Genomic DNA, 40587 nt, shown 5'->3' with positions numbered 1-40587 from the left:
GTCGCAATCCACACCGAAACCAGGGGCCCTCACCCCGTTCAAGGACCACTCAAGGCGTGTCGCCCGTCACCAACGCCCCGGGACAGCACAGCTAGCGGCTGCCTCGTCGGTACACGAGGTAGACGCCGGGTCAACAAGTCACGCCCAGGGGATTGACGAGCTTGCTGACAAGCAGTCTCATAAGGGGACCGTGACGTGTGCACAACGAGGTGGGCAGCCATGACGACCCTGACGGAAGCCGACGCGCTCGACGGCCTGCGCGATGCCCTGGGCCTGCTCAAGGACCGGGAACAGGTGGCCCAACGGCTGCTCGACTCCTCCGCCAAGCACTCCTTCGACCCGGACAAGGAACTGGACTGGGACGCGCCCTTCGAGGAGGGCAAGTGGTTCTGGCCGCCGGAGTTGGTGTCCCTGTACGACACCCCGCTCTGGAAGCGCATGAGCGAGGAACAGCGGATCCTGCTCTCCCAGCACGAGGCCGCGGCACTCGCCTCGCTCGGCATCTGGTTCGAGATCATCCTGATGCAGCTGCTGGTCCGCCACATCTACGACAAGGCGGCGACGAGCGCACACGTGCGCTACGCGCTCACCGAGATCGAGGACGAGTGCCGCCACTCCAAGATGTTCGCCCGTCTGATATCCCACGGCGGCACGCCCTGGTACCCCGTCAGCCGCGTGCACCAGCACCTGGGCCGCCTCTTCAAGACCATCTCCACCACCCCCGGTTCCTTCACGGCGACACTGCTCGGCGAGGAGGTCCTTGACTGGATGCAGCGCCTGACGTTCCCCGACGAGCGGGTCCAGCCCCTCATCCGCGGCGTCACCCGCATCCACGTCGTGGAGGAGGCCCGCCATGTGCGCTACGCCCGCGAGGAGCTGCGCCGCCAGATGGTGACGGCCCCCAGGTGGTCCCAGGAGTTCACGCGGGTCACCTCCGGGGAGTTCGCCCGGGTGTTCTCGGTGGCGTTCGTGAACCCGGACGTCTACACGAACGTGGGGCTGGACAAGCGGGAGGCTCTCGCGCAGGTACGGGCGAGCGGGCATCGCCGCGAGGTCATGCAGAACGGGTCGAAGCGGTTGACGGACTTCCTTGACGACATCGGGGTGTTGCGGGGGGTCGGGCGGCGGCTGTGGAAGTCGTCGGGGCTGCTGGCATAAGGGAGACGTCACTGCCGCTCGCCGTCGCCGTCGCCGTCACGGTCGGGCTTGAGGCGGTCGTCGATGCGCTTGTGCAGGTGGTGGGCGATGGCCTGAGTGCCGCGGCCGGCCGCTGCATCGCGCCTGACGTCGTCGAGGCTGGCGAAGATGGCGACGAGGCTGGGCCCGGAGAGGCCGGCCATGACGATGCCATGGGTCTCACTGACGGCGCCGGGGATGTGGAAGTGCCGATCCGCCCCGGCGTGTTCGACGAGGAACTCCCAAGCCGCCGACAAGAACGCGATCCGGCCACTCCCGCAGCGCGAAGTCGAACCCGGGTCAGGTCATGTCCATGCAGGGTGACTACTGTCCTCCTTGAACTCGTCACCCTCCGTGGCCCTGAAGGAGATCACCACCGCATGTCCCCCCACACCACCCGCCTCGTACGGCTGCCGCGTCTCAAGGTCGCTGCCGTCGGGGTCACGACCGCTCTTGCCCTGACCGCGTGCGGCGGCCAGGCCGGCTCGGACTCCGGCAAGACCACCGGCGCGGATGACAGCCCGCAGGGCGTGGTCAGCCAGGCCGCCGCCAAGAAGATCGCCGATCACTACGAGGAGGTCAACAACAAGGCCAACGCGGCGCAGGACGAGAAGCTCCTGGGGACGGTCGAGGCGGGTCAGGTCTACGCGATGGACAAGGCCACCTACACCCTCTTCGAGACCTGGCCGGAGAAGGAGCAGAAGGCCTACGCCAAGCCCTTCTCCTACCGGGACCGCGAGTACGTCATCCCCAAGAAGGACACGGCCACCTGGTTCGCCGTCCGGGCCAAGTCCAGCGCGAACAGCAAGAACAGCGTGCTGCTGGTCTTCGACAAGGTGGGCGGCACCTACAAGATGGTGCTGTCCCTGTGGGCCGACGGCGAAGAGCCCCCGAAGCTCGCCGTCGACCGTCACGGTCTCGCCGAGGCCGTCGACCCCGGCACCAAGGTCGGCAAGCTCGCCCCCTCCGACATCGGCGCCGCCTACGCGGACTTCCTCGAGACCGGCGGCAAGGACGAGGGCAAGGCCCTGGCCTCCACGACGCCGGTCGAGAACGCCAAGAAGACCTACCAGCGGAGCAGCACCGAGGGCGCGGCGGACGGCATGGCCACCGAGAAGTTCTTCGCCAAGTCCCCGGCCGACCCGAGCGTGTACGCCCTGCGGACTGCCGACGGCGGCGTCCTCGCCCTGTTCCCGGCCGCCCACAAGCAGGAATCCCTGCTCAAGGAGGCCTACCGCTCCAACGCGGCACTCGTCCCCAACGACGAGCAGTCCGCTCTCGGCGCCACCAGGGGCGTCCTCATCACCGACATGTTCGAGGGCCAGGGCCTGGCCGAACTGACCGACAAGACGGCTCGGATCACCGCCGTGGACTTCCAGCACGTCGACGCCCGCTAGAGGACGGCCCGATCCCCCACATAGCCGCACCCGCCGGCCTACGGAAGGGGACGTGTCGGGGGGTGTCCGCCCGCAGCGGTTGGCGCGTCAACGGACAGTCAGTCGGCGTCCGGCCCCACGCGCCGATCCGAGGACGGACACCCCCCGGCGCGGCCCCGACCCACCACCACCGCGCAGGCGCGACGCGCACCCCCACCGCACCCGCGCAGGCCGCCGCAGGCACCCCGGCCCAACCGCCGGAGGCACCCGCAGCTCCCCGCCCCCGGTTACGCTGCCGGTCATGACACCAGCCGCCCCCACCCCCGCCTACCGGCGCCTCAGCGTCGAGGAACGCCGCAGTCAGCTCCTGGCCTCCGCGCTGAACCTCTTCGCGCACCGCGCCCCGGAGGACGTGTCCCTGGACGACGTGGCGGAGGCGGCCGGGGTCTCGCGGCCCCTGGTCTACCGGTACTTCCCGGGCGGCAAGCAGCAGCTGTACGAGGCCGCCCTCCGCTCCGCCGCCGACGAGCTCCGGCACTGCTTCGACGAACCCCGCGACGGCGCCCTGCTCCCCCGCCTGTCCCGCGCCCTCGACCGCTACCTCACCTTCGTCGACGAGCACGACGCCGGCTTCAGCGCCCTCCTCCAGGGCGGCAGCGTCGTCGAGACCTCGCGTACCACCGCCATCGTCGACGGCGTACGCCGCGACGCCGCCGAGCACATCTTCCGGCACCTGGAGGTCACCGAGCCCGGCCCTCGGCTGCGGATGACCGTCCGGATGTGGATCACCGCCGTCGAGGCGTCGTCGCTCATCTGGCTCGACGAGGACAAGCAACCCCCCGCCGAGGAGCTGCGCGACTGGCTCGTCGAGCAGTTCCTGGCCATGCTGTCGGTGACCGCCCGCCGAGACCCGCAGACCGACGCCCTGGTCCAGGCCCTCGCCGAGGATGTCTGACACTGGTCCCGTGAAGAGCGAAGACACCCCCTTCGAGGGCGGCCCCATGGACGGCAGGGTCCTGCCCGTCCTGCTCGGCATCACCGGCCACCCGCCCAAGACGTACCGCATCCCCGTCCCGGACCCCGCCGGCGGCCCGCCCACCGTCCTGGTCTACCGCCGCGTGCCCCGCGCACAGGGCAGGGTCGGACTGACCCACCGCTGGAAGTACGAGTACGACCCCGAGGGCGCACCGGCCCGCCGGCCCAACTGGCCCTGGTCGAAGCCAGACGCCACGCCGCCCGGCAAGCGGGACGACGCCGACGGGTGACCCCGTTGCGCCGAACCGCGCACACCCACCGCGCGCACCTCGCGCACACGCCTGATCCTCACGAATGTCCGGCGGCCAAAGGGCCGCCCCCACATCGGAGGTGATGGCATGTCAGGAAGACTCGTGCGGCTGGTCTGCATCGCGGCGACGGCGGCAACAACCGTCTTCGCCCCCACCCCCGCCACGGCAGCCCCGGAGCCCGGCCCCGCCCAGGACCCCGCCTCCGCCCAGGACCTCGCGTCCGTCTCAAGCCTCCTGACGGACCTTCAGCAGCTGTACCGGAAGGCCGAGCAGGCCACCGAGGCCTACAACGCCACCGAGGAGAAGCTGAAGAAGCAGCGCGCCGAGACCGACCGCCTGGACCGCGCCCTCGCCCGCACCCGGCTCTCCCTGCACGACAGCCGGGGCGCTGCCGGCCGCCTGGCCCGGCAGCAGTACCAGAGCAGCACCGACATCTCCCCGTACGTACGCCTGCTCCTGGCCCGCGACCCGCAGCACGCGATCGACCAGGGCCGTGTGATCGGCCGGCTGGCGCGGGAGCGGGCCGAGACCGTCGGCCGGCTGACCGGCAGCGAGCGGAAGGCCCACGAGCTGGCCCGCAAGGCCCGCAAGGCCCTCGACCAGCAGCTCACCCTCACCGAGCGGCGGAAGAAGGAACGGGACGAGATCCGCGAGCGGCTCCACGACGTCGAGGAACTGCTCTCCTCCCTCAGCCGCGACCAGCTCACAGCCCTGGCCGCGTTCGAGAAGAACGGCATCGAGAAGGCTCAGAAGAAGTTCATGGCGTCCGGCGCACTCGGCAGCAGCGGCGCCGGCGGCAGCAGCGTCCGCAGACCGTCGGCCGAGGGCGGCCGGGCCGTCCGCTACGCCGTACGGCAGCTCGGCAAGCCCTACGAGTGGGGCGCGCAGGGCCCGAAGACGTACGACTGCTCGGGCCTGACCTCGCAGGCCTGGGCGGAGGCCGGCACGCCCATCCCCCGGACCAGCCAGGAGCAGTGGAAACGGCTGAAGCGGGTCCCGCTCACCGAGCTGCGGCCGGGAGATCTGGTCGTGTACTTCCCCGAGGCCACGCACGTGGCGCTGTACCTCGGCGACGGCATGGTCGTACAGGCGCCCCGGCCGGGCGCGAAGGTGAAGGTGTCACCGATCGCGGCCAACCCGGTCCTGGGCGCCGTCCGCCCGGACCCGGACGGGAAGCCCCTGCGGCGCTACGAGCCACCGGAGCTCCCCGAGGGGGCCACGGACGGGTCGGACGAGGGATACGAGGGACACGAAAGCTAGGCGACTACGCGGCGCCCGCGCCCGACACCTCGACCAGGTAGGCCTGCGCCTTGTCCGGGTCGTAGAAGAAGTTCTCGAAGTCGGCCGGGTCGTTGAAGCCGTTGGCGAACCGGTCGGCGACCGGCTGGAGCTCACCGGCGGCGCCGATCAGGTTCAGGATGTGCTCCGGCGGCGGCGCGAGCATCGCGTTGGTCCACTTGGTGACGTGCTGCGCGGTGGCCCAGTAGCGGTCGAAGGCGGCTCGCATCCACTCCTCGTCGAACGGCTTGTCGCCGCGCTCGACGATCGAGGAGAGGTAGGCGGCCGCGCACTTCGACGCGGAGTTGGAGCCCTGGCCGGTGATCGGGTCGTTCGCCACGACGACGTCCGCCACACCCAGCACGAGCCCGCCGCCGGGGAGGCGGCCGACGGGGTTGCGGACGGTGGGCGCGTAGCGGCCGGCCAGCGTGCCGCCCGCGTCGGTCAGTTCGACCTTGGTGGCCCGCGCGTACTCCCAGGGGACGTACCGCTCCATGAGTTCCAGGGTCAGGGAGAGGTGCTCCGCCGGGTCCTTGACGCCGTTGAAGACGTCGAGCGGGCCGCCGGGTATGCCCTCCCAGAACAGGATGTCGGCGCGGCCGGAGGTGGTCAGGCAGGGCATGACGAACAGTTCACCGACGCCCGGCACGAGGTTGCAGCGGACCCCTTCGGTGTCCGGGTGCTCCGGGCGCGGGCCCAGGCCGTGGACGTACGACACGGCCAGCGCGCGCTGCGGCTCGCTGTAGGGGGAGCGCTCCGGGTCGCGGGCGAACATCTGCACCAGCTCGCCCTTGCCGGCCGCGACGAGCACCAGGTCGTAGGTGCGGGAGAAGTAGTCGAGGTCGCCGACGGCCGCGCCGTGGATGACGAGCTGCCCGCCGCGCTGGGCGAACGTCTCCATCCAGCCGGCCATCTTCACGCGCTGGTCGACCGACTGCGCGTACCCGTCGAGGCTGCCCAGCCAGTCGATCGCACGTGCCGCGGGACCCTCGGCCCAGGAGCCGGGGGCGGCGACCGAGACGCCGAGTCCTTCGATCTTCGGGGCCTGGGACTCCCAGAAGTTCAGCTTGAGATCGCGCTCGTGCTGCAGTGCCGTGTGGAACATGCACTGCGTCGACATGACCCGGCCGGTGCGGATCTCGTCCGCCGTCCGGTTGGACATCAGGGTGACCTCGTACCCCTGCGTCTGGAGGCCGAGAGCGATCTGGAGCCCGGACTGACCGGCTCCGACGACGAGTATCTTCCGCATGCGGGGCTGTCCTCTACTCGGGGGTTTCGTCGAGCGCGTGGCCCACCAGGGCCAGGAGGGTCTCGATCACGGAGATCCGGCGACGCGCGTCCATGATCATGACAGGTATGCGTTTCGGGATGGTCAGGGCCTCCCGCACGTCCTCCGGCTCGAACAGCTCGCTGCCGTCGAAGTGGTTGACCGCGACCACGTACGGCAGTCCGGAGCTCTCGAAGTAGTCCAGTACCGGGAAGCAGTCCTTCAGACGGCGCGTGTCGGCCATGACGACGGCGCCGATCGCGCCGCGCACGATGTCGTCCCACATGAACCAGAAGCGCTGCTGGCCCGGCGTGCCGAACAGGTAGAGCACCAGGTCGTCGTCGAGCGTGATGCGCCCGAAGTCCATGGCCACGGTGGTGGTGGTCTTGCCCGGCGTGGCGGTGAGATCGTCGGTGGCCTCGCTCGCCTCGGTCATCAGCGCCTCGGTCTGCAGGGGCGTGATCTCCGAGGCGGAGCTGACCAGCGTGGTCTTGCCCACGCCGAAGCCGCCCGCCACCACGATCTTCGTGGCGATGGGGGCGCGGGTGCGGTCCGTCTCCCAGGCGTGCATGCTCTCGTCGGGCTGGGCGAACGGGGATGTACCGATGACGCCGCGAGCGGCGTCAGAGACGACGGAGTCCACTCAGCACCCTTTCCAGCAGAGCTCGGTCCGGGCGGCCCGTGCCATGGCCGGTTCCCGTCCCGTACACACGGATCTTTCCCTGGTCCGCGAGGTCGCTGAGGAGCACGCGGACCACGCCGAGCGGCATCTTCAGCAGCGCGGCGATCTCGGCCACCGTACGCATCCGGCGGCACAGTTCGACGATGGCCCGCAGCTCCGGCATCACGCGGGTGGACAGGGACCCGTTCGTCAGTTCCCTGCGCTCCTCCGGGGCGTCCAGCGCGGCCGTGCTCGCCACGATCGTCTCCACCAGCAGGACGTGGCCGAAGCGGGTACGGCCGCCGGTGAGCGAGTAGGGGCGGACCCGGGCGGGTTTTCGGTCGCCGCCGCGGACCGGGAGGTGCTGCTTCGGCGTACTGCTCATCGGGCACTCCCCGTCGTCTGGGAATCCTCCAGGGATTTTCGGAGTTCGCTGCGGAGTTCGGGCGTCAGGACGTGGCCGGCGCGGCCCACGAACAGCGCCATGTGGTACGCCACCACGCTCATGTCGCAGTCCGCGGAACCGTGGACGCCGAGCAGCGAACCGTCGCTGATGGACATCACGAACAGGCTGCCCTCGTCCATCGCGACCATCGTGTGCCGGACCCCGCCGAAGTCCATCAGCTTGGCGGCGCCGAGGGTGAGGCTGCCGATGCCGGAGACGATGGTGGCCAGGTCGGCGGCGGAGCCGCGTGGGCCGGTCCGCTCGGTCCCGTGGGCCTGGAGGGCCTCCCGGGCCTGCTGGTTGCGGTGGTCGTCGGAGGACAGCAGGAGCAGTCCGTCGGACGAGACGACCGCGACCGAGAGGATGCCGGGCACCTCCTCGACGAGGTTGGTCAGCAGCCAGTGCAGGTTGCGGGCCTCACTACTCAGTCCGATCAGTCCGAAGGTACTGGGAGCGGTCAACTGCTTGCCTCCTCGACTGTGCCCCCCGTGGCTTCTTCGGATTCAGCTGGTCCTGACGCGCCGGTGTCCGGCCGCTGGTGCGAGGCCGTCCGTTCGGCGATTTCCGCCTCCACCTCGCGGTAGCCGGCCTGGGCTCCCTGGCGGAAGCCGCCGAGGCGGCGGCGGAGGGCCTCGGCGTCCACGGAGCCGCTGCGCTGGCGTGGTGCGGCGGTCGGGGCGGTGATCTTGGGCGTGCGCTTGGGGAGGCCCTTGTCGGTGACGCGGTCCTCTTGGTCGTCGGGGGCGCGTTCGTGTTCCGCCTCGGCTTCTCCCCCACTCTCGGCTTCGCTCGAGCGGGAGGGGCCCTCACCGGCGGTGTCGTTCCCAGCCGCACCCCCCGTGCGGGTTTCATCGTCGGGTGCGGGTGGCCCCTGTGGGGCGGATTCGCCGTCGGCGGCTGCGGGCGCGTGCTCCGCCGGGGCGGGCTCGTCCTGCGGAATCGGGGCCAGCAGCTCCATCGTGGTCTCGGCGGGGGCTTCCGCCGGTGCCGGTTCCGGGTGCTCCGCGGCCTCCGTGCGCTCTGCGACCCCCGTGTGGTCCGCGGACTCCTGTGCCGCCTCCTCGCGCCGTACCGCCTTCTCCGCCAGCGCCACCAGCGGGTCGCCGTTGCTCGCGCGGCCGTGCAGGACGTTGGAGTTGGCCTCGGCGTCGGCACCGGGGAACGCGACGGTGTGGGTGGTGCCGGAGAGGGGGCCGGAGGCCGGGACGGCCGCGGCCGGGGCCGCCGCCAGCAGCGTGCGGGGCAGGACGACGACCGCCGCGACACCGCCCTGCTTCTGCTCGCGCAACTGCACGCGCACACCGTGCCGGTGGGCGAGGCGGGCCACGACGTACAGGCCGAGGCCGAGACCCTCCTCGCCCTCCTGGTCGTACGGCGCCTCCGGGTCGAAGTCGGCGAGGCGGGCGTTCAGACGCTCCAGCCGGTCCTCGGTCATGCCGATGCCCTCGTCCTGCACCGAGAGCATGACCTCGCCGTTCTCCAGCAGCCAGCCGGAGATCTCGACCGGCAGGTCGGGCGGCGAGAACGAGGTGGCGTTCTCCAGGAGTTCGGCCATCAGGTGGGACAGGTCGTCCGCGGCGAACCCGGCGATGTGCGCGTGCGGCGGCAGCGCGGCGATCCGGACCCGCTCGTACCGCTCGATCTCGCTCACCGCGGCGCGCACGACGTCCAACAGCGGCACGGGCCCGGCGGCGTGCTGGACGTGCTCGGTGCCGGCGAGGACGAGGAGGTTCTCGCTGTGCCGGCGCATGACCGTCGCGAAGTGGTCGAGCTTGAACAGCGTGGCGAGGCGGTCCGGGTCCTGCTCGCGCTCCTCCAGGTTCTCGATGACGGCCAGTTGCCGCTCGACCAGGCCGAGGGTGCGCAGCGCGAGGTTGACGAACGTACCGCCGATGGCCGTGCGCAGCCGCTCCAGCCGGGCGGCGGACTCGGCGAGTTCGCCGCGCAGTTCCTCGCGCGCGTCGGCCATCTTCTGGCGCTGGCCGACCAGGTGCTTGCGGTCGGACTCCAGCGTGGCGATCCGCTCGGTGAGCGTGAGGGCGTGCGCGTGCAGGGCGTTGACGGAGCGGACGACCTGGGCGAACTCGTCGTTGCGGCCGGTGAACTTGACGGGTTCCTCGGCCGTCGGAACCTCCGCCTCGGCCAGGCGCTTGGAGCCCAGGCGCAGGACGGCGAGGGGGCGCGTGAGGCTGCGGGCCATGCCCGTGGCGACGCCGACGGCGAGCAGCATCAGGGCGCCGAGGACGGCGATGCGGATCTCCAGCGCGGTGACGTCGTCGTCGCGCAGCGCCTCCAGGTCCTTGGTGCGGCGGTCGTAGAGGGCGGACTCCACGCCGCGCATCAGGTCGACGCGGGCGGACAGGGCCGCGTCCAGCTTCCTGGCGTTGGTGGAGAGTTCGCCGCTGGAGAGGGCCGGCTGGTCGGTGAGCGTGGCGAGGTACTTCTCGGCGGAGTTGACCTCGGTGCCGGTGACCGTGTTGTCGAAGGAGGTACGGGCCGGCTTGGGCGCGGTGTCGCGGAAGTCGGCCAGGGCCGCGTCGGAGCGCAGCCGGGCCTGCTGGGCGGCGGCGCTCAGGGCGTCGCGCTGCCGGGTGTCGGCGTCCGAGGATGTCTCGGTCGGCAGGCCGGTGACGGGGTCGATGACCGTCTCGGTGCCGCGCGGCACGCTGAGGGCGGCCAGCAGCAGCCCCCGGGCCGCTGCGGCCTGCTGGACGGCGGAGTCCAGCTCGGCCAGGGCCTGGCCGCCGGAGCCCGCGCGGGGCGGCGTCCGCTGCGCCAGCTGCTCGGCGAGCCGGTGGAGTTCGGTGATCGCGGTGGAGTACGCCTGGTGCGCTTGGAGAGCGCTGCTCTTGCCGGTGAGCGCCGCCCGGCGTACGGCCGCGATGGCGTCGAGGTCGGAGCGGAGCGAGGCGGGCGTGTCGGTGTCGGCGCGCAGCTCCTCGACCTGCCGGTCCACGCGGGCGCTGCGCTGCTCGGAGGGCGCCTTGGACTTGGGGCGGCCGGCCGCGATGTAGGAGGTGACGTCGTCACGCTCGTCGGCGAGGGAGTGCGCGAGGGCGAGCGCGTCCTGCGTCTGCTCGGCGAGCGTCACCAGCTCTTGCGAGTCGTGGAGTTGCCCTGAGGCGGCGAGGACGGACGGGGTGCCCGCACCGGCGATGGCCGCGGCGACCACGGCCACGGCCACGATGAGCCGGTTGCGTACATGGGTGGGGCGGCCCTTGCCGGTGGGGGGCGTCGGCTCAGCGCCCTGAACGGGGGCCGTCTGCTTGCCTGTGCGACGAGGCCGCGACTTCTGCACCGGTGCTCGCATTCCTGACTCGTGAACTCATGGGCCCGGATGACGCTCCGTCAACTGGTGCGTACTCCAGATACACTTCCCGACCCTCCCAGCGCCGGTGGGCAGCGCACGCGCATCACCTGACCCGCCACCCGAAGGAGTGAACCCCGGAGGAGAGTTGGGGGCAAGTTCCGCTGGCCCTTGCAGCGGCCTTGCGCGGCAAGCCGAATTGGACGCCGTGGGCGGGCGGTGGCAATATTCGCCACCAAGTTTTCCCGGAACAAAGCATTCCACCCCAAACAGGGCGTCTGACCTGCAAGGCTGCACCGGTCCCGCAACCATTGCCAGCTTTTTGCGGACCTCATGAAGGGCTCGTGCAGACTGGCTGGATGCGTACTGAACTCGCCTCGGAACCGGGAGACGCCGCCTGCCCCAACGAGGACTTCGTCAGCGTCGGACTACCGGCCTCCGGACAGGGTGGTTCGGTCGTCGTCCTGGACGGGGTCACGCCGCCTAAGGGTGGGACGGGTTGTCTGCATTCCGTCCCCTGGTTCACCGCGCGCCTCGGCGGAGCCCTGACCGAACTGACCGTTTCACTCCCGGATGTTCCTCTGGTCGACGCCTTGTCCCGTGCCATCGCGCGTACCGCCGAGGCACACGCCTCAACCTGTGACCTTTCTCACCCCCGCACACCTCAGGCCACGGTGGTCGTGGCCCGCTGGTCCCCGGCGGCGGTGGAGTACCTGGTCCTGTCGGACTCGGCTCTCCTCGTGGAGTCCCCGGACGGCGTGGTAACGCCCTTCCTGGACGACCGGCTGGCCCTTCTCCCCCGCTCGGCCCTGGCCACGGTCGCGCTGGTGGACTCCACGCTCCGCAACAAGGAGGGCGGCTTCTTCACGGCGGCGGCCGACCCATCGGTGTCCCGCCGGGCGGTGACCGGAACCCTGCCCCGCCAGGACGTACGCGCCCTGGCCGCACTGACGGACGGGGCGACGCGCTGGGTGGAGAGGTTCGAGGAGGGCGACTGGACGGACTGCTTCCACCTCATGCGCAAGGAGGGACCCCAGGCACTGGTGGACATGGTACGGACGCTGGAGCGAGCGGATTCGGCCGGTTCCTTCCCGGGCCGGGGCAAGACGCACGACGACGCGACGGTCGTGTACGTCGAGTTCTGAACACCCGGAACCGGCTGTTACTTCTCCATGCCCCGGTTGAGCTGGTGCAGCAGCCGGGCCAGTTCCGTGACCTCGTGGGTGTCCCAGTCGGCCAGGCGGCCGGCGTAGCGGGCGCGGCGGGCCTCGCGCACCCGGCGGACCCGGTCGTGGCCCTCCTGGGTGAGGGCGACGAGCCAGGCGCGTCCGTCGGCGGGGTCGGGCTCGCGGGCGACCAGGCCGAGTTCCTCCAGGGCGCGCAGCTGGCGGGACATGGTGGCCTTGCCGACGCCGATGTAGGCGGCGAGTTCCGTGGCCCGCTGCTTGCCGCACTCGTCCAGCCGTACGAGCAGGCCGTACGCGGATGACTCCAGGTCGGGGTGGACCTCCCGGGCCATCTCGCCCTGGCTGGCCCGGGCCCGCCGCAGCAGCACGGTCAGCTCCCGCTCCAGCGCCAGAAAGGCAGGCTGATCCACGCCGGTTCCGGCCAGAGAGGCGTCCCGGTGTCCATCGTCGTTGCCGTCCTGGTGCACGTGAGCCCTGCCTCGGTTGTCGCCCGCTACCTGCATTTTCCGCCATCCCCGGCCATCGCCGCAGTTCGGCAAGTATTCCGCAGGTCACGGGGTGCGCGTCCACGGGGCCGCCACACGGTGAAGGCCCGGGCCTCCCTCACGGGACCCGGGCCTTCCCTCATCCGATGGCCTCCGTCACGCGGCCACCGCAACCTCCGGCGCCGCGTCCGCGGTGGCGGGCGCGAGCGCCAGCTGAAGGACCTGGCGGACGTCGGTGACGGCGTGGACGTCGAGCTTGTCCAGCACCTCGGCCGGGACGTCGTCCAGGTCGGGCTCGTTGCGCTTGGGGATGATCACCGTGGTGACGCCCGCCCGGTGCGCCGCGAGCAGCTTCTGCTTCACGCCGCCGATCGGCAGGACCCGCCCGGTCAGCGAGACCTCGCCGGTCATCGCCACGTCCGTGCGGACCAGACGGCCGGACAGGAGCGAGGCGAGGGCCGTGGTCATCGTGACGCCGGCGCTGGGGCCGTCCTTGGGGACCGCGCCCGCCGGGAAGTGGATGTGCACACCCCGGTCCTTCAGATCGCCCACCGGCAGTTCCAGCTCGGCACCGCGGGAGCGCAGGAAGCTCAGCGCGATCTGCGCGGACTCCTTCATCACGTCCCCGAGCTGACCGGTCAGGGTCAGCCCGGCCGCGCCCGTCTCCGGGTCGGCCAGCGACGCCTCGACATACAGCACGTCACCGCCGGCGCCCGTCACCGCGAGGCCCGTCGCCACGCCCGGCACGGACGTCCGGCGCTCGGCCGGGTCCTGGGCGGACTCGGGCACGTGGTGTGGCCGTCCGATCAGAGCGCGCAGGTCCTCGTCCCGGACGGTGAACGGCAGCTCCCGCTCACCCAGTTCGTGCTGGGCCGCGACCTTGCGCAGCAGCCGTGCGATCGACCGCTCCAGGTTGCGGACGCCCGCCTCGCGCGTGTACTCACCGGCGAGCTTGCGCAGCGCGCCCTCGTCGACGTCGACCTCGTCCTTGTCGAGCCCTGCCCGCTCCAGCTGGCGCGGCAGCAGGTGGTCACGGGCGATGACGACCTTCTCGTCCTCGGTGTAGCCGTCCAGGCGGACGATCTCCATCCGGTCGGCCAGCGCCTCCGGGATCGCCTCCAGGACGTTGGCGGTCGCGAGGAAGACCACGTCCGACAGGTCCAGCTCGACCTCCAGGTAGTGGTCCCGGAAGGTGTGGTTCTGCGCCGGGTCGAGCACTTCGAGCAGGGCAGCGGCCGGGTCGCCCCGGAAGTCCGAGCCCACCTTGTCGATCTCGTCGAGCAGCACGACCGGGTTCATGGACCCGGCCTCCTTGATGGCCCGGACGACGCGGCCGGGCAGCGCGCCGACGTAGGTACGCCGGTGACCGCGGATCTCGGCCTCGTCGCGCACGCCGCCGAGGGCGACGCGCACGAACTTGCGGCCCATCGCGTGGGCGACGGACTCACCGAGCGAGGTCTTGCCGACACCGGGCGGTCCGACGAGCGCGAGCACGGCACCGCCCCCCCGTCGCCCGCCACCACCCTCAGCCGAGGCGCTTCGCGCCGCCCCTTGGTCGGGCCGCCCGCCGACCACGCCCAGCCCCCGGTCGGTACGCCGCTTGCGCACCGCGAGGTACTCGGTGATCCGCTCCTTCACGTCCTGCAGTCCGGAGTGCTCGGCGTCGAGGACGGCCTGGGCGCCCTGGATGTCGTACGCGTCCTCGGTGCGCTCGTTCCACGGTATCTCCAGGACCGTGTCGAGCCAGGTGCGGATCCACGAGCCCTCGGGTGACTGGTCGGAGGACCGCTCCAGCTTGTCGACCTCCTTGAGCGCGGCCTCGCGGACCTTCTCGGGCAGGTCGGCGGCCTCCACCCGGGCGCGGTAGTCGTCGGACTCCTCGCCCTCCTGCTCGCCGTTCAGCTCGCGCAACTCCTTGCGGACCGCTTCCAGCTGACGCCGCAGCAGGAACTCGCGCTGCTGCTTGTCGACGCCCTCCTGGACGTCCTTGGCGATGGACTCGGCCACGTCCTGTTCGGCGAGGTGGTCGCGCAGCTGCTGGGTGGCGAGCTTGAGCCGGGCCACCGGGTCGGCGGTCTCCAGCAGCTCCACCTTCTGATCGGTCGTCAGGAAGGGCGAGTAGCCGGAGTTGTCGGCGAGCGCCGGGACGTCGTCGATGGCCTGGACGCGGTCGACGACCTGCCAGGCACCGCGCTTGCGCAGCCAGGCGGTGGCGAGGGCCTTGTACTCCTTGACCAGGTCGGCGACCTGCCCGGGCAGCGGCTCGGGCACGGTCTCGTCGACGCGGGTGCCCTCGACCCAGAGGGCCGCGCCGGGACCCGTGGTCCCCGCACCGATCCTCACCCGCCCCCGGCCGCGGATCAGCGCGCCGGGGTCGCCGTCGGCCAGCCGGCCGACCTGCTCGACGGTGCCGAGCACACCGGTGTTCGCGTACGTCCCGTCGATGCGCGGCACCAGGAGTACCCGGGGCTTTCCGGGCGTTGACCGGGCAGCGGCCTGGGCGGCCTCCACCGCGGCACGCACCTCGGAATCGCTCAGGTCCAGCGGGACCACCATCCCGGGCAGCACGACCTCACCGTCGAGCGGCAGCACGGGCAGGGTGAGCGGTGTGGACGTCGAAGCCATGATCTCCCCTTCGGCAGTCAAGTTGAGCTATGCCGACTCAATGCGCGAGAGCCAGCGGATGTTCCCCACCGGTCGTTCGCTGTGAGCGATCGGCCGTGACGCCATGGGCGATCCGGGCCGTAGAGTGGGCGATGTAACAGATCAAAGCGGCAAGTGCCTATTACCAGGGGGCGGCGTGGACAGCACCGTGCAGGCGTGGGTGGACGGGTGGATCGTGTCGCGCGGGGCGGCTCCGCCCGTGACCGAGCCGTGGGGCTGCACGATCGACGTGGGGACGAACGGGCACGTCACACGGCATGTGTTCGGCGCGACCGGCGACGACCTCGACGAGACGGCCGTCCGCAAGGTGGCCGGCGCGGTGACCGGGGCCGGGGTGTGGCTGAAGGCGTTCCGGGACCCGTCGGTGGTCGCCGGCTGGCTGGACGACACCTGGTGGATCGACCCCGAGCCCGGCTGTCTGATGACGGTCCCGCTGAAGCCGGCCCCGGCGAACGCCCCGGACGTGCCCGACGGCTACCGGCTGCGCAGCTGGTCGCGCGGCGGAGTGACGCGCGTACTGATCGCCGCGCCGGACGATTCCCTGGCGGCGCGCGGCCAGATCGCCCCGACCGGCGCCACCGCCGTCGCCGACCAGATCGAGACGGCCCCGGAGCATCGCCGCAAGGGACTCGGCAGCCTCGTCATGCGGACGTTGCAGAACGCCGCCGTGCGGCAGGGGGCGCGGACCGGTGTCCTTGCCGGTACGCCCGCGGGGCGAGGGCTCTACGAGGCGCTGGGCTGGGAGGTAGTGGCCCTGCTCACCAGTGCGAAGCACTGCCCGCGGACCTGAACGGCCTCCCCTGCGGCTCCGAGCCGGCACGCCTCTTCCGCCACCGCCGGACCACCGGCCAGGTCGCGACGCCGATGGACAGGGCGATCAGATGCCCCCAGTTCGTCATCGGGTCGGTGAGGGCGAGCAGGTCCTGCAGCAGCATCCCGCCGAAGCCGGCCAGCAGCGGCACGCGCAGCCAGGGCCGCAGCAGACCGGCCAGGGCGCCGGTGCCGGCGGCGACGCCGAAGCTGACGCCGTAGTCGAGTCGGTGCAGCGAGCTCTCCGGGAGCTGCCCCGCCAGCACCGCGAGCCCGACCGGGACCTCGGTCGCCAGGGTGGCGAGGACGTGCCCGAGCAGGAAGACACCGGCCGTGCGCAGGCCGCCGATCCGCCGTTCCAGCGCGGTCAGCACGAGCACGAACCCGATCGCGAACGGCGAGGTCACCCCGCCCGCGAGCCACAGCGCACTGCCGACCAGCACCAGCTCCGGCGCCCGCACCAGGTGCGCCACATCCGTACTGGAGCCCTGGAGAAGGGCGTGCACCATGGCGGGGTCCGCGTGGGCGGAGATCAGCGAGGTGACACAGAGGACGACCGCGTACCCGAAGGTGAACGGCGTACCCGTGGGAGTGGGGAACAGCCGCCAGGGCCGCAGCACCCCGAGTCGAGGCCCAGGCTTTCCCACCGCCGTGGGCTCCGGTACGCCCGGGGCCACGGTCCCGTACGGCTCCCGGCCGCCGGCCCGCTGCCTCGGCACCCCGTCCAGCAGCCCCGGCATATCGGAAACGGGCGCGCCCGTCGGCGTCGGCGTGGCCGTCTCGTCGGCCGGCGCGGTGCGTTCCACGGCGGGCGCTCCTTCCGTCATGCCCCAGACTTCGCGCACCTCCGCTCCCTGTCTGTGACGGGCGCCACGCGAGAGCCGATTCACAGCAACCTGAAAGCAGCCCACCGCGTCCCCCGTCGGCCGCTCCCTAATTCTTGGCGCCGGACACCTCCCACCTGCCAGGATTCTCGGATGCCTATCTCGAACGACATCCCCCGCGTGCTGGAGCGTCGCGAGGGCCCGCACGGCGAGGTCGTGCTGCGACGGCACGGCGACCGGCTGGAGATCATCGCGAACGGCTGCTTCCTGATGGACACCTCCGACGGCCGCTCGGAGCGGCGGCTGATCGACGCCGCCCTGGACGCCCTGGCCGGCCGGGACCGTCCGGACGTGCTGATCGGCGGACTCGGCGTCGGCTTCTCCCTCGCCCACGCGGCGGCGGACCCGCGCTGGGCAGGGATCACGGTCGTGGAACGCGAGCACGCGATCGTCCAATGGCATCTCGACGGCCCGCTCTCCGCGTTCTCCGCCGAGGCCCTCGCCGACCCCCGCACGCACATCGTCGAAGCCGATCTCGTGGCGTACGTCAATGAGACATCCGCCACGTACGACGCCCTGTGCCTCGACATCGACAACGGACCCGGCTGGACCGTCACGGAGGGCAACGGAAATCTCTACTCGGAGGCCGGACTGGCAAGCTGCGTACGGGTGTTGAGACCCGGTGGGGTTCTCGCCGTCTGGTCCGCCCAGCCCTCTCCGGAATTCGAAGAAACCTTGTGGAATGCCGGGTTCCAACAGGTGCGTACCGAAGAGATCACGGTTGCCCGGGGCGTTCCGGACGTCGTACACCTCGGCATCCGCCCTGGATAGCAAAGGTGTACTGACTCCCCGTACGCTGCTCCTCTGACGCCGATCATTCAAGCGTCAATCGCAACCATGCGCAGACCGAGGGATCACCCCACTGATTCCGGAAAGCACACCCCAGGGGCGGGCGATGGAGCAGACACACACCTCCCACAACGGTTCGGCGACGGCTACTCCGGGCGCACAGCGCCGGGTCCTGGTGGTCGAGGACGACGCGACGATCGTGGACGCCATCGCGACCCGCCTGCGAGCCGAGGGATTCCTCGTGCAAACAGCGGGCGACGGCCCGGCCGCCGTCGACACGGCCGAGGCCTGGCAGCCCGACCTGCTGATCCTCGACATCATGCTGCCCGGCTTCGACGGTCTGGAGGTCTGCCGGCGGGTGCAGGCCGCCCGGCCGGTGCCGGTGCTGATGCTCACCGCGCGCGACGACGAGACCGACATGCTGGTCGGGCTCGGCGTCGGCGCCGACGACTACATGACGAAGCCGTTCTCGATGCGGGAGTTGGCGGCGCGCGTCCACGTGCTGCTGCGCCGCGTGGAGCGGGCCGCGCTGGCCGCCGCGACGCCGCGCAGCGGCATCCTGCGCCTCGGCGAGCTGGAGATCGACCACGCGCAGCGCCGGGTCCGGGTGCGCAGTGAGGACGTTCACCTCACGCCGACCGAGTTCGACCTGCTGGTGTGCCTGGCGAACACCCCGCGCGCGGTGCTCTCGCGCGAACAGCTGCTCGCCGAGGTCTGGGACTGGGCGGACGCCTCCGGCACCCGGACCGTCGACAGCCACATCAAGGCGCTGCGCCGGAAGATCGGCGCCGAGCGGATCCGTACGGTGCACGGCGTGGGCTACGCCCTGGAGACCCCGACGCCATGAGCGGCGGGCCGGGAGCACGGAGAGGCCCCGGGGATCCGGAACCCTGGGGCGGGGTGAGCCCGTTCTCGATCAAGACGAAGCTCGGCGCGCTGGTCGTCATCTCGGTGCTGATCACCACGGGCCTGTCGGTGATCGCGGTGCACACGAAGACGGAGCTGCGCTTCATCACGGTCTTCTCGATGATCGCCACGCTTCTCATCACGCAGTTCGTGGCCCATTCCCTCACCGCGCCGCTGGACGAGATGACCGCGGTGGCCCGTTCCATCTCGCAGGGCGACTACACCCGCCGGGTGCGGGAGAACCGCCGTGACGAGCTGGGCGACCTGGCCGTGACGATCAACGCCATGGCCGACGAGCTGGAGGCCCAGGACCGCCAGCGCAAGGAGCTGGTGGCGAACGTCTCGCACGAGCTGCGCACCCCCATCGCGGGACTGCGCGCGGTGCTGGAGAACATCGTCGACGGCGTCACACAGGCCGACCCGGAGACGATGCGCACGGCCCTGAAGCAGACCGAGCGGCTCGGCCGGCTGGTGGAGACGCTGCTGGACCTGTCCCGCCTGGACAACGGCGTCGTACCGCTGAAGCAGCGGCGGTTCGAGGTGTGGCCGTATCTGTCCGGCGTGCTGAAGGAGGCCAACATGGTCGCCTCCGTGCGCGCGGGCATCGCCACCGGCTCGGGCAGTCACACCCGTACGGACGTCCATCTGCACCTCGACGTCCACCCGCCGGAGTTGACCGCGCACGCCGACCCGGAGCGCATCCACCAGGTCGTCGCCAACCTCATCGACAACGCGGTCAAGCACAGCCCGCCGCACGGCCGGGTGACGGTCAAGGCGCGCCGCGGCTCGCTGCCGGAGTCGCTGGAGCTGGAGGTGCTGGACGAGGGCCCCGGCATTCCGAAGTCCGAGTGGCACCGCGTCTTCGAGCGGTTCAACCGCGGCAGCGCCAAGCGGCCGCAGGGACCGGGCAGCGACGGCGGTACGGGACTCGGCCTGGCGATCGCCCGCTGGGCGGTGGATCTGCACGGCGGGCGGATCGGAGTGGCTGAATCCGAGCGGGGTTGCCGGATTCTTGTCACTCTTCCGGGACTTCCATCTGTGCCAAGTTGACGTAAAGTTCGAAGCGGAGCCACAAGATCCATGGGCGTCCGCGCTGACGGACACGTGTGATCAGGCACAGGCCCGCGCCGTCGGCGCGTGAGGCCCTGCCGAGCCCTTCCCTCTTTAAGCGGAACCACGCTTGTTTCCCGCCATTTCAAGCCCCGAAACACGCTCCAAGATGTGACTTGCACGACGTTGCACGGGCCCGACCTGACCTACCCGGTCCGGGAGGCGTAGCCTTGATTCCCGCTGTCCATCATCTTGTGAAGCGGAAGAGGGCGGTTGCCGCCGTGTCGCCACAGTCCCCCAGTAACTCGAGCATCTCGACCGACACCGACCAAGCGGGTAAGAACCCCGCCGCGTCGTTCGGTGCCAACGAGTGGCTCGTCGACGAGATCTATCAGCAGTACCTCCAGGACCCGAATTCGGTAGACCGAGCCTGGTGGGACTTCTTCGCCGACTACAAGCCGGGGGCGGCTGCCGCCTCGGCTCCGGCGGGTACCGCGGCCGCGGGGGCCGCGGGGACCACCACCGCTCAGCCGGCGGCCCAGGCCGCCCCCGCCCCGGCGGCCCCGAAGCCCGCGGCCGCCGCGCCGGCGCCCGCTCAGGCGAAGCCCGCCGCGCAGGCCCCGGCCCAGCCCGCCGCTCCGGCGAAGGCCGCCCCGGCTCCCGCCAAGCCGGCCGCCGCCGCGAAGCCGAAGGCCGAACCGGCCGCCGAGGCCCCCTCGGGCCCCGAGCAGGTCGTGCTGCGCGGCCCCGCCGCCGCGGTCGCGAAGAACATGGACGCCTCCCTGGAGCTGCCCACGGCCACGTCCGTGCGCGCGGTCCCGGTGAAGCTGCTGTTCGACAACCGCATCGTCATCAACAACCACCTCAAGCGGGCGCGTGGCGGGAAGATCTCCTTCACGCACCTCATCGGCTACGCGATGGTCCAGGCCATCAAGGCGATGCCGGCGATGAACTACTCGTTCGCCAAGGTGGACGGCAAGCCCACCCTGGTCAAGCCGGAGCACGTCAACCTCGGTCTCGCCATCGACCTGGTCAAGCCGAACGGCGACCGCCAGCTGGTCGTCGCGGCGATCAAGAAGGCCGAGACGCTGAACTTCTTCGAGTTCTGGCAGGCCTACGAGGACATCGTCCGCCGCGCCCGCGACGGCAAGCTGACGATGGACGACTTCTCCGGGGTCACGGTCTCCCTGACCAACCCCGGCGGCCTCGGCACGGTCCACTCGGTGCCGCGTCTGATGCCCGGCCAGTCCGTGATCATGGGCGTCGGCTCCATGGACTACCCGGCGGAGTTCCAGGGCACCTCCCAGGACACCCTGAACAAGCTCGGCATCTCGAAGGTCATGACGCTCACGTCGACCTACGACCACCGGGTGATCCAGGGCGCCGCCTCCGGCGAGTTCCTGCGCCAGGTCGCGAACCTCCTGCTCGGCGAGAACAACTTCTACGACGAGATCTTCGAGGCGCTGCGCATCCCCTACGAGCCGGTCCGCTGGCTCAAGGACATCGACGCCAGCCACGACGACGACGTCACGAAGGCCGCCCGCGTCTTCGAGCTGATCCACTCCTACCGGGTCCGCGGTCACGTCATGGCCGACACCGACCCGCTGGAGTACCAGCAGCGCAAGCACCCCGACCTGGACATCACCGAGCACGGGCTCACCCTGTGGGACCTGGAGCGCGAGTTCGCCGTCGGCGGATTCGCCGGCAAGTCCCTGATGAAGCTGCGCGACATCCTCGGCGTGCTGCGCGACTCGTACTGCCGCACCACCGGCGTCGAGTTCATGCACATCCAGGACCCGAAGCAGCGCAAGTGGATCCAGGACCGCATCGAGCGCTCGCACACCAAGCCGGAGCGCGAGGAGCAGCTGCGCATCCTGCGCCGGCTGAACGCCGCCGAGGCCTTCGAGACCTTCCTGCAGACGAAGTACGTCGGCCAGAAGCGCTTCTCCCTGGAGGGCGGCGAGTCCGTCATCCCGCTGCTGGACGCCGTGCTGGACTCGGCCGCCGAGTCCCGCCTGGACGAGGTCGTCGTCGGCATGGCCCACCGCGGCCGGCTGAACGTCCTCGCCAACATCGTCGGCAAGTCGTACGCGCAGATCTTCCGCGAGTTCGAGGGCAACCTCGACCCGAAGTCGATGCACGGCTCCGGTGACGTGAAGTACCACCTGGGCGCCGAGGGCACCTTCACCGGTCTCGACGGCGAGCAGATCAAGGTCTCCCTGGTCGCGAACCCCTCGCACCTGGAGGCGGTGGACCCGGTCCTGGAGGGCGTCTCGCGCGCCAAGCAGGACATCATCAACAAGGGCGGCACGGACTTCACCGTCCTGCCGGTGGCGATCCACGGCGACGCGGCCTTCGCGGGCCAGGGCGTGGTGGCCGAGACCCTGAACATGTCGCAGCTGCGCGGCTACCGCACCGGCGGCACGGTCCACATCGTCATCAACAACCAGGTCGGCTTCACCGCGGCTCCCGAGTCCTCGCGTTCCTCCATGTACGCGACGGACGTGGCCCGCATGATCGAGGCCCCGATCTTCCACGTGAACGGCGACGACCCGGAGGCCGTGGTCCGCGTGGCCCGGCTCGCCTTCGAGTTCCGCCAGGCGTTCAACAAGGACGTGGTGATCGACCTCATCTGCTACCGCCGCCGCGGTCACAACGAGTCGGACAACCCGGCCTTCACCCAGCCGCTGATGTACGACCTGATCGACAAGAAGCGCTCGGTGCGCAAGCTCTACACCGAGTCCCTCATCGGTCGCGGCGACATCACCCTGGAAGAGGCCGAGCAGGCGCTGCAGGACTACCAGGGCCAGCTGGAGAAGGTCTTCACGGAGGTCCGTGAGGCCACGTCCCAGCCCGGTACGGTCGAGTCCTCGGACCCGCAGGCCGAGTTCCCGGTCGCCGTGAACACCGCGGTGACCACGGAGATCGTCAAGCGGATCGCCGAGTCCCAGGTCAACATCCCCGACAACATCACCGTCCACCCGCGTCTGCTGCCGCAACTGCAGCGCCGGGCGTCGATGGTCGAGGACGGCACGATCGACTGGGGCATGGGCGAGACCCTCGCGGTCGGCTCCCTCCTGCTGGAGGGCGTCCCGGTCCGCCTGGCCGGCCAGGACTCGCAGCGCGGTACGTTCGGCCAGCGCCACGCGGTCATCATCGACCGCAGCACGGGCGACGAGTACACGCCGCTCCAGTACCTCTCCGAGGACCAGGCGCGGCTCAACGTCTACAACTCCCTCCTCTCCGAGTACGCGGCGATGGGCTTCGAGTACGGCTACTCGCTGGCCCGCCCCGAGGCGCTCGTGATGTGGGAGGCGCAGTTCGGCGACTTCGTCAACGGCGCGCAGACGGTCGTGGACGAGTTCATCTCCTCGGCCGAGCAGAAGTGGGCCCAGACCTCCGGTGTGGTCCTGCTGCTGCCGCACGGCTACGAGGGCCAGGGCCCGGACCACTCCTCGGCCCGCCCGGAGCGCTTCCTCCAGATGTGCGCCCAGAACAACATGACGGTCGCCATGCCGACGTCGCCGTCGAACTACTTCCACCTCCTGCGGTGGCAGGTGCACAACCCGCACCACAAGCCGCTGGTGGTCTTCACGCCGAAGTCGATGCTGCGTCTGAAGGCGGCGGCCTCGAAGGCGGAGGAGTTCACGACCGGCCAGTTCCAGCCGGTCATCGGCGACGCGTCGGTGGACGCGGCCGCGGTCAAGAAGGTCGTCTTCTGCGCCGGCAAGGTCTACTACGACCTGGAGGCCGAGCGTCACAAGCGCGGCGTCACGGACACGGCGATCATCCGCATCGAGCGCCTGTACCCGCTGCCGGGTGTCGAGCTCCAGGCGGAGATCAAGAAGTACCCGAACGCCGAGAAGTACCTGTGGGCCCAGGAGGAGCCGGCGAACCAGGGTGCCTGGCCGTTCATCGCGCTCAACCTGATCGACCACCTGGACCTGGCGGTCGGCGCGGACGTCCCGCACGGCGAGCGCCTGCGCCGCATCTCGCGCCCGCACGGCTCGTCCCCGGCGGTGGGTTCCGCGAAGCGGCACCAGGCCGAGCAGGAGCAGTTGGTGCGTGAGGTGTTCGACGCGTGAGCCTGTGAGCACCGGCTCGTAGCAGGGCCCGCCCCCCGGGAACATGCGTCCCGGGGGGCGGGCCTTTCGCCGTCCGGAGTGTCAGATCGGCTGCGGTTCGAAATCCCAGTAGGGGCGGTGACGTTCGAGGATGTACTGCGTGTGCGGGTGATCCGGGCCGAGGAGGACGGTGAGCCGGGCGGCGACATCGTGGTGCAGCTTCTCCGCCTCGGCGCGGTGGCCCAGTTCGGCCAGGTCGAGAGCGAGACCGGCGCGCAGGCTGATCGTGAGGATGTGATCGTCGCCCAGCGCCCGCGCAGCGCGTTCGGCGGCGTCCCGGCCGAGAGCAGCCGCGGCGTCCGTCTCCCCGTTGGCGGCGAGGGCGGCCACCCCGTTCTTGGCGCAGCCGATGGCCCATGGATGGTCCCGTCCGACGGCCTGCTCCATCTCCCGGACAGTGGTGAGGGACAGCTCCAGAGCGGCGCGCCGGTCTCCCATGTCCCGCATGACGGTGGCGACGTTGTCCCGGGCTCCGACGCAGTAGGGGTGCTGTTCGCCCAGCAGGGCCGCGTACTGCTCGGCGGTGAGCTCGGCGAGCTCCCTGGCCTCGGCTGCGCGCTCCATGTGCCGCAGCAGCATCGCGTAGTCGCAGGAGACCATGAGCGTTTCGGGGTGCGAAGCGCCGCGTCGGCGCAGCAGCTTCTCCCGGACCCCCCGCATCATGGCGTACGCGAACTGGAGGTCACCGTCCCGGCGGGCGCACAGCGCGAGGTTGTGCTCAGCCTGCAGGGTCTGGCTGTGGTTGCGGTCGAGGACCTGGCTGTGGACGCGGGAGTTGTGGCCCTGGATCGTCATCGCCTCCCGGTAACGGCCGAGCAGCCGCAGCATCCAGGCGCTGCGCAGCGCCGAGTTGAGCGTGGCGACGTCCTTGCCGCCAAGGAGCTGGACCCGGGCCTCGAAGACGCTGCGGTGCAGGGCGAGCGCCTCGGTGTAGTGGCCCTGTAAGCCGATGGCGACGGCGAGGTTGCTCCGGATGCTGAGGGTGCGCGGTACGTTCTCTCCGCCGAGTTCCCGCACGGCGCTCTCGGCGGCCTCCTCGAACAGGGTCCGGGCCTCCGTGTAGCGGCCGAGCGCCATCAGTGTGCCGCCGAGACCGTCCTTGGCGCGGATCAGTTCGATGGGGCGGATCCCGTCGGCGTCGCGCAGCCGCCGCAGGTTCTCCTGGCCGACCTGCTCCGCCTCGGTGTACCGGCCGAGTCTGCGCAGCATGTTGCCGAGCTGGTGGACGGCGACGAGGACCGACCGGTCGGTGTCACCGGATTTGGGCCGCCAGCTGTCCACCGCGAGCCGGCTCAAGGCCCAGCCGTCCTGGTACTCGCCGCGCATCCGCAGGTACTCGACGCAGTTCAGCACGAGGTCCCGGACATCCCTGTCGGAGGACTCCAGGGCACCGGACGGTTCCAGGTGCGGGATGATCACGGAGTATCGGGCCCAGTTGCCGGCAGACGCCGAGTCGCGCGGGTCGGCGGAGACCAGGACCCTGCGCGCGGCGGCGGAGTAGCGCGCGGCGTCAACAGGCGACTGCACGGACCGTACGAACCGGTGGAACAGGCGGTGCATACGGACCGTGCCCACGGTCTGCGCGTCCATGCGGGGGCCCTGCTCGTACTCGATGCGCATGGAGGTGATCTCGGAGAGTCTGCGCAGCGCGGTGTTCCAGCTGCTGGGCTCAGCGACCAGTTCGGCCAGCTCGGGCGGCAGGTCGGCGAGCCGGGCCGTCTGCAGCAGGCGTACCGGGACCACGTCGTGTGCGAAGCAGACCAGCAGGTTGAGCAGTTGCCAGGCGGGTTCATGGCTCTCCCGCAGCATGTTGATCAGCTTGGACCAGGCGATCTCGTACTTCGGGTGGTGGCCAGAGGCCATGACGCCGAAACGGTCCGGCTTGCCCTCCCGGATGTCGCGTATGTAGTCGTTGACGGGGACGCCCGGGTTCAGCTGGAGCCAAGCGGCCGTCTGGTCGAGCAGCAGGGGCATGTCCTCCACCGCCTGGGCGAGCCGCTCCGCCTCGTTGTCGGTGAGCCGCGCAGCGCGCCGCCGGGCGAACGCGAGACTCTCCCGGCGTTCGAAGGCCGGCACGTCGATGACCTCGGCGTGGGCCGACCACTCACCTCGGTGGGTGGTGACAAGGACGTGTCCACGTCCTTCGGGGACGAGCCCGCTGAGTCGCTCGGGCTCGTCGGCCCCGTCCAGGACGAGCAGCCAGGGGCGGGCGGTGCCGTCGAGCTCACGCTGTACCGCCTTGATGGTGGCCGACAGGTCGCCGGTGCCCGGAACACCCATGGCCGGGGCGAGCTCGGCGAACTGCTGGCGCGCGGTGACACGCTGGGCGGCGCTGATCCACCAGACGATGTCGTACTCGCCCGCGAACCGGTGGACGTACTCCATCGCGAGCTGCGTCTTGCCGTTCCCGCTGGGCCCGCGCAACGCCACGGCGGCGCCGTCCCGCCCGGTCGCTGAGAACGCCCCGTACACCTGCTCCAGCAGTTCGGAGCGGCCGACGAAGCGATGGTTGCGGCGCGGTACGCCGCCCCACACCGCCGGCGGGTCGTCCGGGAAACGCGGGCCGCGACTGAGATCCAGGGCGGCGGGACCCGCAATGCCCGCGAGGTCCAGGACTCGGTCGCGGGCCGCCTCGGGAGTGAGGCCCCGCATTTCGACGGGGCGAGGGCGATGACGGCGGAGGGCATCGGCTGGGCGGTGACGCTCACGGCGGCGACCCGGTCCCCGTGCTCCGTCAGCAGTTGCCTGAGCACGCCGGCCCAGGCGTCGAAGCGGTCGCTGTCCAGTTGTTCGTGCCAGTCGTCGATGACGAGCAGGATCCGGCCCGGGGCACCGAGCAGGTCGTTCAGCGCCTCGGCGGTGGCGGGCCGCCGCAGCGGATTCCAGCGCACCAGCGTCGTGGCCCGCCCCGCGGCCCGGATCTGGTGCTCGATCCACTTGGCCCAGGATTCGCTCTGCCCGGCGAAGATCACCGTGACGTGTCCGAGCTCCGCCGCCATCTCGCAGTCCCCTCAACTGAACCTGGTCACGACTGTGCACAGGTTATTCAATTGTGCGTCAAAAGGGCTCGATCAGCGCAAAGTTGAGAGACCGGTCAGTTCCCCGGTGCCGTGTCCCGTACGGTCCGTTCGAGTCGTCGGGCGATGTGCCGAACAAGCCGTTCCAGATCAGCGCAGTAGACGCTGGGGTGGCGGAAGCCTGTGCCGGGCGCGTACCGGTGCACGTAGTTGCCGCCTCCGCACACCTTCCCGACCGGGCAGCCTCGGCACTCCGCGGCCAGGGCCCGTTCACCCAGCTGGCGGGCGGCGACGCCGGGGTGGCGCAGGGCCTCGTCGAAGGAGTTCCGGAAGACGTCCAGCCCGGTCTCCGCCGCGCCCGCGTAGGCCGACTTCAGGGAGTCGACCTGCTCGATCGCGCCGTCCGTCTCCACCACGACGGCGGCCATGGGCGACAGTCCCACGGCCTCGGCCCTGCTGGGCGCGCCGAGCAGCAGGGCGGCGATCTCCTGGAAGAGCCGGACGCGGGTGCGCAGTCGCCGCTCGTCCCACCAGGCGTCGAAGACGGTGGCCAGCCAGTCGCCGTAGGGGGCGGGGTGCGGGCGGTGGCGTCCGGGGTGCCGCGGGAAGACCCCGGGGGGCGGGTGGCCCCAGTTGGCGTGCGGCAGGAGGAAGTCCACCGCGGGCGGGTTCAGCTCCAGCAGCGACCGGTAGACCTCCAGCGGGTCGGCGTCCAGGTCGATGGTGCACAGGATGCCCGCGTAGCAGGCCGGGCGCTCGGCGAGCGCGCGGGCGGCTGCCCGGGCCGCGGGCCAGGCGGGGCGGCCGGCACGGTCGACGCGGCGGACGTTGTGGGCGGCGCGGCCGCCGTCGAGGCTGAGGCCGACCCGGATGCCGGCGCCGGCGAGCACGTCGAGCGCTGGGCCCGTGAGCCGGGTCCCGTTGGTCTGCAGGGTGGCGGTGACCCGGCATCCGGCGGGCAGGGCCTCGCGGACGGCCCGGGTGTAGGCCAGGGCGGGGCCCGGGCCGGTGAGGAGGGGCTCGCCGCCGTGGAGCTCGACACGGATCCCGTCGAGACCGTGCGCGCGGACGTGCTCGGCGATGCGGGCGGCGGTGTGCCGCATGGTGTCCTCGGGCACGCGCGGCGGGCGGTCGCGCCAGCCGGCGTCCTGGCCCCGGTACAGGTAGCAGTAGGTGCAGTCGAGGTTGCAGCGGCTGTGGACCTTCAACACGAACTGCCGGAAGGGTGTGGCCCGGTGGGCGGAGGTGTCGAGCAGGGCATGCGGCCACGGCGGGTGCGCCGACGGCGGGTGGTGCGCCGTCATGGGGCGTCCTCGTACTGGGCGACGACGACGGACTCCCCTTCCCGGGCACGGAGCTCGGCGAGGATCGCCGCGAATACCGGGTGGTCGGTGTGGTCCGGCCGGGGGACGTCGGGCAGGGGTATGTGGGTGTCGTCGACGGGCGCGGTCACTCGTCGGCCGTTTCGGATTCCAGGCGGGCAATGCGGGAGCGGAGGTGCTCACGGCGGCCGGAGTCCGGCGTGAGGGGCAGAGCGCGATGGTAGTCGGCCAGGGCCGGGCCCGTCCGTCCGAGCCGCTCGTGGACCTGTCCCCGGGACTGCAGGGCGACGGAGCGGGTCTCGTCGTCACCCGCCTCCCGGGCGTGGTCGGCGGCTTGGGAGAAGCAGTCGGCCGCCTGGTGCAGCCGTGCGAGCACGCCCGTGCGGCTGTGCAGGAACTCCTGGGCGGTTCCGCGGTTGAGCCAGCACTGCCCGAGGAAACCAGGGTCATCGGATCCCCGGGCCGCCTCGCCGAACAGCCACTCCGCCTCGTACAGATCGGACAGCACCTCCTGAAGTCCGAAGCGCAGGAAGTGGGCGGTGCCCAGGTGCTGCCTGCGCAGGGGCAGGCGGGGATCGTCCGGGAGGGACGCGTCGACCGCCCGGCGCAGCTGGTCGATGGCCCGGGTGATGTCGTCGGGCAGGCCCGCAATGCTCGCCCGTTCGAGCAGGGCTCGCCCGAAGTCGGACAGCACGTCGGGCCGCCGCGGGTCGTCCTCGTCCAGCAGTGGTTCGGCGTCCGACCAGGCGTCGATGGCCCGGTCCAGTTGCAGCTGGTCGCCGGAGCGGTCATAGCGGACGCGGTAGATGTGCGCGGCCCGCTCATGGCATTCGAACCTCAGGGCCTTGTCGTCGCCGGCTGCTTCCAGGGCCGCTTCCACCGCGTACATGAGCGAGCGGCGTTCCCGGCCGTCGTCGCGCGGCGGCTGGTGGATCTCGATGGCGCTCGCCATGTCCAGCCAGATCGTGCAGCGCTCGGTGTCCGGGAGGGCGGTCTCGTCACGGACCGCCGCCAGGAAGTCGTCGGTGGCACGCAGGGCGGCCTCGGCCGCGCGTCGCTCGTCCGGCGCGGCGGCGGAGGTACGGCCGTGCCCCGCGTACTGGCGCGCCAGGTCGAGCCACAGCCGGCCCCTGACCGCATGGGCCTGTTCGCCCTGGGAGGACTCCAGGGCCACGTCGGCGGCCTCGACGGCCCGGTGCAGATGGGTGACGTACCACTCCTCGGGGCCGGATGCCGGGTAAGGGCCGTCCGGTCCGGCCGCGTCCGCTCCCGAGTCGGCGACGACCCGGCGGAGGTAGGTCAGCGCGAGCGCGGTGCCGTGCCGGTGCTCGGCCGTCGTGTCCGGGTCGTGCAGTACGGAGGTGAGGTCCCGGTCGGCCAGGTACAGCAGCACGGCACGGGCGAAGTCCTCGGCCCGGTGGTCGCCGAGCGCGGCCCCGGCGGCCCACTGCCTGAGGCCGTCGGGGATGCCGTCGAACCCGATGTCCTGCTTGGCCAGCTCCATGGCCTGGGCGAGGCAGATACGCCCCCGTACCACCCGTCCCCAGGCGCTGAGGTCGTCGAAGTCGCCGATCGTCTGCCAGGCCTCCCGGAGGTCCTCCCCGACGCCTCGCACCTGCCACCGGGACCACAGCGTGTCGGCCAGCCTCACCGCGGCCATGGCCCGCTCCGGCTCCGCGCCGGCCACCTCCAGCGCCTGCCGCAGATACCCGACCGCGGCGTCGAGTTCCCTGGTCAGGCCCTCCTGCCGGAACCGCACGAGAGCCTCCCGGCCCCGCGCCAGCAGTTCTCGCGCACTCAGCTCCGCCCGCACCGGCACGGCCGGCATCCGCTTGCCGAGGTCCCGCAGCACCTCCGCCGACACCTCGGCGAACGCCCGCAGCCCGACGGGTTCGCTCTGGTCCGAAGCGACCGCCGTCGTCAGGTCCTCGCCAGGGGTCACCGAGCCGCGCAGGAACGCCCCGGCCAGGGCAGGGAAGTTACGCACGTCGCGCCCGAACCTGCGCTGCACGTAGTCGGAGCAGTGCTTGAGCAGCAGGTCGGCGTCGTCCACCGCGAGCCGCGACCGCAGTTCCGAGGCGACTCCGGGCAGGAACTCGTAGCGCACTGCCCACGGGTCGTCCGGGTCCTCCCGGCGTTTGAGCAGGCCACTGAGCAGCACCTCGGAGAGCACGTCGGGCCCGCTTCCCGAGAGCATGGCGTGCTGGACGAGCTGCATGACCGGCAGGTAAAGGGGTACCGCGGACAGGTACACGGCGAGCCGGCGAGCCTCCGAGGAGGCCGGGCGCCAGAACGCACGGACACGGTCCGGGCCGGTCAGCTCCTCAGAGGCCCGTACCGCCGCCCCGGACGCCGGGTGATCGGGGCGCACCCACCCCGCCGCCGTCGCCAGCGACTGCTCGGTGGCGCCCGACACCAGACGTGCCCAGCCCTCCACCGACTCCCGGCGCGGAGCGAGCACGGGCACGGGCACCGCGGCAGGCTCGGCACGTCCCTTGTCTGGCCGGAACTCCAGTGCGCCGGCGGGCCCTTCCCGCCGGTGGAGCAGCCCGCGCCGGGCGGGCAGGTGGGTGCGCAACCACATCCGCTGCGGGAGCGGCTGCACGATGGCCACGGGCGCCGCGGCGGCCCATCGGTGCAGCAGCCGCTGCATGCGGCCGGAGCGCCACATGGGTCCGGCGCAGTCACTGAGAACCAGGGTCACGCAGCGCCCCGTCGGATCGCTCAGCTGCTCCGGGGCGTGCAGCGGACCGGCAGGTTCCGGGGTGGTGGCCCAACCGGGCAGTCCGTCTGAAGTCTCGTGCAGGTACCGCACTCGCACCTCGCGGAAGGCACCGGCGCGTACGCAGACCTGGCGGAGTTCGTCGAGTGCCTGCTGCCACACCACGGTTGAGGTGGAGACGTCCATCAGGAGCATGAGGCGGGCCTCGCGTCGCCGGTCGGTGCGCAGGACCGGCAGGAGGAACCCGGACTCGGCGGCCCGGTGGGCGGTGGCGTGTTCGTCCAGGACGCGCGGTACAGGGCGGACAGGCGCCCGGTACCTCTGCAGAGGCCGTAAGCCTCGTTGCAGCGCGAGGGGTTCGGGAAGAGTGGGTGCGGCCGGGACGCGGATGGGCTCCATGGGAGCCGCGCCGTCGGCGCCGCCGGCCCCGGGGGCGAACAGCCGGGCCCCGTCGGGCGACTGCAGTTCGCCGTCCGTGACCGGTGGGCGAGGGGCCGGCAAGGGCGGGCCGGTGTCGCCGTCAGCCGATGGGAGGTCCGTGCAGGCTCCGTCCGCGACGGACGGGAAGGCCGGCTCCGCCGGGGCCGGGAGCCAGCGGGCCAGCCACAGCGCGTCCGCGAGTTCCTCCACGCCCGGCCCGATACCCGCGTCCCGCATGCGCGCGACCAGCGCCGTGAGCGTGGAGGTCACGTCGCCGGGCGGGTTGTGGGGGGCCTGGTCGGTCATCGGCTAGCGCGGCCCCCGGTCCAAGGGCTGCATCAGCAGGTCCGAGATCTCCTCGCGCCGGTGGACCTCGCCCCTGGCCGCGTGCTGAGCGAGGAAGATCGCGTTGAGCAGCTGGTCGGTGGGGCGCAGCGCGCCGTCCGCCTCGGCCTGCGTGAAGCGGTCGACCAGGTCGCGGTTGTCGTCGTACGAACCCTGTCCGAAGTGCGCCTGGACGAGGGCGGCCAGGCGTTCGTCGCGCGGGGCCTTGAGGTCGAGCGTGATGCAGCGGCGCAGCAGCGGTGCGGGGAACTCCCGCTCCCCGTTGCTGGTCATGAGGACGAACGGGAAGGCACGGCAGCGGACCTGTCCGCCCGTCACCGGGACACGGCGGCCGTCGTCGGTGAGGACGTGGACGACAGGGGTGTGGTCGGCGATCCGCTCCAGCTCGGGGAGGGCGAACCTGCCCTCCTCCAGGACGTTCAGCAGGTCGTTGGGCAGATCGATGTCGCTCTTGTCCAGCTCGTCGATGAGCAGCACGCGGGGCCGGTGGGCGGCGAGCAGCGCGGTGCCGAGCGGGCCGAGCTTGATGTACCGGCCGATGTCCCGGGAGAAGTCGTCGCCGGGCAGCTGGGAGTCCTGGAGACGGCCGATGGCGTCGTAGGTGTAGAGCCCGTCGCGCAGTTCGCTGCGGCTGACGATCGGCCACTCCAGGACCCGGCCGAGGCCGAGTTCGTAGGCGATGGCGTGTGCGAGGGTCGACTTGCCCACGCCCGGTTCGCCGGTGACCAGGAGCGGTCGCCGCAAGTAGAGAGCGGCGTTGACGAGTTCGAGGGTGCCGGAGTCCTGGATGGGCAGCGGGGCCGCGTCCTCGCCCAGCCTGCGGCGGGTGGAAGAGTCGGGTCCCGGTACCTCGTACGGCACGACCGGGGCGTCGAACCTGCGCCACGCCGGCGGGTCGGGCAGCCGGTCGATGCCGGCCGGATCCGGTTGCCCGGTGCCGCGGTAGACGAACCACTCGCTCATGGTGTGCTCCTCGTCGACGGTCGGTGGTCGTCCACGCCCTGGCCGACGGGGGCGTTGTGCACCCACAACGGGCCCCTGAAAATGTACCCACAACGGGCCCGCCCCACAGGCGTTTCCGGACGCTCGGCCCACGCGTCCCGTGCGTGCCACGCGTCGCTCACAGCGGCGCGTCCAGGGGTTCCGCGTCCTCGGGAGGCAACGGGCGGCGCGGATCGTCGTACAGCAGTGCCAGGGGTTCGACCCAGCGGCGCTCGACCCGGTGCTCGCTGATCTCCTGGCGCACGTGTCGCAGGCGGTCGGGGAGTTCGGCGAGGGATCCGATGGTGCCGAGCAGTTCCTCCGCCTTGGCGTACAGCGTGTCGCACGTCTCGGGACAGGTCCGCGAGGCGTGTCCGTCGATGTGCCAGAGCGCGACGCCGAGGCCGTTGTCCAGGGCGAGCCGCATGGCGGTGCGCCCGGGGTCGCGTCCGGCGGGGCGGCACATGACGGGGATGCGGTGCGCCTCGGCGTTGCGGTAGCCGCGAGAGCCGGGCACGGCTTCCTCCACGAGCGTGCGCCAGCTGCTGAAACGCCGCAGGCCGGTCATGCTCTGCCAGCGGTCGGCCCAGAGCTTGTCCGGATCTCCCCGGCGCTCGAGGGCGCGCAGCACCACACGGCGGCGCGCCCCGAGGTGCCCCGTGTCGTTCAGTTCCGCTATGTCGTCGAACCGCCAGCGGTGCACGGCCATGTCGAAGTACTCGGAGGGCAGGGCCACTTCGAGCGGCACGGGCCGGTCTGCGTGGTCCTTGGCCCGCAGCAGCCTGCCCAGAGGCTCCCGCAGGGCCTGGACCAGGTCCTCGGGCCGGAATCCGTGGACGGAGCCGTCGGCCTCGTACAGCAGGGGCTCGCCCTCGCCGTCGTCGTACCAGACCTGCCAGAAGAACCGGGGGGACTGAGCGCCGATCACCGGGTCGAGCAGGACCGCCACGGTGGGGCCCTCGCCCGGGCCGGGGTAAGGGATCACCATCCGCTCCGCCTTGTCCTCGGGGGCCGGAAGCAGCGCGTCCGGCAGGCTGACCTCCCGGACGAAATCGTGCATGGCCCTGCGGGGCTCCTTGCGCAGCCGCTTTTCGATCCACTTGGTGAGCGCGGCGCAGTCGCCGCCCCTGGTACGCGTGTACTTCTCGACGTACATCAGGAAGCGCAGGAAGGTGAGCGCCTCGAGCGGCCGGCCCCCTTCATAGAGCAGTCCGGCACCGTCGCGCCAGGTCAGTAACTCGGGCGTACTGTCCGGCCACAGGTTGTTGCTCCGTGCCTTCTTCGCCAGCAGTTCGACGGTGGGCGCGTCGGGCGGCGCGGGCAGTTCGGCGAGCAGCCGGAGGGCCTCGCGGCGATCGGCCGGCGTCCAGCACTCGCCGCTGTCGGCCACCGGGGCGTCCTGCAGTTCGACCCAGTTGTCCCCGCTCGGGGACAGCGGTTCGTCGCCGTGCCAACGGTCGTGGGCGGCCATGACCGCTCGGTACGTCGCCCCGAAACGGCGCAGCGCCGAGATCGCCACCGCCTTGCCGCCGTCCTGCTGTCTCCGGCGCGATTTGATCAGGCCGACGACAGCTCCGCTGACGGGATCGACCAACGGACCGCCGGACATTCCGCTGGGGAAGTCGATGTCGGGCTTGATGATCAGCCCGTAGGCGTCCTCGTGGCCGTTGATCTCGGCGTCCACGATCCGGAAGTGGGTCTTGGGCGGCCCCGGGTAGTACCCGCACGCTTTGAGCGCGCCGCAGTGGCGCACGGCCCGGTCGGGGAGCCATACGCACTCGTGCGGGTGCTGTGCGGGATCACCCGTCAGCCGCACCAGTGCCAGGTCCTCCTCCGGCGGGACGGTGGGCCGGCGCGGTTCGGTGAGCAACCACTGCTCCAGGTGGGCGTTCGCCTCGATGCCCTGACCGCGTACCCGGAAGGTGACCGAGGCATCCTCCGCGAGGTGCGGACGCAGCACGTGGGCGGCGGTCAGCACCCATCCCGGCGCGACGAAGAAGCCGCTCCCCCACAGAGGTCTGTCGTCGTCCCCGACGGCCAGCAGGTGAACGGTGGCCGCCCGGGCGAGCTCGTACAGGCGGTCGCTGCGTTCGGTCATGCCGGGCCGGGCTCCTCCGCGTCCTCCCCCGCGGGTCCGCGGTCGAATTGCCAGGTGAGCGTCACCTGCAGGGAGGCCTTGGTCTCGCCCCTGGCGAGCACGGCGAACGCCACGCCCTCCTTGGCCGTCAGCTCCACGCCGAAGGTGATCGCGGCCTCACTGGGGCGGGCCGCCCTGGCGGCGTCGAGGGTGGCGGCGCCGACACCTTTGATCAGCTCTTGGAGCTGTTCCACCTTCGCGAGGGCGGCCTCGGTGAAACCGACGTCCTCCTGGTCGTCGTACGCCTCGCCCTCACCGATCCGCGCGGTGATCACCGTGCCGTCCGGCAGCTTGACATCCTGGATGTGGCTCATCTCGTCCCCCGTCGAGTCCCCCGCCGGACCGATCGAGCACGGCCGGCGCCCACGTGCACCAGACGAGGGTCATACCCAGGTTGGCTGCCCGTGACCCCACCCGTTCCCGGCCAGGGTCTCGCGGGACCGCACGGCCTACCCTGGAGGGGTTGGCAAGAGGGCTTGCCCCGTCCGGATCAGGAGCATGAGTTGTACTTCACCGACCGCGGCATCGAGGAGCTGGAAAAGCGACGCGGCGAGGAGGAGGTCACCTTCGAGTGGCTCGCCGAGCAGCTGCGGACGTTCGTCGATCTCAACCCCGACTTCGAGGTGCCGGTGGAGCGGCTGGCCACGTGGCTGGCGCGGCTGGACGACGAGGACGACGAGTAGGACGTCCCCGGGGCGGTCAGTCGCGGGGGTGAGTGAGGCCGTAGGCCAGGCCCAGCGAGCCGTGGGCCAGGAGCAGTGCCCCGGCCACGATCAAGCCGCCGTTGCGCCGCCGTACGCCCCAGGCCGTGAGCGGAACGCCCGCCGCCACCTGGGCGAGGGCCAGGACGCGGGCCCTGGGGCCGCCCGTCCAGGGCATCCAGGGGCCGAGGCGGCTGTGGTCGACGGTGTCGCGTTCGGCGACCGCCTCGCGCCAGCCCGGCCACTCGACCGGGAGGCTGTCCGGCTGGAGTGCGGCAACTTCCCGGAGGCGGTCGGCGGGCTGGCCGGGGGCGAGTTCCGGGGGCAGTGAGACGCCGACGCGCGCGAGGACCGCCAGCAGGCCCCGCAGACGGGTGCGGGCGTCCGCCGCGGGGTCGGCCTTCGTCAGCTGGTCGAGGGCCTGGAGGTCCAGGACGGGCTCGAGGCCCACGCGCGCGGCGAAGGTGCGCATCGCCTCCTCCTCCCCCACCGGGACGCCGCTCGTGAGCCAGACGAAGCCGACCGGGCGGCGGAAGCCGGACGCGAACGTGAAGCCCGCGTGGTCGGCGTCCCACCACAGGGCGAGAACGGGCCAGGGCGCGCCGACGGCGAGGGCCGTCGCCCAGCCGGTGACCACCCGGTCGACGGGCTCGCCGGCGTCCCGCCAGGGCCCGCCCTCGGGGACGAGAACGCTCCATTCGTCGCCCGCCCGGGTGAGCTGCATCCGTTCCCGCAGCAGGTGGGCGACGGGGGCGACGGATCCGGGCACCGCCCGGCACAACAGCAGCGCCCCAGAGGCTGGACCGGTGTGGTCGGCTTCCGTCGGCATGGTCACACGCTAGGGCGATTCCCTCCTCTTTGATGACTTTTGCACGCCCCGATGTCCCCGGACGGGTGTCTTGACTTTCCCCGACCACGATATATCGTGAATGAGAGAAGACGCGATATGGCGCGTCATGTCGGGGAGGTCTGCACCATGTCCGAGTGGTCTGTCACGGAGCCGAGGAAACTCACCTTCGACGAGCCCGTGAGCGAGCTTCACGTGCGTCTCGTCAACGGAACGGTGAACGTGGTGGGCACGGACGAAGGTTCCGCCCGCCTGGAGATCTCCGAGATCGAGGGACCGCCCCTGGTGGTGACCCAGCAGGGCGGCACCCTCACGGTGGCCTACGAGGACCTGCCCTGGAAGGGCTTCCTCAAGTGGCTGGACCGCAAGGGCTGGCGCCGCAGCGCGGTGGTCTCCCTGGCCGTCCCGGCCTCCACCCGGGTGGAGGTGGGGGTGGTAGGCGCGGCAGCCGTCATCTCCGGGATCGAGGGACCGGCGGCGGTGAAGGGCGTCACGGGCGACACGACCCTCGTGGGACTCTCCGGCCCGGTCCGCGCCGACACGGTCTCCGGGAGCGTGGAGGCCCAGGACGTGACCGGCGACCTCCGGTTCAACTCCGTCTCGGGCGACCTCACGGTGGTCGAGGGCTCCGGCTCCTCCGTGCGGGCCGATTCGGTCAGCGGCTCCATGATCGTCGACCTCGACCCGGGCGGCCCCACGGACGTGCGGCTGACCAGCGTCTCGGGCGAGATCGCGATCCGGCTGCCGGACCCGGCGGACGCGGAGGTCGAGGCCAACACGGCGAGCGGCGCGGTCTCCAACGCCTTCGACGATCTGCGGGTGCAGGGCCAGTGGGGCGCCCACAAGATCACCGGCCGCCTGGGCGCGGGCAACGGCAAGCTGCGTGCCACCACCGTCTCCGGTTCGATCGCGCTGCTGCGCCGCCCCGCCAGGGAGGCCGAGCCCGACGAGCCATGGGACACCCGGCCCGGCACCGGAAGCTCACCGGCCGACCCGCAGGACGACCCGCAGGCCCGGCCGGGAGACAATTCCGTCTCCGACCGGGGCGCCGCCGACGCCGGCGTCCCGGCCGACGGCACGACCGACAAGAAGGTGCTCTGACATGCCCCCCGTCTTCGCCCACGGCCGCCTCCGCCTGTACCTGCTGAAGCTGCTGGACGAGGCCCCCCGACACGGCTACGAGGTGATCCGTCTCCTCGAGGAGCGCTTCCAGGGGCTGTACGCACCGTCGGCGGGCACGGTCTACCCGCGCCTGGCCAAGCTGGAGGCCGAGTGCCTGGTCACCCACACCACCGAGGGCGGCCGCAAGGTGTACTCGATCACGGACGCGGGCCGCGCGGAACTGGCCGACCGCAGTGGCGAACTGGCCGATCTGGAGCTGGAGATCCGGGAGTCGGTCGCGGAACTGGCGGCGGAGATCCGCGCCGACGTACGCGGGGCCGCCGGCGACCTGCGCCGCGAGATGCGTGCGGCCGCGACCGAGGCCCGCCGGGAGACCGGCACGAAGTCCCGTGGCGCTGAGGACGCCCCCTTCGGGGACTTCGGGCAGTACGGCGACAAGGAGGCCTGGCGCGTCGCCAAGGAGGAGATGCGGCGCGCCCGGCAGGAGTGGAAGGAACAGGCCCGCCGCGCCAAGGACGAGAGCCGTCGCGCCCGCGAGGACGCCCAGCGCGCCCGCCGCCAGGCGAAGGAGGCCCAGGAGCAGGCCCGCGCCCAGGCCCAGGAGCAGGTTCAGCGCATCGCCCGCCGGGTCCAGGAACAGGTCCAGGACCACTTCGCCCGCGGCGACTGGCCCACGGGACTGCGCGAGGGCCTGAGCGAACTGGCCAAGGAGGTCGGCGAGTTCGGCAAGGACTACGGCAAGGACTACGGCAAGGACTTCGGCTTCGACTGGACCGGCACCGGCACCGGCACCGGCACCGGCACCGGCACCGGCACCGGCAAGCCTGCCTCGCAGCCGACGCCCTCACAGCCCGCCGAGGACTTCCCGGCCGCCTACGAACCCGCCTGGGCCCACGAGGACGCCACGGACTCCACCGGCGACCCGGCCCGCGACCTGGACCGCCTGCTCGACCGCTTCCGGGACGACATCCGCGACGCGGCCCGCGACCACGGCGTCACCCCCGACCAACTGCGCGAGGCCCGCCGCCACCTGTCGACGACGGCAGCCCACATAGGATCACTGCTGCGGACCCGGAAGAAGTAAGCGGCCGGCGCCCCGCCTGTCACCCGGCCTTCGCCTCGCCACCCCCGTACAGCACCCGCACCAGGGACTCGTACGTCACCCCGTGGTCGGCGAGAACCTCGGCCGGCACGCCGGGGCGCATGGTCAGGGCCAGCAGAATGTGCTCATCGCCGATGTGCCGGTCCCGCTGGGCGAGGGCGACCCGCAAGGAGCGCTCCAGAACGTCCTTGGCACCGCGCCCGAAGGAGGCCCGCCCCGACCACCACCCCTTGTCCTTCCGGTCACCGGCCATGGCGCCGACCCCGTGCACCTCCTCCACCCGGGCGACGATCTCCTCCACATCGATCCCGAGCCCGGCGAGCGCGTCGGCCTCGGCCTGCGACAGCCCGGCCCGCCGCCGCGCCGCGCCCAGCGCCTGCCGCACGGACTCCCTCCGCTCACCGAGCCCGAGAGCGGCGAGCGCGAACGAGCCACGACTGCCCTCCCGGTCGAGCAGCGCGAGCAACAGATGCTCCGGCTCCACGACCTGTCCGCCGCCACCACCCTCCACGTACTCGAACGCACCCTTGACCACGCTCCGGGCGTCCTTCGTGAACCGCTCGAACATCAATGCCTCCCGTACTTCTTGTGCACGGCCTGCCTGCTCACACCGAGTTCGGTGGCGATCTCCTGCCACGACCAGCCCTGGTTGCGCGCGTTGCGCACCTGTACGGCTTCCAGCTGCTCAAGCAGCCTGCGCAGGGCGGCGACGGCCCGCAGGCCGACCCGTGGATCACGGTCGCCCGCACGCTCGGCCAGATCGGTTGCTTCGGTCATGACGTCAACCTACGTTGACACCACACTTTCGTCAACCCCAGTTGACAAACCAAACGGCCGGCCCGAACCCGGACCGGCCGTCAGCACATTCAGCGGGGACTAGGGACTGGTGAGCACGACCTTCCCGAACTGCTCACCGGACGCCAGCCGTTCGAAGCCCTCCCGGGCGCGGTCCATGGGCAGCACCTCGTCGATGACCGGTCGCACACCGGTGGCGGCACAGAACGCGAGCAGATCCTCCAGCTCGTCCTTGGTGCCCATCGTGGACCCGACGACCTTGAGCTCCAGGAAGAAGATCCGGGTCAGTTCGGCATGCGAGGGCCGGTCACCACTGGTGGCACCGGAAATCACCAGCGTGCCGCCGGACTTCAGCGACTTCACGGAGTGCGACCAGGTGGCGGCCCCGACGGTCTCGATCACGGCGTCGACCCGCTGCGGCAACCGCGCCCCCGACTCCAGGGCCTCCACGGCCCCCAGCTCCACGGCCCGCTTCCGCTTGGCCTCGTCCCGGCTCGTGGCGAAGACCCGGAGCCCGGCGGCCTTCCCCAGCACGATGGCGGCCGTGGCGACACCGCCCCCGGCGCCCTGCACGAGCACGGAGTCGCCGGGCCGGACACCCGCATTGGTGAACAGCATCCGGTACGCGGTCAGCCACGCCGTGGGCAGACAGGCGGCCTCCTCGAAGGAGAGCTCCTTGGGCTTGGGCAGGATGTTCCAGGTCGGCACGGCGACCTGCTCGGCGAAGGTGCCCTGGTAACGCTCGGTGAGGATGGAACGGGGCTCCTTCGGGCCGACCCCGTGCCCGCTCTGTCCGATCACGGAGTGCAGGACGACCTCGTTACCGTCCTCGTCGACGCCGGCGGCGTCACAGCCGAGGATCATCGGCAGCTTGTCCTCTGCGAGGCCGACGCCGCGCAGGGACCACAGGTCGTGATGGTTGAGGGAGGCGGCCTTGACCGTGACGGTGCTCCAGCCGGGGCGGGCCTCGGGAGCCGGACGCTCTCCCAACTCCAGGCCGGACAGTGGCTGGTCGCGGTCGATTCGGGCGGCGTAGACAGCGAACATGACCTTGACAATAGGTTCCCGAACGGACCCGGGGAACCACCTGCCCGTGTGAGACACACCCTCTTGCCACGCGCTCGGCGCCGGTGCCGAGGCCGGGTGGGTCCGCAACCCGGCGGAACGGGGCGCCTCCCCCAAGCGGCACGACTGCCCGCAGCTAGGGTCTGTCGTTTGGATCACGTCGCAGACGCGGGGCTGAAGAGATGCCGTCGATTCCCTGCGACCTGATCCAAACGACAGACTCTAGGTGTGCTGATCGGACAGGTTGGTGACGCGGCTGGCTGGGGTTTGGCCGCCGATGCCGGTGTGGGGTCGGTGGTAGTTGTACCAGTCCAGC

33 protein-coding genes and 1 pseudogene are annotated in these 40587 nt (G+C 71.4%); 14 read left to right on the top strand and 20 right to left on the bottom strand.

Going from position 1 to position 40587, the window contains the following annotated elements; translation table 11 throughout:
- Positions 1-219 precede the first annotated feature (219 nt).
- Entirely contained in the window at positions 220-1158 is a 939-nt protein-coding gene (locus ACIBNA_RS42755; protein ID WP_399170761.1) for a diiron oxygenase, read from the top strand.
- 8 nt (positions 1159-1166) lie between these two features.
- Here ACIBNA_RS42755 and ACIBNA_RS42750 read toward each other — a convergent pair whose 3' ends face one another.
- Positions 1167-1433 (bottom strand): hypothetical protein, encoded by a 267-nt coding sequence (locus ACIBNA_RS42750; protein ID WP_399170759.1) that lies wholly within the window; start codon positions 1431-1433, stop codon positions 1167-1169.
- A 123-nt stretch (positions 1434-1556) separates the two neighbouring features.
- Between ACIBNA_RS42750 and ACIBNA_RS42745 the strand changes: the two genes are divergently transcribed.
- The 4 genes and pseudogenes from ACIBNA_RS42745 (at position 1557) to ACIBNA_RS42730 (ending at position 5139) form a co-directional block, all read left to right on the top strand.
- Positions 1557-2573 (top strand): hypothetical protein, encoded by a 1017-nt coding sequence (locus ACIBNA_RS42745; protein WP_399170757.1) that lies wholly within the window; start codon positions 1557-1559, stop codon positions 2571-2573.
- Positions 2574-2853: 280 nt separating this feature from the next.
- Positions 2854-3507, top strand: coding sequence for a TetR/AcrR family transcriptional regulator (locus tag ACIBNA_RS42740; RefSeq protein WP_399170756.1), 654 nt, complete (start codon positions 2854-2856; stop codon positions 3505-3507).
- Between the two features lie 10 nt (positions 3508-3517).
- Entirely contained in the window at positions 3518-3817 is a 300-nt protein-coding gene (locus ACIBNA_RS42735) for a hypothetical protein (RefSeq protein ID WP_399170755.1), read from the top strand.
- A 108-nt stretch (positions 3818-3925) separates the two neighbouring features.
- Positions 3926-5139: pseudogene (locus tag ACIBNA_RS42730) on the top strand (NlpC/P60 family protein).
- On the opposite strand, the gene ACIBNA_RS42725 reads toward ACIBNA_RS42730, so the two are convergent.
- From ACIBNA_RS42725 to ACIBNA_RS42705, 5 genes are read right to left on the bottom strand one after another with little or no spacing between them, the layout of a single operon-like run.
- Positions 5103-6365: a styrene monooxygenase/indole monooxygenase family protein gene (locus tag ACIBNA_RS42725; protein ID WP_399170754.1), complete on the bottom strand. Its 1263-nt coding sequence runs from the start codon at positions 6363-6365 to the stop codon at positions 5103-5105. The pseudogene ACIBNA_RS42730 and the gene ACIBNA_RS42725 sit on opposite strands and share 37 nt — an antisense overlap.
- A gap of 13 nt (positions 6366-6378) precedes the next feature.
- On the bottom strand, positions 6379-7026 hold the full coding sequence (locus ACIBNA_RS42720; RefSeq protein ID WP_399170753.1) for a GTP-binding protein: 648 nt from the start codon (positions 7024-7026) through the stop codon (positions 6379-6381).
- Positions 7007-7429 (bottom strand): DUF742 domain-containing protein, encoded by a 423-nt coding sequence (locus ACIBNA_RS42715; protein ID WP_399170752.1) that lies wholly within the window; start codon positions 7427-7429, stop codon positions 7007-7009. The genes ACIBNA_RS42720 and ACIBNA_RS42715 overlap by 20 nt, the downstream gene beginning before the upstream one ends.
- Positions 7426-7950: a roadblock/LC7 domain-containing protein gene (locus ACIBNA_RS42710; protein WP_399170751.1), complete on the bottom strand. Its 525-nt coding sequence runs from the start codon at positions 7948-7950 to the stop codon at positions 7426-7428. The genes ACIBNA_RS42715 and ACIBNA_RS42710 overlap by 4 nt, the downstream gene beginning before the upstream one ends.
- Entirely contained in the window at positions 7947-10799 is a 2853-nt protein-coding gene (locus ACIBNA_RS42705) for a nitrate- and nitrite sensing domain-containing protein (RefSeq protein ID WP_399170749.1), read from the bottom strand. The genes ACIBNA_RS42710 and ACIBNA_RS42705 overlap by 4 nt, the downstream gene beginning before the upstream one ends.
- A 356-nt stretch (positions 10800-11155) precedes the next feature.
- On the opposite strand from ACIBNA_RS42705, the gene ACIBNA_RS42700 reads away from it, so the two are divergent.
- Complete coding sequence (locus ACIBNA_RS42700; protein ID WP_399170748.1) at positions 11156-11941, top strand: protein phosphatase 2C domain-containing protein; 786 nt, start codon at positions 11156-11158, stop codon at positions 11939-11941.
- A gap of 17 nt (positions 11942-11958) precedes the next feature.
- Here the strand turns inward: ACIBNA_RS42700 and ACIBNA_RS42695 are convergent, their stop codons facing one another.
- A complete protein-coding gene (locus ACIBNA_RS42695; RefSeq protein WP_059416600.1) occupies positions 11959-12450 on the bottom strand; it encodes a MarR family winged helix-turn-helix transcriptional regulator in 492 nt (163 codons plus the stop codon).
- A 174-nt stretch (positions 12451-12624) separates the two neighbouring features.
- Positions 12625-15093: an endopeptidase La gene (gene lon / locus ACIBNA_RS42690; RefSeq protein WP_399170747.1), complete on the bottom strand. Its 2469-nt coding sequence runs from the start codon at positions 15091-15093 to the stop codon at positions 12625-12627.
- A 175-nt stretch (positions 15094-15268) separates the two neighbouring features.
- Here lon and ACIBNA_RS42685 point away from each other — a divergent pair, with 175 nt between their 5' ends.
- Positions 15269-15922 (top strand): GNAT family N-acetyltransferase, encoded by a 654-nt coding sequence (locus ACIBNA_RS42685; RefSeq protein ID WP_399170746.1) that lies wholly within the window; start codon positions 15269-15271, stop codon positions 15920-15922.
- On the opposite strand, the gene ACIBNA_RS42680 is transcribed toward ACIBNA_RS42685, so the two are convergent.
- Complete coding sequence (locus tag ACIBNA_RS42680) at positions 15891-16748, bottom strand: rhomboid-like protein (protein ID WP_399170745.1); 858 nt, start codon at positions 16746-16748, stop codon at positions 15891-15893. The genes ACIBNA_RS42685 and ACIBNA_RS42680 overlap by 32 nt on opposite strands.
- Before the next feature lie 171 nt (positions 16749-16919).
- Here ACIBNA_RS42680 and ACIBNA_RS42675 point away from each other — a divergent pair, with 171 nt between their 5' ends.
- The 4 genes from ACIBNA_RS42675 to ACIBNA_RS42660 all read left to right on the top strand — a co-directional run bounded on the left by ACIBNA_RS42675 (position 16920) and on the right by ACIBNA_RS42660 (position 23656).
- Complete coding sequence (locus tag ACIBNA_RS42675) at positions 16920-17597, top strand: spermidine synthase (protein WP_399170743.1); 678 nt, start codon at positions 16920-16922, stop codon at positions 17595-17597.
- Positions 17598-17721: 124 nt separating this feature from the next.
- A complete protein-coding gene (locus ACIBNA_RS42670) occupies positions 17722-18462 on the top strand; it encodes a response regulator transcription factor (RefSeq protein WP_010040369.1) in 741 nt (246 codons plus the stop codon).
- Positions 18459-19571, top strand: a complete 1113-nt coding sequence (locus tag ACIBNA_RS42665; protein ID WP_274819431.1) for an ATP-binding protein — start codon at positions 18459-18461, stop codon at positions 19569-19571. The genes ACIBNA_RS42670 and ACIBNA_RS42665 overlap by 4 nt, the downstream gene beginning before the upstream one ends.
- Positions 19572-19852: 281 nt before the next feature.
- Complete coding sequence (locus ACIBNA_RS42660; protein WP_399170742.1) at positions 19853-23656, top strand: multifunctional oxoglutarate decarboxylase/oxoglutarate dehydrogenase thiamine pyrophosphate-binding subunit/dihydrolipoyllysine-residue succinyltransferase subunit; 3804 nt, start codon at positions 19853-19855, stop codon at positions 23654-23656.
- A gap of 81 nt (positions 23657-23737) precedes the next feature.
- Here the strand turns inward: ACIBNA_RS42660 and fxsT are convergent, their stop codons facing one another.
- The 7 genes from fxsT to ACIBNA_RS42625 all read right to left on the bottom strand — a co-directional run bounded on the left by fxsT (position 23738) and on the right by ACIBNA_RS42625 (position 34953).
- The gene (gene fxsT / locus ACIBNA_RS42655; protein ID WP_399170741.1) at positions 23738-26347 is read right to left on the bottom strand and encodes an FxSxx-COOH system tetratricopeptide repeat protein; all 2610 of its coding nucleotides are present in this window, start codon (positions 26345-26347) and stop codon (positions 23738-23740) included.
- A gap of 442 nt (positions 26348-26789) precedes the next feature.
- The gene (locus ACIBNA_RS42650) at positions 26790-28016 is read right to left on the bottom strand and encodes an FxsB family cyclophane-forming radical SAM/SPASM peptide maturase (RefSeq protein ID WP_399170740.1); all 1227 of its coding nucleotides are present in this window, start codon (positions 28014-28016) and stop codon (positions 26790-26792) included.
- Entirely contained in the window at positions 28013-28165 is a 153-nt protein-coding gene (locus ACIBNA_RS42645) for a hypothetical protein (protein ID WP_399170739.1), read from the bottom strand. The genes ACIBNA_RS42650 and ACIBNA_RS42645 overlap by 4 nt, the downstream gene beginning before the upstream one ends.
- Entirely contained in the window at positions 28162-31482 is a 3321-nt protein-coding gene (locus ACIBNA_RS42640) for an SAV_2336 N-terminal domain-related protein (protein ID WP_399170738.1), read from the bottom strand. The genes ACIBNA_RS42645 and ACIBNA_RS42640 overlap by 4 nt, the downstream gene beginning before the upstream one ends.
- A 3-nt stretch (positions 31483-31485) precedes the next feature.
- Positions 31486-32484, bottom strand: coding sequence for an AAA family ATPase (locus tag ACIBNA_RS42635; protein ID WP_399170737.1), 999 nt, complete (start codon positions 32482-32484; stop codon positions 31486-31488).
- Positions 32485-32641: 157 nt separating this feature from the next.
- Complete coding sequence (locus ACIBNA_RS42630; RefSeq protein WP_399170736.1) at positions 32642-34600, bottom strand: trypsin-like peptidase domain-containing protein; 1959 nt, start codon at positions 34598-34600, stop codon at positions 32642-32644.
- Positions 34597-34953, bottom strand: a complete 357-nt coding sequence (locus tag ACIBNA_RS42625) for a CU044_2847 family protein (RefSeq protein WP_399170735.1) — start codon at positions 34951-34953, stop codon at positions 34597-34599. The genes ACIBNA_RS42630 and ACIBNA_RS42625 overlap by 4 nt, the downstream gene beginning before the upstream one ends.
- A gap of 189 nt (positions 34954-35142) precedes the next feature.
- Between ACIBNA_RS42625 and ACIBNA_RS42620 the strand changes: the two genes are divergently transcribed.
- Positions 35143-35322, top strand: coding sequence for a DUF6104 family protein (locus ACIBNA_RS42620; RefSeq protein ID WP_003992906.1), 180 nt, complete (start codon positions 35143-35145; stop codon positions 35320-35322).
- 16 nt (positions 35323-35338) lie between these two features.
- Here ACIBNA_RS42620 and ACIBNA_RS42615 read toward each other — a convergent pair whose 3' ends face one another.
- Complete coding sequence (locus tag ACIBNA_RS42615) at positions 35339-36169, bottom strand: hypothetical protein (RefSeq protein ID WP_399170734.1); 831 nt, start codon at positions 36167-36169, stop codon at positions 35339-35341.
- 147 nt (positions 36170-36316) lie between these two features.
- On the opposite strand from ACIBNA_RS42615, the gene ACIBNA_RS42610 reads away from it, so the two are divergent.
- On the top strand, positions 36317-37288 hold the full coding sequence (locus ACIBNA_RS42610) for a DUF4097 family beta strand repeat-containing protein (protein WP_399170733.1): 972 nt from the start codon (positions 36317-36319) through the stop codon (positions 37286-37288).
- Position 37289: 1 nt separating this feature from the next.
- Positions 37290-38393, top strand: coding sequence for a helix-turn-helix transcriptional regulator (locus tag ACIBNA_RS42605; protein WP_399170732.1), 1104 nt, complete (start codon positions 37290-37292; stop codon positions 38391-38393).
- A 19-nt stretch (positions 38394-38412) separates the two neighbouring features.
- Here ACIBNA_RS42605 and ACIBNA_RS42600 read toward each other — a convergent pair whose 3' ends face one another.
- The 3 genes from ACIBNA_RS42600 to ACIBNA_RS42590 all read right to left on the bottom strand — a co-directional run bounded on the left by ACIBNA_RS42600 (position 38413) and on the right by ACIBNA_RS42590 (position 40253).
- Positions 38413-38979 carry a Clp protease N-terminal domain-containing protein gene (locus tag ACIBNA_RS42600; RefSeq protein ID WP_274819420.1) on the bottom strand — a complete coding sequence of 189 codons (567 nt, stop codon included), beginning with the start codon at positions 38977-38979 and terminating at the stop codon, positions 38413-38415.
- The gene (locus ACIBNA_RS42595) at positions 38979-39188 is read right to left on the bottom strand and encodes an HTH domain-containing protein (RefSeq protein WP_003992902.1); all 210 of its coding nucleotides are present in this window, start codon (positions 39186-39188) and stop codon (positions 38979-38981) included. Before ACIBNA_RS42595 ends, ACIBNA_RS42600 begins: the two co-directional genes overlap by 1 nt.
- A 99-nt stretch (positions 39189-39287) precedes the next feature.
- Positions 39288-40253 (bottom strand): zinc-binding dehydrogenase, encoded by a 966-nt coding sequence (locus tag ACIBNA_RS42590; protein ID WP_399170731.1) that lies wholly within the window; start codon positions 40251-40253, stop codon positions 39288-39290.
- Positions 40254-40587 lie beyond the last annotated feature (334 nt).

The organism is Streptomyces sp. NPDC050164 (genome assembly GCF_044459945.1).
GTDB classification, from domain to species: domain Bacteria; phylum Actinomycetota; class Actinomycetes; order Streptomycetales; family Streptomycetaceae; genus Streptomyces; species Streptomyces coeruleorubidus_A.
Note: the sequence above shows the minus strand (reverse complement) of the source record. Positions and strands in the feature narration are given on the sequence as shown.

What these genes read in the sequence shown, in the direction of transcription:
- ACIBNA_RS42705 (WP_399170749.1), bottom strand. Translation starts at nt 10,799, where the DNA reads ATGCGAGCACCGGTGCAGAAGTCGCGGCCTCGTCGCACAGGCAAGCAG.
- lon (WP_399170747.1), bottom strand. Translation starts at nt 15,093, where the DNA reads ATGGCTTCGACGTCCACACCGCTCACCCTGCCCGTGCTGCCGCTCGAC.
- ACIBNA_RS42605 (WP_399170732.1), top strand. Translation starts at nt 37,290, where the DNA reads ATGCCCCCCGTCTTCGCCCACGGCCGCCTCCGCCTGTACCTGCTGAAG.
- ACIBNA_RS42650 (WP_399170740.1), bottom strand. Translation starts at nt 28,016, where the DNA reads ATGACGGCGCACCACCCGCCGTCGGCGCACCCGCCGTGGCCGCATGCC.
- ACIBNA_RS42640 (WP_399170738.1), bottom strand. Translation starts at nt 31,482, where the DNA reads ATGACCGACCAGGCCCCCCACAACCCGCCCGGCGACGTGACCTCCACG.
- ACIBNA_RS42740 (WP_399170756.1), top strand. Translation starts at nt 2,854, where the DNA reads ATGACACCAGCCGCCCCCACCCCCGCCTACCGGCGCCTCAGCGTCGAG.
- ACIBNA_RS42665 (WP_274819431.1), top strand. Translation starts at nt 18,459, where the DNA reads ATGAGCGGCGGGCCGGGAGCACGGAGAGGCCCCGGGGATCCGGAACCC.
- ACIBNA_RS42600 (WP_274819420.1), bottom strand. Translation starts at nt 38,979, where the DNA reads ATGTTCGAGCGGTTCACGAAGGACGCCCGGAGCGTGGTCAAGGGTGCG.
- ACIBNA_RS42615 (WP_399170734.1), bottom strand. Translation starts at nt 36,169, where the DNA reads ATGCCGACGGAAGCCGACCACACCGGTCCAGCCTCTGGGGCGCTGCTG.
- ACIBNA_RS42675 (WP_399170743.1), top strand. Translation starts at nt 16,920, where the DNA reads ATGCCTATCTCGAACGACATCCCCCGCGTGCTGGAGCGTCGCGAGGGC.
- ACIBNA_RS42755 (WP_399170761.1), top strand. Translation starts at nt 220, where the DNA reads ATGACGACCCTGACGGAAGCCGACGCGCTCGACGGCCTGCGCGATGCC.
- ACIBNA_RS42725 (WP_399170754.1), bottom strand. Translation starts at nt 6,365, where the DNA reads ATGCGGAAGATACTCGTCGTCGGAGCCGGTCAGTCCGGGCTCCAGATC.
- ACIBNA_RS42610 (WP_399170733.1), top strand. Translation starts at nt 36,317, where the DNA reads ATGTCCGAGTGGTCTGTCACGGAGCCGAGGAAACTCACCTTCGACGAG.
- fxsT (WP_399170741.1), bottom strand. Translation starts at nt 26,347, where the DNA reads ATGCGGGGCCTCACTCCCGAGGCGGCCCGCGACCGAGTCCTGGACCTC.
- ACIBNA_RS42590 (WP_399170731.1), bottom strand. Translation starts at nt 40,253, where the DNA reads ATGTTCGCTGTCTACGCCGCCCGAATCGACCGCGACCAGCCACTGTCC.
- ACIBNA_RS42595 (WP_003992902.1), bottom strand. Translation starts at nt 39,188, where the DNA reads ATGACCGAAGCAACCGATCTGGCCGAGCGTGCGGGCGACCGTGATCCA.
- ACIBNA_RS42745 (WP_399170757.1), top strand. Translation starts at nt 1,557, where the DNA reads ATGTCCCCCCACACCACCCGCCTCGTACGGCTGCCGCGTCTCAAGGTC.
- ACIBNA_RS42670 (WP_010040369.1), top strand. Translation starts at nt 17,722, where the DNA reads ATGGAGCAGACACACACCTCCCACAACGGTTCGGCGACGGCTACTCCG.
- ACIBNA_RS42635 (WP_399170737.1), bottom strand. Translation starts at nt 32,484, where the DNA reads ATGAGCGAGTGGTTCGTCTACCGCGGCACCGGGCAACCGGATCCGGCC.
- ACIBNA_RS42630 (WP_399170736.1), bottom strand. Translation starts at nt 34,600, where the DNA reads ATGACCGAACGCAGCGACCGCCTGTACGAGCTCGCCCGGGCGGCCACC.
- ACIBNA_RS42700 (WP_399170748.1), top strand. Translation starts at nt 11,156, where the DNA reads ATGCGTACTGAACTCGCCTCGGAACCGGGAGACGCCGCCTGCCCCAAC.
- ACIBNA_RS42625 (WP_399170735.1), bottom strand. Translation starts at nt 34,953, where the DNA reads ATGAGCCACATCCAGGATGTCAAGCTGCCGGACGGCACGGTGATCACC.
- ACIBNA_RS42715 (WP_399170752.1), bottom strand. Translation starts at nt 7,429, where the DNA reads ATGAGCAGTACGCCGAAGCAGCACCTCCCGGTCCGCGGCGGCGACCGA.